Here is a 57,351-nt window from a genome sequence, read left to right on the forward strand (position 1 = left end):
TTCTTCTATTGTTTTTTGCATCTCTTGTGTATCTTCGTCATGTAGTAATACTACATCTCTTACAGCTATGGCTCTATCATGAACACTACCTCGAAAGTTGATTGCGTATCTTTGTTTAACAGAATTTACATCACTTATTTGTATAAGCGTATTATTAGCAAAATTTACTTTTGAATACCCTATTATCGTGAGTATTAACATAAACAATAGTATAGAACCAAATCCAATTCCTAGTTGAGCTTTGAGCGACATATTTTTACCAATCATTTAGTTACCTTTGCAGTCTTTAGTGATTTTTGTTACAAGATTATACAAAAATAGCTTATAAAAATATTAGATATTAAGAGAAAATAGTTAAGGATAAAAATTATTGTCTTAATGCTTTGGCAATTAATTCTAGTGGATGTAAAAATGTAATATCAATTTTTTCATTATGTATTACATTGGTAAGTTGCATTCTGCACGCACTGCACTCCGCACTTACATATTTTGCTTTAGTTTTTTCTATCATTTTGGCTTTTTTGCTACCAACTTTTCTTGCAAGTTCAAATTTTTCGCTCTGTATAGTTACTCCGCCAAATCCACAACAAGCAGAAGAATCTTCCATTTCTATTATTTTATATGCTTTTGATAGTAAGGTTCTTGGTTCTTTGTAGATTCCTAGAACCTTTCTTGAATGACATGGGTCATGATATGTGATTTCTTCAGTTGTCGCATTTTGTTCTAGCATTGTTATTAGATTCGTATTATCTAGCAGATATTTGGTTGCCATTTGGAATTTTGGTTTTAGCTTTTTTATTCTATTTTTCATCTCTTCATCATTTTTCATAAATCTTTCCCAATCCTCTATCATCATAGCAGCACATGTAGCCTCTGGGATAAGTATTGCTTCTACTTCATCTATGAAGCTCTCAAAATATTCTACATTGTATCGAATAAGAGAATCTACACTATGAAAATCACCTGTAAAATACATTGGAGCACCACAGCATTTTTGGCTTTTTGCTATTTTGATGTTTATTTGTAGTTTTTCTAATATAAATAGTAGCGAATCTCCAACACTCTTATAATTATTATTTGCAAGACAACCTATAAAAATTGCTACTTTTTTATTTGAATCTTTTTTGATTATTTCTTCGTTATTTGAGGCAAGAAAGCTTTCTTTTTGTATGTTTGCTATTACTCTATTTTTTAAGAAAGGAAGTTTTATTCTTGGGATTAGACATGAAGAATCTTTTGATGTTTTAAATAAAATTGGCACAAAAATACTGCCAAAAGATAATATTCTATCCATTACTTTTCTATTTTTTAGCAGATAAAATATTATTTTTTTGAATCTTGCTATACCGAATTTTTGGGCTATTTCATATCTTATATTTTCTATTAGTTCATCAGTTGGGAGGACATTTGGGCATACACTTACGCACGTGTTACACAAAAAGCAAGATTCAAAGATATTTTTTGCATTTTTATCTAATGGTAGATTGCCTCTTTCATATGCACCTAGCAAGTCTATAAATCCTCTTGGCGAAGTTACTTCATCGCCGTTGATGCTAAATATAGTGCAACTTGGAATGCACTTTCCACATTTCACACAAGAATCTGTAGTTGGTAAATAGCTAAATGAAGTAAAATGCACTTATATCCTTTATATTGTTTTACTAAATACTTTTTTATTATCTTCTATTTTATTTAGATATGAATCAAACGCCATTGCGATATTTCTTATCATTAGTGTACCTGTTGGACTTACTTCTATTTTATTGTCTGCTATAGATATTAATCCAGCTTCTTCTAGTTCTTCTAAGTTATTTAGAGATTCTTTAAAATAATCTTTGAAGTTGATGTTAAATTCATTTTCTATGCTTTTGAAGTCTAGTTTAAAGTTGCTCATAAGATTCATAATGACTGCTTTTCTGCATATATCATCAAAGCTTAACTTTATTCCTCTAAAAAATGGTAGTTTGCCCGAATCTATTGCTTTTTGATAGCTTGGGAGATCTTTGTGGTTTTGTGCATAATAGTCAAGCCCTTCTCCTATTGAAGTTATGCCGATTCCTATTGTTTGTGTGCCACCTTTTGTGCTATATCCTTGGAAGTTCCTTCTTAGCTCGCCTTTTTGTATTGATTTAAAGAGTTCATCATTTGGCTTTGCAAAATGATCCATACCTATCATTTTGTATCCGTTTGATTGTAGGAACAAAATAGTATTTTCTAGTATTTGTAGTTTTTCGTCTGGAGTTGGAAGCTTGGTTTCATCTATTTTTCTCATTGTTTTTTTAATCCATGGGACATGAGCGTAGTTAAAAATTGCAAGTCTATCAGGATCTAATTTTATGCATGTCTCTAGTGTGGTTTTAAAAGTCTTTAGATTTTGATATGGCAAACCATAAATCAAATCAAAATTTATAGATTCTATTCCATATTTTCTCGCTATATTTGTTGCGTTTTCTACTAAGGCTAATGGTTGGATTCTATGAACTGCAGTTTGCACCTTCTCATCAAAGTCTTGCACTCCAAAGCTAAGTCTGTTGAATCCGCCATTTTTTAATGCTTTCATTTGATCTTCATTGAAGTATCTAACATCAACTTCACATGCGATTTCAGCATCATTGCTGAAGTTTGTAAAAGTGCTTTTTATCATGCTTATAATACATTCTAATTCTTGTGCATTAAAAAATGTAGGAGTGCCACCGCCAAAGTGTAGTTGATGAACACTCTTGGTGCAGTTTATGGAATCTTTTATAATATCTAGTTCTTTTTTTAAATATTCTATGTATTTTTGTTTGTTTTCATCTTTGCTTGTATAAATTACATTACAACCACAAAAATAACATGCGCTTCTACAAAATGGCAAATGTATGTATAAAGATAATGGGCTTGTGTCATTTTGTAAATCTTTTATATAAGATTCATATTTATAATCTTCGCTAAATTCTATTGCAGTTGGATAGCTTGTGTATCTTGGTCCTGCTTTTGAGTATTTTATAAATTTTTTAAAATCAATTTCTTGCACTTAAGATTCCTTATAGTTCTATGTCTTTAACTAAGTTTACAAAATTTAAAAATAAATATGGATATTTCTTTTTAATGTTTTTTACTATCACTTTTGGGTCTTTTTTGTAGTTTTTTACTTCCCTTATAGCTATACACCACACATCATCAAAATCTATTGGAGTATTTTTGTGAATCTCTTTTTCGAGCTCAAATAGATATTTATCGATTTCTAAGTCCTTTGCTAGTCGCATTACAGATTCCATTGCTTGTGGCGATAGTAGGTAAAATTCATTGTCATTGGCGTCTTTTATGAAAGCTAGATTCGTGCTAATATCTATTGTTTCGTTTATTTTTTGTGTATTGCTTCTAGCTTTTATTGCTTGTTGTTTTATGTTTGTATAATCATTTTTGTTTATTGTTAGTTGTTTTGATGTAGCCAAATTATAACTCCTTTTTGTGCGTGAAGCCTATTTTCTGCTTCTAAAAATACTCTGCTATTTGAGCCTTCTATAACTTCTGTGCTAACTTCATATCCTCTATAAGCAGGCAAACAATGCAAAAATATCGAATCTTGTTTTGCATGTTGCATTAGCGATTCATCAATACAGAATCCTTTAAAGTCTTTTATTCTTTTTTCTTTTTCATTTTCTTGTCCCATTGATATCCAAGTATCTGTATTTATCACATCGCAGTCTTTTATTGCTTCTTTTGGGTCATTGGTTAAGATTAGTTTAGCACCAGAATCTTGCGCAAACTCTTGTGCTTTTGCGAGAATATTACTATCCACTTCATAATTTTTAGGAGAGGCGATTCTTAGCTCGAATCCCAACTTTGAAGCCAACATAAGCCATGAGTGAGCCATATTATTACCATCGCCTATGTAGCATACTATTGGGTTTTTATCTTTGTTGCATTCTTGCATTGTTAGATAGTCTGCTAGTAGTTGCATTGGGTGATAGCTATCGCTTAGCCCATTTATCACTGGGACTTTTGAGTATTTTGCAAATTCTTCTAATCTACTATGTTCAAATGTTCTTAGCATTATCATATCAACCATTGATGATATTACCCTAGCAGTATCCATTATTGGCTCTCCACGACTTAGTTGTGTGTCATTGTTTGATAAAAATAATGCGTTGCCACCTAGTTGCTTTATCCCAACTTCAAAGCTCACTCTTGTCCTTGTTGAGTTTTTTTCAAATATCATAGCTAGGGTTTTGTTTTGCATTTCTGTGGAGAATACGCCCTTTTTTGTGTTCTCTTTTAGGGATTTTGCTATTTTTAAAATATCTAAAATTTCTTTTTTGTTAAAATCTGCTAGAGTTAAAAAATGCCTCATCTTTAACCTTAAAATATCGTAGTAAAATGGTATTTTACAATAAAAAATATAATTTATTTTAAAAGTTCCAAAAATACTAAGGGGTAAATATGCATGAATTTTCAGTAGTTTCATCTTTGCTTGATAATTGTGAGAAGATTGCAATTTCAAATAATGCTACAAAAATATTATCTGTATATGTTCAAATAGGGGAGAGAAGTGGGGTAAATCCTAAACTGCTAAAAAGCGCATTTGAGGAGTTTAAAATTGGAGGAATATGTTGTAATGCAAAATTATTTATAGAATATCAAAAGGTTGTATTGGAGTGCAAAAAATGTGGCAGTGTGTATGAGAGCAAAGAGATTGAATATGTAAAATGTGACATATGCAAGGAAGAATCTTTAAGCATAGTAGCAGGTAATGAAATGTTGCTTATGCGATTGGAGATGGAATAGATTCTAATATCTGTGGAATCTTTCGAATTGTTTTTTGAAAGTAGGGTAGAATTCCTCCATAGCCATGCATAACCTTTTATAATCCTGGTTATTGAGCCATTAGTAGTAAGCAATTCTCTCATAAAACTATAAAGCTCATATGCAACATAAATACTATGCACCAATCTTTGATCTTTTTCGCTTAAATCTTCGTATTCTTTGCCTAGATTTAGTAGATTATCGATATATACAATCACTATTTTGTTCTCAAGCAGACTTGTTGTATTCTTTGATAATGTAATGATTCTGCCGTAGTATTCTTGATCCATTTCATCAAATTTTTCCCTTATATATGAAGGGCATGCTATTACGCCGATATTTTGGGTTTTTGTTTCACTTTTTTAGTTCTTCTATTACGCTTGTGATTAACTACTTGTTGAAACCAAGTTTAGCAAAGTCATGTATTGTAAAGTTTGTATTTTAAAATGATTGAACTCTCTTATTAGTTCCATGATTTTAAATCTTTGTTTTTCTGGCAACGTTTTATAACCCCCCCCTTTATTGCAGATATAATAGTTTCTGCTTTACCTCTCGCACAGCTTTGGATTTGGGGGAGGTGGTAAGGTTGTAAATTTACATGTATTATATGACTAGTTTATTAAGTAAATATAAATTTATAGTAAATATTAAATTTTATAGATTATAATCAAGCTATATACTAATAGTATTATTTACTAATAGATAATTAATATTATATAAGTATATTTTTTACTTTGGTGATAGTTTTCATAATTTTTAGGAATCTTACAAGTTTATAATTAGATTCTAAGTAGTTCTAAAATACTGGATTTATTGGCAAGACTTGAGTAGTTTAGTTTTTATTTAATGGTCGGAAAATCTAAAAGATAAATTTTAGTAAATTTTTAAACCATTGCCAATATTTATTTTTATTTGGAATCTTGGCAATTTGTTATTTTAATTTTAGTAGTTTGGAAAGGATTTGAAGTTTGTGGTTTTAAGAGTTTAAAAGTGGGAGAGGTGGAATTACATCATTCCACCCATTCCACCCATACCACCCATACCGCTCATATCAGGCATAGCTGGTTTGTCTTCTTTAATTTCATGCACTGTTGCTTCTGTTGTTAGAAGTAGGCTTGAAACTGATACTGCATTTTGTAGTGCGATTCTTGCAACTTTTAGTGGATCAATAATTCCTGCTTCAAACATATCTACATAGCTTCCATTTGAAGCATCAAATCCATTATTTGCATTTGAATCTTTTTCTACATTATTTACTACTACACCATCATCAAATCCTGCATTTGTAGCAATTTGCTTAATAGGAGCTTTGATTGCTCTTTTTATTATTTCATATCCGATTTTCTCATCACCACTTAGATCTAAATTAACCTTAGCAGCTGCTCTAATTAATGCAGCTCCACCACCGATGATGATCCCTTCTTCAACAGCAGCTTTAGTAGCTGATAGTGCGTCATCTACTCTGTCTTTTTTCTCTTTCATTTCTACTTCACTTGCAGCACCAACTTTAATAACTGCTACACCACCGCTTAGCTTTGCTAGTCTTTCTTGTAGCTTTTCTTTATCGTAGTCGCTTGTTGTGCTTTCAATTTGAGTTTTGATTTGTGCGATTCTTGCTTCTACTGCATTTTTCTCACCAGCACCATCTACAATAGTTGTATTATCTTTGTCAATTACGATTCTTGAAGCTTGTCCTAGATCTTCAATGCTTGCATTTTCTAGCGTTTTACCAAGTTCTTCGCTAATTACTTCACCACCTGTTAGAGTAGCAATATCTTTTAGCATTTCTTTTCTTCTATCACCAAATCCCGGAGCCTTAACTGCTGCTACATTTAGCACACCTCTTAGTTTATTTACTACTAGAGTTGTTAGAGCTTCTCCTTCAATGTCTTCTGCGATGATTAAAAGTGGTTTGCCACTTTTCATAGTAGATTCTAAAAGTGGAAGAATATCTTTCATAGAAGTGATTTTCTTATCTGTTAAAAGAATATAAGGGTGCTCTAATTCTGTTTCCATTTTATCGCTATTTGTAACAAAATAAGGACTTAGATAACCTCTATCAAATTGCATACCCTCAACAACGCTTAATTCATCATTGATTCCTTTTGCTTCTTCAACAGTGATAACACCATCTTTGCCAACTTTTTCCATAGCTTCAGCGATTAAATCACCTACTTTAACATCAGAGTTTGCAGAGATTGAAGCAACTTGTGCGATTTCTTTTTTGCCTGAAACTGGTTTTGACATTTTCTTTAATTCTTCTGTGATAGCTTCAGCTGCTTTATCCATTCCTCTTTTTACTTCTACTGGGTTTGCACCTGCAGTTATGTTTCTTAGTCCTTCTTTAAAAATACTATATGCTAGAACTGTTGCAGTTGTAGTTCCATCACCTGCTGCATCTGCAGTTTTACTTGCTACTTCTTTTACAAGTTGTGCTCCCATATTTGCAATAGGATCTGCTAATTCGATTTCTTTAGCAACTGATACACCATCTTTTGTTATGCTTGGAGCACCGAAGCTTTTTTGAATTAATACATTTCTTCCTCTTGGTCCCATTGTTACTTTAACAGCATCGCTTAGTTGCTTTACACCTTCATATAGTCTATTTCTTGCGTTATCTGAAAAATTAATTTCTTTACTTGCCATATCTTACTCCTTAAATTAAGCTAAAACGCCTAAAACATCTTCTAATTTTAAAATTAAATATTCTTTTCCGTCTAGTTTTACTTCTGTGCCAGAATATTTGCCAAATACAATTTTATCATTTACGCTCACTTCTTTTACTATGCTACCGATAGCTTTTACTTCACCCATTAGTGGTTTTTCTTTAGCATTATCAGGTATAATAATTCCAGAAGCGGTTTTAGTATCTTCTTCAAGTCTTTCTACTAAGATTCTCTCTCCAAGTGGTTTGAAATTCATAGGAATACCTCCGCATTTATTTAAGATTAAAATTTTAAAAAACACTGAAATTATATTTCAATTTTCATATGTTGTCAATACATTGAGTAAAAAATATCATTAAATATTAGTCAAATATACTAAAGTTATATTAGTTTTTATAGCTAATAATTATAAAGTCTATTTAGTTAAAGTTTCGTATGTTGTGTAGAGTTTTTAATTTACTGATTTATAATATTTTAAAATAAGTAGAAATATACTTATGGGATTTGACAAAAGTAGTGAAAAAGGATTTTTATGGAAAAAGTGTATTCTAAAAAAGTTGAGAATTTATCTGAATCTATAACCATAGCAATTAGCACACTTGCAAGGGAGCTAAAAGAACAAGGGAAAGATATATTGTCATTTTCTGCGGGTGAGCCTGACTTTGATACGCCAAAGGTAATTAAAGATGAGGCAATTAAGGCTATGGATAGTGGATTTACTAAATATACTGCAGTTGCTGGAATACCTGATTTGCTAAAAGCCATTAGCTTGAAGCTAGAAAGAGATAATAATCTAAAGTATGAAACAAACGAAATAGTAGTAAGCAGTGGTGCAAAGCATTCTTTATACAATGTCTTTGAATCTCTTATTAATGTGGGTGATGAAGTAATAATTCCATCTCCTTATTGGGTTACATATCCAGAGCTTGTTACATATTGTGGTGGTAAAAATGTATTTATACAAACAACACAAGAAAATAATTTCAAAATAACAAAAGAACAACTAAGAAATGCAATAACAAATAAAACAAAGTTTCTAGTATTGACAACTCCTTCAAATCCAACTGGTATGGTGTATTCTAAAGAGGAGCTAGAAGATATAGCAGATGCACTAAAAGATACTAATATTTGGGTTATAAGTGATGAGATATATGAGAAGTTAGTATACGATGGTAAGTTTATTTCAACTGCTAGTATTAATTCTCACATGCTTGAGAGAACAATTACCATAAATGGTCTTAGTAAGTCTGTGGCAATGACTGGTTGGAGAATGGGGTATCTTGCTACAAAGGATAAGAATCTAAGAAAACTAATAGTTAATCTTCAAAGTCAAAGCATGTCAAATATAAACTCTATTACTCAAAAGGCTTCTATTGCGGCACTTGATGGTAGAGCTGAAACTGATATAGAAAATATGAAAATCGCATTTAAAAAAAGAAGAGATCTAGCGTGTGAGTTATTCTCTAAAATAAATGGTCTAAAGGTTAGTAAGCCAGATGGTGCATTTTATTTATTTATAAATTGTGAATCTATCAATAAAAATTCTATGCAGTTTTGTAAAGATTTGCTAGAGAGAGAAGGTGTAGCAGTTGTTCCTGGTATTGGCTTTGGTATGGATGGATATTTTAGATTTTCATTTGCTACTGATTTAGATTCTATAAAAAAGGGAATAGAGAGAATATATAAATTTTGCAAATCATAGTAAAGTGCATTATTTGGAGGAACTTGTCATCTATTTGCTATAAAAATTAAAAAATATTATGGCAAAAAGAGAAAGGTATTTGGTATTTTGTGTATCCACACTTTTGTGGTTGTAGCAATCAAAAATGGAACAATATTTGCTTTAGATTCTAGTAACTCAAATTAAAGGGTAACTTATGAATGTGAATGATAAAAATAATTCTATGGTTAGTTTGTTAAGTCAGTCGTATAATAAGCAAAATAGCAATACAAATGATATTTCAGGTTATCAGCCAAAGGATTCTAATTCTATTTTTGGTGCTCAGAAGAGTAGCGAAACTTCAAATATCTCTAGTCTTTTTGATGCCGGTTCTATGTATCTTCCAAGTAGCGTAGAGGATAAATTTGAAGTAAGTGGTGAATTAGCAAAGTTACAACATTTTTCATCTAGCTTTGATGATGATTTAAAAGATTTAGGTCAAGCAATGTATGATAATGGAATTTTGAATGCAGAAGAAAAAATGGGATTTGATATTATTTTGAAAAATAATCCGACATTAGATGCAGGGGTTACGCAAAATTTACTGAAAAATCCAAATTTGACGCAAGAGAGTTTTAATTTGCTATCTGGTGTTGATAAGAAAATTAGTGCAGTTAGATATTTTGGCGGTTTTTAATTTCTTAGAATCTAAATTTAGATTCTAAGAAATCTATACATTAAATCTAAAGTGCATTACATCGCCATCGCATACTACATAATCCTTGCCTTCGATTCTTAAGACACCAGCTTCTTTAGCCTTTTGTTCTCCACCATGTTTGATAAAGTCATCATAAGATATTACTTCTGCTTTTATAAATCCTTTTTCAAAGTCATTATGTATGACACCTGCTGCTGCTGGAGCTTTATCGCCATTTTTGATTGTCCATGCTCTTACTTCTTTTACCCCAGCGGTAAAGTAGCTAATTAGCCCAAGCTTTGCAAATCCCAAATGTATTATCTTATCCAAGCCACTTTCTTTTACTCCTAGCTCTTCTAAAAACTCGACTTGTTCTTCATTACTTAAGCCTACTAATTCTTCTTCTATTTTGGAGCATAATTTTATTACATCACAACCATTATCTTGTGCGTATTTTTTGAGTTCTGTTACATACTTATTATCTTCTTTTAGAGATTCTTCATCTACATTTGCACCATATATTATTTCTTTATTGCTAAGAAGTCTTAGTTCTTTATCTAGTAATAAGAATCTATCGTCATCTTTTTTGCTGAAGATTCTAGCTGGTTTGCCATCTTCTATGTGTTTTAGTAACTCTATGGCTAGTTCTAAATTTGCTTTTGCTTCCTTATCAGTCCCACTTTTTGCTAATCTAGTTAGCTTTTCTACTCTCTTTTGCACGCTTTGCATATCTGAAATTAGCAGTTCAGTTTCGATTATTTCTATATCTCTTAGTGGGTCTATGCTGCCTTCTACATGTGTGATGTTTGAATCTTCAAAGCAACGAACGATATGCAAGATAACTTCAGTTTCTTTTATGTTTGCTAAGAATTGATTTCCTAAACCCTCTCCCTTACTTGCTCCTTTAACCAATCCAGCAATATCCACAAATTCTATTGTTGAGTGTTGAATCTTTTCTGGATTTACTATTTTTGCTAATTCTGCAAGTCTTCTATCAGGCACAGGAACTACGGCTTTATTTGGCTCAATGGTGCAAAATGGATAGTTTGCAGCTTGTGCATTTTGTGTTTTTGTTAATGCATTAAAAGTGGTTGATTTTCCAACATTTGGTAGTCCTACAATCCCTACGCTAAGTCCCATATTATTCCTTTATATTTCTTATAAATTCTACACAAGCCCTAACACCAGCACCGGTTGCTCCAAATGGATTTACCCCCCATGATTTCTCAACATATGCAGGACCTGCTATATCTAGATGAATCCATTTATCTTGCAAATCTTTACTTACAAATTCTCCCAAAAACATACCAGCACTAATTGCACTACCATATCTACTAGAAGGTATGTTGCACAAATCAGCTACTTCTGATGAATATAGCTTTTTTAAGTATGGATTAAAAGGTAGAATCCCACTTAGCTCACCAGCATTAAAGGCGTGTTTTGCAAAGTTTTCTTTTAGTTTTTGATTATATCCCATGATACCAATTGTATAATCTCCAAGTGCGACAACACAGGCACCGGTGAGTGTTGCTAGATCTATTAGATAATCAGGTTTTAAATCACTAGCATAGCTTAGACAATCAGCCAATACAAGCCTACCTTCAGCATCGGTATTTCTAACTTCTATTGTCTTTTTATTTCTAGCTGTTAATATATCATCTGGTTTGTAGGCATTGCCTCCTATCATATTTTCTGCTAAGCCCAAGATTCCATGAACTTCAACTTCTAACTTTAGTTTTGCAACTATTTCCAAAATCCCAATAACAGCACAAGCTCCACTCTTATCAGCCTTCATTGTGGTCATATAATCACCCGGTTTTAAGCTAAGACCACCACTATCATATGTTAATCCCTTTCCTACAAGTGCAATTTTTGGAACTTTTTTCTTTGTGTTTGGCTTGTAGTGTAAATGCACCATGAAAGGCTCATTGATACTTGCCTTTGCAACTGCTAAGAAGGCTTCCATATTTTCCTTTTTTAGGAATTTTGAATCATGTATTTTGCAAGAAATATTAGAATCTTTGGCTATCTTATGAGCAAAATTTGCCACATAATTTGGCGTTGCATCTTGTGGTGGAGTATTTATTAACTCTCTTATTTTGTTTATAGATTCTGTAATTATTTTGCTTTGTGATATTTGATTTTCGATTTGTGTTTTTGTAAGTTTTGTTGATTGTATATATATTTCTTTTATGTGGTTTTTTGATTTTTTAGTTTTGTAGCTATCAAAAGAATAGTTCCCAAGCAAAAATCCTTCGCAAATTTCTTTTAATTCAGATTCGCTACTAGCCTCTATTGATATGCTATTTATTTTTAGTGATTTTAGTTTTTGTATTGCTTGTGATATTGAATCTCTAATAGCATTTGGGAATTCATATCCACAATCATCAATTCCTATAAAAAACTTTTTATACTCTAATAGCATACATGATCCGCTTCCATCAAAGTCGTATTTATCTAGCGAATCTTTCTCTGCTTTGCTTAGATTTTTTGGTAATTTCTTATTTTTTATTAGTATTAATTCTATATCACCGATTTTGTCTTTTGCTAGTAGATTCATGTTCACTCCTTATCCAATCATTTTCTTTTCTACTTTTTGTGTTACCTTGTGTAAGTAGTAGTAAATTCCACCACCTACAATTATTACAAATGGTATTGCTATGTAATAATGTTGTTTTGCTATGTGAACTAATGCTAATAGTTCTTCCCCAAAGAAATAAGCAAGCAATATAGTAATTGCAGCCCAAACTAATGCACTAATAAAATTAATAAAAGCAAATGTCTTAGCATTATATCTGGTAACGCCTATACTCATTGGTATTACAGTTCGCATACCATATAGATATCTTTGGACAAATATTATAGGCCACCCATATCTTTGCAGGAGAAGATGAGCGAATGCAAATTTTCTTCTTTGTGTTTTTAGTCTTTTATATATGAATTGCTTGTTGTATCTGCCTATATAGAAATAGACTTGATCACCTACAAATCCACCAAAACCAGCAACAAGTATAGCAATTGGAATTGACATATGTCCAGTATGACACATAATACCAGCCATAATTAAGCCAAGCTCACCTTCAAGTGTGCTCCAGATAAATAAAATCACATACCCATATTCTTGTAACCAAGCTATAAACAATTCTTCCATGACGATAATTTTTTTCTTTCTTTAAAAATAATTTTTGTATTTTATCCAATATTTACTTAAAGCCTTGTTTGAAAAGTTTAGATAAAATCCCTTTGTCTTATCCCTTCATACAAAACTATTCCTGTGCTTGTAGCTAGATTTAGACTTCTTGCATTATTTGTCATTGGTATTTTAAAGCAATTATTTTCATTTTGTTTTAATATTTCTTCATTAAGCCCTGCATCTTCTCTTCCAAAGTGTAAATAAGCACCATTTTGCAAACAAGCATTATAATGAGCTTTATTTGCTTTTGTCGTTAGAAAATAATGCGGAATCTCTTTTGTAGATGATTGTAAAAACTCATCATAATTATTCCAAGTATATACTTCTAAATGCTCCCAGTAATCCATTCCAGCTCTTTTTAATTCTTTTTGCGTTAGCAAAAAGCCAAGGGGATATATCAAATGCAACACGCTATTGCTAGCATAGCATAGTCTTCCTATGTTACCGGTGTTTTGTGGGATTCTAGGTTGGTGCAACACTATGTGGAATCTCATCTAACCCTCCAAGTTTAGTGGTGATATTGCATTTGGTTTTTGTATTTGTGAAGTTTGTGGTTTATTTTGTTGTGCGTTTTGTATTATATCTTTTAGAGATTCTTCTTTTATGGCTTGTTCTGCTCTTATTAATGCTTTAAATAAGATTGCTAGGGTTTTTGCATTTTTCTTACAAAATGTGTTTAGCTGATATTTGATAATTGATATCTCAATAGAATTAACATCTTGCAATGATTCCATAAATAAAATCTCCAAAAAGATAGCATTATATCACACTTATTGTTTTTCTTTTGCTCTTGCTTCTTTTCTCTTTATTGCTGCTTGATATCTTTTTATTTCTGATTTTGTTTTTGGCTCTATGCTTGGGACTTTTGTTGGTTTACCATTTTCATCAACGCACACCATAGTAAAATACGCACTATTTGTATGTGTCACGACTCTTTTGTGTATATCTTCTGCAATTACTTTTATTCCGACTTCTAACGAGCTATTTCCAGTGTAATTTACAGAGGCTAAAAATGTAACTAGATTCCCAACCTCTATTGGATATTTAAATGTTACTCTATCCACTGATAGTGTTACTACATATTTACCACAATATCTTGAAGCACAAGAGTATGCTACTTGATCTAGAATCTTTAATAAATCTCCACCATGAACTCTGCCTCTAAAGTTGGCAACTTCAGGTGTCATTAGCATAGACATTGTAAGGGATTTTATATCAAACACATCTTCCATATTTTCTCCTTTTAGCTATTAGAATTATATATTATCACTTTTTAGTCAAAAATTTTTAAAAAGTTTATAATTTTTTTACTTTTATCTAAAAAATGAGTATTTTATACATTGCAATATTTTATTATAATTTCATAAATTTACTTATTAGGGATTCTTGTGAGAGTAGTTATTGCAGGTGGTGGAACTGGTGGGCACTTAAGTGTTGCAAGATCTTTTTTAGAAGAATTGCATAAAGGTGGTTATGAGTGCATATTTATAGGCTCTTGTAATGGGCAGGATAAAATGTATTTTGAAAATGATGATAGATTTTTTAAAAAATATTTCCTGGAGACTAGCGGTGTAGTAAATAAAAGTGGAATAAATAAATTAAAGTCCATATTTATGCATTTAAGAGCTTTAAAGGAAAGTATTAGTGTGCTAAAAGAAAATAAAATAGATTGTGTAATATCAGTTGGCGGGTATTCTGCAGCACCTGCTTCTTTTGGTGCTATTTTTTTAAAGATACCTTTAATCATACATGAACAAAATGCAAAAATAGGTAGATTAAATAGAATCTTAAAGCCATATGCTAAGGTGTTTTTCTCTTCATATTTAGATTCTTCTCCTTATAAATACTATCCAATAGGAGAAGCATTTTTTAATACTGCACGAATTAGAAGAGAGGTTAAGACATTGTTATTTATGGGGGGGTCTCAAGGTGCAAAGGCTATTAATGATTTTTCTCTAAGTGTATCTAGTGAATTAAAAGAACGAAAAATTAGAATCTTTCATCAATGTGGTAAAAATGATTTTAGCAGAGTGTTTGAAGAATATAAAAGTATGGGATTTAAAGTTAAAAGTTTAGATGATGATTTAAATTGTGAATTTGATGTTTGTGTTTTTGATTTTAGTAAAAATATGCCAAATATTTATAATCTATGTGATTTTGCAGTGTGTAGAGCAGGGGCTAGTTCTTTATGGGAGTTATGTGCTAATTGTTTGCCAGCATTGTTTATCCCATATCCACATGCAGCATCCAATCATCAATACTACAATGCAAAATTTATAGATGACTTGAATCTTGGATTCTTGTGTGAGGAGAAAGATTTATTTTGTGATGTTTTGTGGAATGTGTTAAATAACTTGGATAACATTTCTAGCATTAGTAATGAGCTACAAAAGCTATGTAGGATAGATGCTTTAAGAGAAATGATAGAAATAATAAAAAGGGAAGTGCTTAAAGAGAACTATTAAAATGTTCTCTTTAGTAATTCTTCAGGTGATAGAATTGTAATTAATCTATTATCTTTTTTGCCAACACCATATATTAGGTTTTCATTTTGACTTACCGTATCTGGTGCAGGATCTATGTCTGATTGCTTGATTCTAACTGCTTCTGTTAGTTTGTCAATTATAAAACCAGCTCTTTCTTCCTCTTGATTCTTGATTACTATGTATCTTGTATCTTCAGTTGGTCTTTCATATTGTAAGCCAAATCTTAATCTAAGATTAATTAAAGGAACAACAATACCCCTCATATTAAACACACCCAATACATAATCAGGCACTCCCGGAACTCTAGTATATTCTAGTGGCTTTATTATTTCTTGTATGCTTAAGATTGGCACTGAAAATTCCTCTGAGCCAACCACAAATGCTACCAGCTGTATTATATTTTCTGTTTCAGCTTGTGGTTTTTTTTGTTCTTGTTGTTTTTGTAATACATCTTGTAGTTGATTGCTCATTATTCAGTTACCTCCATTGTTAAGTTGATATTTCTCTTCACAACATTTGTTAGATATTCAGCAGAGTATGGTTTTGTTATATATTCTGTCATACCAGATTCTACACCTCTCATTCTATCTGTTTTACTTGTTCTACTTGTTACAGCAATCAGTGGCAAGTTCTTGAACTTAGCATATTTTCTAATCTCACCTGCTAGTGTATATCCATCCATTTTAGGCATTTCTATATCAATCAAAATAGCATCAAATACATTGTCACCGGTTTTGATTATTTCTAATGCTTCAAGACCATTTGTAGCTTCGGTTATTGTTATACCCAATGGTTTTAATGATTTTTTCATTATAGCCCTATCTGTCATTGAATCATCAACTATTAGAACTTTGTAGTCACTTGGAGAATTTTTTTCTTTTTTTCTTTCACTTTCTTGCATTAATTTATTTATGCTTACTTTTACTTGTTTAGCCATTTGCATCATTGCCGCTATATCTACAATTAGTGTAACTCTACCATCTCCTCTAATTGTAGCACCAGCGATTCCTTCTATGCCTTTTAAGTAAGAGCCAAGTGATTTAATAACAACTTCTTCTTGCCCTATTAAGAAATCAACAATTACGCCTATTTTGTTTTCAGCTAAGCCAATAACTACAACATACGCTTGTTCTGAATTATCAAACACAGCATCAACACCAAAAATATCAGCTAATCTAACAAGAGGTAACACTTCGTTTCTAAGTCTTAATACACTTTTGCCCTCAACCAAATATACTTCATCTTGTGATATTCTTACTGTTTCTATTACAGATGCTAGAGGTATAGCATAATATTCTTCTTGGACACCTACCAATAGAGATTGAGTGATAGCAAGAGTTAGAGGAATTTTTAATTTTAATGTTGTTCCTTCCCCATAAACACTATCTACATCAATAATACCATTTAACTTTTCTATATTTGTTTTTACAACATCCATACCAACGCCACGACCACTTACATTTGTGATTGTTTTTGCTGTTGAGAAACCTGCTTTAAAGATAAGAGAATAAGCGTCTTTATCTGTCATTGTATCAGCTTCTTTTTCGCTAATTAATCCTTTTTCAATACCTTTAGCCTTAAGAATCTCAGGATTCATACCCTTACCATCATCTTTTATTTCTACAACTATATGGTTACCCTCGTTGTATGCTTTAAGATCAACGGTTCCTTGTTCGGGTTTCCCAGTGGCTAATCTTTCTTCTTTTGACTCAATACCATGATCGCAAGCATTTCTAATTAAGTGAACTAGTGGATCTCCAATTTCTTCAACTATCGACTTGTCAAGTTCTGTTTCCTCACCACTTATTATTAGTTCTATATTTTTACCAAGTTCTCTTGATAAATCTCTAACCATTCTAGGAAATTTATTAAATACTCTACCAACGGGAAGCATTCTCGTCTTCATAACAGCTAATTGTATATCAGTAGTAACCATAGAAACTGATGCAACAACTTGATTTAGTTCTTCTAGGAATTTTTCTCCCTCATATCTTTCTTCAACATCGTTATATATTTTTATAAGTCTATTTTTACCTAAAACAAGCTCACCAATTAGATTCATTAAACTATCAAGCCTTTTGACGTCGACCCTAATTGTTTGTTCAACAGCAGTTGCAGGAGCTTTATTTTCAGCTTGCTTAGCTGCTGGTTTGGCTTCAGTCTTAGGTGTTGTTGCTTTTGGTGCAACAGGAGCTGGAGTTTGTTTTGCAGCAGGAGCTGTAGCAGGTTTATCTTCTGTTACTTCGCTAGGTGCTTGAATCGCATCTAATTCACCTTTTGCTCTTTTTGCTTCCCTTTTTTTCTTGTCTTCTTCTTGTCTTTTGTTTAGAAGTCTTTCGATTTCTTTTTCTACATCTTCTGCAGACATATTTGCATAATCAAGCTCTGGCTCTTCCTCTATTGGAGTTTCTGCAGTTTCTTGTTGCACTTCTTCTGTTGGTGCTTCATCGGAGCTTCCTGCAGGAGTTTCACCTTTTGATACTGCATCTAATCTCTCGATTACATTAGCTATATCATTATCCATACCAGTATTTGCGTCTGTGCCAGAATCTCTAATAGCATTTAGCAATTTTTTCATAAAGTCTATTGATTCTAAGATTACATCCATAATATCTGGAGTAATTATTAATTCACCATGTCTAGCCTTATTTAGAACATCTTCCATGTGATGTGTCAAATGTGTTAAGACAGAGAAATTTAAAAATGATCCAGAGCCTTTAATAGTGTGTGCAACTCTAAAGATTCTGTTTAGTAGATCTAAATCTTCAGGTCTAGTTTCAAGCTCAACCAAATCTTGGTCAAGTTGTTCTATCATTTCGAAAGCTTCAATTAAAAAGTCTTCTAATATTTCTTGCATTTCATCCATGTTTACTTCCTTATTCTAAGTTTAGTTTGCTATTTGTTGTTCATATTGAGTAACTATTCTAGATACTTCATCGTAGAATTTATTGCCATCAAATTTAACCAAATAAGATTCTGCACCAGCTTGCTTACCTCTAGTTTCGCTAAATTTATCGCTTATAGATGAGCTAAAAATTATAGGAATTTTTGCAAATCTCTGATCCTCTTTTGCCTTTGCTGCAAAATGGAATCCGTCCATTTGTGGCATTTCTATATCTGATATTATCACTTTTAATTGTTTGCTTAAATTATCGCCATAATTTTCATATAGTTTTTCTAGCTTTTGCAAACCGGCTTCTCCGTCATTTGCCTCTGCAACATCGAATCCCATTTTCTCTAAGAATTCTTTTACTATCTTTCTAGCAACAGAACTATCGTCTAAGACTAATGCTAATCCGCTAAAGGTACTTTGTATTTTTTCATCACTTATTTCAGGTTGATAGAACCCTAAGTCTTGAACTATGCTTTCCAAATCTAAGATTAGTAGGACTTGATCACCTTCAATTCTAGTTACTCCAGTTATTTTACTTTTATCTACTCCACCAGCTTCTGATGATGCACTAAAGTTTGCTGGTTCTATATTCTTCCAGTTGATTCTTCTAATTCTCTTAGCCTCATGCACTATAAAGCCTATTGCTATATTGTTGAATTCAGCTATTATAACTCTTGGCTTTATTTTTTTGTTTTCGGGTATTGTTACATTCATCCATTTGGCAAGATTAATGACTGGTATTACAACCCCTCTTAAGTCGAAAATGCCTTCTATATAATCTGGCACACCCGGAAGCTCTGTTAATTCTGGTAATCTTATGATTTCATTGACTTTTGCAACATTGATACCATAGATACCTTCATATTGTTTGCCTCTCTCTATTTTATGAATCCTAAAATCAACAAGTTCCATTTCGTTTGAGCCGATTTTAGTGTTGTCTTGTCTATCGAAGTCTGTCACCTAAACTCTCCTTCTTGTTTAAAGGATAAACAATAATTTTCCGTTAATTCTACAAAAAAAAAGTTTTTTTTACAATAAAATAAAGGTAGACCGATGTAATTTATTTTATCTATATTTTCTATAATGCCTAAGTGAAAATGTCCTTCTATTATGTATGAATATACTTGCGTGTCTAGCGAGTTTTTGTATTTTTGGATTCTATTTGTTGCAAATTTAATAGAATCCACCTTTTTAGTTTCTATTATTTTTGATTTCAAGTGCGATTTTAATTTTGGATATATAAAAGATTTAAATAATTTTAGAAATTGTATAAATAGTGGTTTTCGTATTATTTTTGTATATAAATTATATTTCCAATCTAAAAATATATCTCCATGTGCTAAATATGCCTTTTTGTCTCCCAACTTGAATGCTACTGGCTGCGTTTGTAGTGAAAAATAAGAGATATTTTTAAAGTATTTAATATCTTTTAATAAAAAATCGTGATTGCCCTCAAAATAATATACTTCATGTCTATTAGATAGTTCTTCTAAAAGCTCTAGTGTTTTTTTATTATCTTTTATGCATTCTTCTATATCATATATTAGCAGGTCAAATATATCTCCCATGAAGAATATCTGTCGCTTGTTTAGATTCATTAGTTTTTTTAAAAATGCATTTAATATATCCCTATAATCATCACTACTATGTGCGTCTGATATAAAAATAGCATTTGGTTTTATTTCTAAGTTATGGTGCATATGCTATCTTTGGTAGTGCTAAGTCTTCTTTTAGGTTGAACATCAAGTTTGCATTTGCTATTGCTTGAGAACTAGCACCTCTTAGTAGATTGTCTATGCATGAGTTTATAAATATATTAGAGCCTTCCTTTGTGGCGTAAATATCGCAAAAATGCGTTCCTGCGACATTCTTTACTTGCACACAATTTTCTCTAATTCGAATAAATTTTTCATTTTTATATGAATCTTTTAGCAACATAATTGGGTCTATGTCTTCTTTGAGTCTAGCATATATTGATATTAGCATTCCTCTAGTAATTGGAATCAAGTGTGGCACAAACATTATGCTTACATTTTTATTTGTGATTTTAAAGATTTGCTCTTCAATCTCTGGTGAATGTCTATGTGATATTGGCGAATATGCAAAAATGTTTTCATTTATATTTACAAAGTGTGAATTATAGGCTAATTTCTTCCCAGCACCACTAACACTGCTTTTAGCATCTATAAATATGCTATGACTTAGGTCTAAAAATGGCAAAAATGGCAATAATGCAAGCAATGTAGCAGTAGGGTAGCAACCCGGGTTTGCTACTAGGTTTGTTGTTTTTATTTTTTCTCTATTGTATTCTATTAACCCATATACTGCATTATCTATGTTGTTTTTGTCGCTATGTGTTTGATAGTATTTTTCATACTTATTATGTGAAAGTCTATAATCAGCGGATAAATCAACAATTTTTACTCCACTATTATATAGTTTGCTCACATATTCTATCCCCTGTGTATGAGGTAGTGCTAGAAATACAAGTTCGGATTCTTGAGATATTTTATTTATGTCTCCTATTTCTATATTTTTTTTATACACACAATTAAGACAAGTATGAATCTTATCTAGCTCACATTCTTCAGTTCCATATATAGAGGATATTTTAAAGATCTCGTGATTTAAAAGCATTTTTACTAATTCTAGTCCAGTATAACCACCAACGCCAACTATTGAAGTTTTAATTTTCATATCAGCCTCCGCCAAAGAATGATAAACATTCTATTACATCATTATTTTTTATACTTGTGGTTGCCCATTTTTCTTGCTTTATTATTTCCATATTGATTGCAACTGCAATGCTTTTTGTATCTATACTATATTCTTGTAGCAGTTCTAAGAGCATTTTAGAATCTGTGCTTATATGTTGCCCATTAAGTTTTATATTCATTTATTATTCTCCTTTATTGAAGAATTTATAAAAAAAGCCACTTTTTCTTATTTCTTCACCTTTTGTTAGGTATAGTTCTCCACTCTTTACATTGCTTCTTATAGTGCTTCCAGCACCTATTATGGAGTTATCCTCGATTGTTAGCGGTGCTACGGCTTGGACATCACTTCCTATAAATACATTTTTTCCTATTATTGTTTTGTGCTTACTTTTGCCATCATAGTTGCAAGTGATAAATCCAGCACCTACATTGCTTCCTTCTTGTATTTGGCTATCTCCTATATAGCTTAGGTGTCCTGCTTTTATTCCATTTAGTTCTGACTTTTTTACTTCTACAAAATTGCCTATATGAGTATTAGCTATATTACACTTTGGTCTTATATGTGCTAGAGGTCCTATATCGCTATCTTCTATTATGCTATCTTCTATTATGCTATTTTGTTTAATGTGAGAATTTATAATTTTGCTATTGCCATAGATTCCAACTCCACTCTCTATTATGCATTCTCCACTAAATATCACTGAATCTTCTATATATATAGTATCTGGTAAGTGCATTATTACGCCTTCTTTTAGCCATTTATTTTTGATTCTACTGCACATTATAGTTTCAGCTTGGCTTAAGTCTATTTTGTCATTTACTCCTTTATAGTTTTGCATCTCAACAAACATCGGTTTTATAGCTACATTATCCTTTTTTGCTAGCGTTATTACATCTGTTAAGTAATATTCCTTTTGGTTATTGTTATTATCTAGCATTGGAATATATTTATCTAATATTTCTTTGTTAAAGCAATATATTCCAGCATTTAGTGTGCTAAGGGATAGTATTTCTTTATTGGCGTCTTTTTCTTCTATGATTTCTTGCACTTCATTATTTTTAATCACAACTCTTCCATATCCATTGGTATTTGGCTTATTGATTACACTCATTGTAATTTTTGAATCTTGTTTTAGGAATTCTTCTAATTCACTTGCTTGTATCAAGGGCATATCACCATTTAAAACCAAAATTTTGTTGTGTTTTGGTGTGTATGATTTTAGAGCACCTCCAGTGCCGGGGTAATTTTCTAAATCTTGTATGAAAAAGTTTAAGTCAGATTCGTATTTATTAAAGTGTTGTAACATTGAATCTTTTATTTTTTCAGATTCAAAGCCTAATATAACACTTACATCATCGCTTATTTTTAGGGCTTCTCTTATTGAGTAATATAGCATTTCTTTACCGCATATTTTATGTAGCACTTTTGGCGTGTTTGATTTCATTCTGGTGCCTTTACCAGCAGCCAAAATTACAATTGAAATATTATTTTTATTCATTATAGATTCCTAAATTTAAGTTTAATGAGATTTTAACACAATAAATTGTAGAATGTAGCAATTTTTTCTTTAATTAAGGACACTATAAATGGATTTAGGTTCAGTTGCAGGTATTTCATTATCTTTGATATTGCTTGGCACCGCGATGATGTTAGGTGTTGGTATTGCTCCTTATCTTGATGTTCCTTCGATTCTTATTACGGTTGGAGGTTCTTTTACTAGTTTGCTAATAGGTTATAAAATGGAAAACATGAAAAAAATGTTTACTTATTTTATGATTGCTTTTAAACCACAAACTTTCGATGTTCCAGCATTAATTAAAAAATTGGTTGATTATTCTACTCAAGCAAGGAGAGATGGAATCTTATCTTTAGAACAACAATCAAACCAAGAAGAAAATGCATTTTTAAAGCGTGGATTAAATATGGCAATAGATGGTGCAGAGCCAGATGGGATTCGAGATTTACTGGAGACGGATATGGATAGGACGCTTGAGAGACATAAGGCAAATGCTAGTATTTTTGATACTTGGGGTGCTTATGCTGGTGCTTATGGTATGCTTGGGACGCTAATTGGACTTGTTGCCATGCTTTTGGATATGTCAGATCCAGCTTCTATTGGTCCTGCGATGGCAGTTGCACTTTTGACAACATTTTATGGTTCATTTATTGGTAATATTTTTGGAGCACCTATTGCAAACATTTTAACCGTTCGTGCTAATGATGAAGCTATGGTAAAGCTTTTGATAATAGAGGGTATTATGTCGATTCAAGCGGGAGACAACCCAAGAGCATTAGAAGCAAAGCTTCTAACATTTTTACCGCCAAATGAGCGTATAAGTCAGTTTGAGTAAAATATGGCTAAAAGATGTCCTCCTTGTGATTGTCCTAATGTTCTGCCTTTGTGGTTAGGAACTTATGGGGATATGGTTACCCTTATTCTTACATTTTTTATTTTGCTTTTATCAATGGTTACATTTGATGCAAAAAAGCTAACAGAAGCAGAGGGTAGTCTAAAGGGGTCTTTAAGTCTGCTAACAGGTGGGATTAAAATAGAGCCGGATAATACTAGGATTCAACAACAAGCGGATATAACAAATGAGCCAGAGAGTGCAGAAGTTGTTAAAAAAATAGAAAGCGAAATACTTGATTTTAAAGAAAATGTAAAAGTATCGCTTGGTCCTTCGGATATAGTAGATGATGGTAGCAATGGTTTTATTTTGAGATTCAATGGTAAGTTACTTTTTGATGAGGGTGAGACAGAGCTTACAAATGCTGATGATGTGTTGTTTTTAAAAAGAGTTGCTTTGATTTTGCAAAAAATGCCACCAAATTTACATACAGATATAATAGGATATACGGATAATAGAAACATTGCTCCAACTGCAAAATATAGTGATAGTTTGGGGCTTAGTGCATTGAGGGCATTAGGCGTTACTAGGATTTTGTTAAGCAATGGCGTATCTCCTAAGAAAGTTACCTCTTTTGGGGCTGGTGCTACGAATTTTGTCTTGCCAAATACAAGCAGTGAAAACAAAGCTCAAAATAGGAGAGTTGAGTTTAGATTCTATCCTGTTGATAGGCATTTGCATAAAACAATGAATGTTTTGCAAAAAGCCATTGAAACAAAAGGGTTGCAAAATAATACAATCCCAAGTGGGAATCTTTAAAGTTAGAGGTGTGTATGGGTTTTAGGATTTTTTTGTGCTTGTTTTTTAGTGTATTTATTTCTTATGCAGCACCAACACAAGCCCCTATACTACCTCAAAGCCCAACTATACCAACTGTTGATTTAACTCTTAGTGCTCCAAGTGAGCCCGGTGATTTGGTAACAACGCTAAATATAGTCATTATCTTAACGCTTCTAGCACTTGCCCCATCTTTAGTGCTTATGGCAACTAGTTTTGCTAGAATCTTAATTATCTTTTCATTTTTAAGAACAGCTATGGGGACGCAACAATCTCCGCCAACCCAACTTCTAGTATCTTTTGCATTGATTTTAACAATGTTTATTATGGAGCCTGTAGCAAGAGAGGGCTATGAAAAGGGGATTAAGCCATATATAGCAAAAGAGATTCCATATGATGAAGCCTTCATCTTAGCGGCACAACCTTTTAAAGACTTTATGATAAGAAATACTCGGCCGAAGGATTTGGCGTTGTTTTATAGGATACGAGGACTAGAAAATCCACAAAGTGTAAATGATGTACCTTTGACAATAGTGCTTCCGGCATTTATTATTAGCGAGATGAAGACTGCTTTTCAAATAGGATTCTTGCTTTATCTCCCATTTTTAGTTATTGATATGGTTATTAGCTCTATTTTGATGGCTATGGGTATGATGATGTTGCCACCAACTATGATTTCGTTGCCATTTAAATTGCTTATATTTATTTTAGTAGATGGATTTAATCTCCTTACTATGAACTTGGTGGCTAGCTTTAAATGACATGTGAATATGTTGGGAAGTGTGGTGGTTGCACTTGTGAGACTTTGGATTATAAATTAAATTATGCAAGTAAGATTTTAAATATCAAGTCTTTTGAGATTTTTACTTCCAAGCTTAGCGGATTTAGAAGCAGATGTGAGCTTAGTGTTTTTCATAAAAATGGAGTTATATCTCTTGCTATGAGAGCTGGAGCTGGAGAGAGCAAGAGAGAAAGAAAGAGATTTGTAGAAATTAATACATGTATAAATTTAGTAAAACCACTGAGAGAAAGCTTGGAGTGCTTCATATCTCAAATAAACTTAGAAGCTTTTTGCGATTTTAGAGATGGATTATTCAGTATAGAGGCACTATATACTAATAGCGATTCTTTGCTATTAACTTTGATATATCATAAAAACATAGATGAAAAGTGGCTAATAGAAGCTAAAAAATTAAAAGATTTCTTGTGTGAGGTGCTTAATTACGAGATAAATATAATAGGGCGAAGTAGGGGTGTTAAGCTTATTTTAGATTCCGATATTGTATTGGAGAGATTAAAGATTTTTGGTAGAGAGTATGTGTATTATTACAAAGATACAGGATTTACACAACCAAACACAGAAATAAATAAACAAATGATAGAGTGGGTTTTGAAAAATGTAGAATCTAGAGGAGATTTGTTGGAGCTTTATTGTGGAAGTGGTAACTTCACTCTTCCATTAAGTAGTAAATTTAAAAATATTTTTGCTACTGAAATATCAAAAAGCTCAATTAAATCTGCTATAAATGCTGCATTGCACAATAAAATAAACAATATAAATTTTGTTAGGCTTAGTGGTGATGAATGCATTGAGGCATTAAATAAAGTTAGAGAGTTTAATAGGCTAAAGCATGTAAATTTAGATTCATATAATTTTAGTAGCGTATTTGTTGATCCGCCAAGGGCTGGATTGGGAGAGAAAATGTCTAGGTTTATTTCACGCTTTAGAGAGATAATTTATATTTCATGTAATGTTGAATCTCTAAGAGATGATTTAAAGATACTAAAAGAAACACATGAAATATTTAGATGTGCTTTTTTTGATCAGTTCCCACATACTAGACATCTAGAATGTGGAGTGATACTCAAGAGAAAAACTAGTTAAATATTTGATTCTAAAATCAAATTAATAATTATTTTATCGGTATTTAAAAAAATATAGTAAAATTTTAATTATGTTTTAGAATATTTAGTTAGGGATAGTTTAATGCTTATTTTGTCAAGAAAAGAAAATGAAAGTGTAACAATTGGAGAAAATATTTCAATTAAAATAATATCAATAGATAAAGGCAGTGTTAAGCTTGGGTTTGAAGCGCCACCGAATCTTTTAATCTTGCGTGAAGAGCTTAAAATGGCTGTTTTAGAAGAGAATAAAAAATCTCTAAATATAAAAGATGATGATATAAATAAATTAGTAGCCGCAAAAAAGAAACTATAAAGAATGATAAAGTCCTTTGCTAAGATTAATGTTTTTTTGAAAATCAATGGGCAAAAATCAATAAATAGTCACAAGTATCATACTATCACCTCTAGGTTTATGAAAGTCTATTCTTTATATGATGAAATAGAGATAGTAAGCAATGATGGATTCTTGCTTTGTGGTGATTTTGGTTGTGATATGTGTGATAATAGTGTTTATAAGGCATATAAAACATTACTCCGGCATTTGGATTCTGCACAGCAAAAGTTGGTAACAAACTTAAAAATAAGCATAAATAAAAATATACCAAAAGGCGGTGGGCTAGGTGGTGGTAGCTCTAATGCGGCTGAATTTTTATTGTATGTAAATAGAGAGTTTGATTTGGGTTTATCACAAGAACAATTATGCGACATAGGGAGAAGTGCTGGACTTGACACTTTGTTCTTTTTAAGTGGTTTAGATGTTGCAGATGTAAGCGGTGTTGGAGATGTTATTAATAAAAGTAATGAATCTTTATTTAGTGTTGATATAGTGGATAGTGGAGTATTTTGCGATACTTCAAAGATATATAAAGAATATGCCAAGAATTTTTATAGAGAAAAAGATTTTGTATTTTTTAGCAATGAAGAGGTGTTTTTAAATGATGCTTATATGAATAATGACTTATTAGCTCCTCTTTTAAGGTTATATCCTAGTTTGCAAGAATATGTAGATAGAGGATATTTTTTAAGTGGTAGCGGAGGTTGCTTTTGGAGGAAAGTGGTATGAAGATAATAGCCCTAAATAAAAAAGCAACTTATGACTTTAGTATTTTAGAGAAATATGAAGCAGGAATCGTGCTCTTAGGTAGCGAAGTAAAATCAATTAGGGCAAATAGGGTGAATCTAAGAGATAGCTTTATTAAAATAATTAAAGGCGAGGCATTTTTGTTTGAGGCTCATATATCAACTCTTGGCACTACAAATATGCACTATAAACCAGATGAGAAACGCCCAAGAAAGTTACTCTTGCATAAAAAGGAAATAGATAAATTATATGGCAAGTCTCAAGTTGGTGGATTTTCAATAGTAGCTTTGAAGTTGTATTTTAACACTAGAAATAAAGCAAAGCTAGAAATAGCACTAGCTAAAGGCAAGAATCTGCATGATAAAAGAGAATCTCTAAAAGAAAAGATTCAAAATAGAGAAATAGCACAGAGCTTAAAAGAATTTAGCAGGAGATAAGGTGGAATTTACATTAAAAGAATCGGTCGAATATGGTGTGATTGGGGTTTTGGTACTTATGAGTATAGTTTCATTTTGGGCTACATTTGAGAGACTTTTGTTTTACAAATATATAAAGCTTGTTTTATATGAAAACAAAACAGAACTAGAGCTTGATCTATCGAGAAATTTAACCCTAATCGCTACTATAGGTTCTAACGCACCATATATTGGGTTGCTTGGCACGGTATTTGGGATTATTTTAACCTTTGTTCAAATAGGACAATCAGGCAATATAGATACAAGTAGTATTATGACTGGTCTTGCCTTAGCGCTACAAGCTACTGCAGGTGGATTATTGGTTGCTATTCCTGCGATTATTTTTTATAATTTATTGCTTAGAAAGTGTGAAGTTTTAATCGCACAATGGGAAATTATGCAAGAGAAAAAACAAAACGGAAATAAAGAACTATAAATGGCGTTTAAAAAAACCAAAATGGATTCCATAAATATTGTTCCTTTTATTGATATTATGCTTGTATTGCTTGTTATTGTGCTTATGACAGCTACATTTATAAGTTCAGGTAATATTCCAGTAAATCTCCCAAAGGCAGAGGGTGCAAGTAGTGAAAATAATAATTTAAAAGAAGTTGAGATAACTATTAACTCAAATGGTGAATATTATTTAGATAATCAAGCGGTATCTTTAGAAGTATTACGATTAAAATTAAGTGATATGCCACAAGATACGCCTATTTTACTAAGAGGAGATTCTAAGAGTTATTTTGAGAAATTTACTGCATTAATTGGGGTTTTAAATTCTATAAATAGAGTTAATGTTGAAATACAAGTGGAGCAGAGAAAATGATTTGGAAAGATGGATATGATATAGGAACTATTATTTCGGCTATTGTTACGCTATTGGTAATTTTATTATCTATTAGATTTGTGCTCTATCTAGCAAATAGGAAGCGACCAAAGATTCAAAAGCCAGATTGGCTTGATGATGATAGATTTACTATGGATAGAAAAAAGAGGAGATAGTTATGGAAAATATAGTTGTTAATGTCGTATTTACCATTGTTATGCTTGGACTTGCTATATGGGATTTTATAAGCTATGGCAAACAAAAGCATAGAGATTTTAAATCTATAATAATGAGTGCTGGTGTTTTAGGGACATTTATTGGAATCTTTATTGGTTTGCAAGATTTTGATGTTGTGAATATCGAATCTTCAGTACCTTCTTTGCTAGCTGGTCTTAAGACTGCATTTTATACTTCTATTTTGGGTATGGCACTAGCTATTATTCTATCTATATTGCAAAAGAGCAAGGCAGTAAAAAGCGACTTTGATAATATGCTTGAGTATTTTTCACTACAAATGGGAAAGCTAGATGAACTAACTTCTCTAAAAGATATAAATAATAATTTAAAAGAAATATCGCAAACTAGCAAGAATCTAAATGAGATTCAAAACAATATAAAAATCATACAATTAGAATATAGTCAAATGCAAGGAGAAAATACAAAAGCTATAGAAAATAATTTCTCCAAAATAAATGAAACTCTAAAAGAGGCAATGTATCATCTAGCACAGGGTGCAAGTAAGGAGCTAATAGGTGCATTAGAGGGTGTTATTAAAGACTTTAATATGAGAATTACAGAGCAGTTTGGGGATAATTTTAAAGAATTAAACTCTGCAGTTACTCAAATGATAAATTGGCAAAACCAATATAAAGATTCTATATCTTCGCTAAATGAAAGCCTAAAGGATACTCTAAAGGTTCTAGAATCTTCAAAAGATTCAATATCTCTTGTAGCTAGTAGAAACTCTGAAGTGCTAGAAGTATATAATGCCCTAGCACATAGCATAGAAGCATCAAGAATAGAAAATGAAAAGCTATCAAATCTTCTATCTGGCTTTAGCGATATGCACAATGAAGCACAAAATGCACTAAAATCAGTAGATGAGCTAACAAAGAGCTTGGAGAGCTCACAAGCCCAAACGCTAGATATTACTAAGAATAATTTAGAAAATATAAAAGCATTTTTAGAGCAAAGCACCAATGAATATAAAGGAAATGCAAAGGAAATATTGCAAAATAGTATAGATAACTTAGAGGAAAACTATGATAAGGCAAATTCAAACTTAGTAGCATTACAGGATAGCTTTAGTGGGTTTAATGAAAAATATCTAAATAACAATAAAGAAACATTGGATAGATTCTTAGAAGAGTTAAATTCTAAGATATTTAATTTTATAGATGAGTTTGAAAAAACAGATTCTCTACTAAAGCATAAAAATTTAGAGATGATATCAAATATACAAGATAGCATAAAAGGTAGAGTAGAAGAGATAAAAGAAAGCTTCAAAGAATCGCTAAGTGTGCTAGAAGAAGCACAGAGACAATCTTTATTGTTAATTGAAGAACAAGCAAATAAAAGTGATGGAATCTTAATTAAGCATACTCAAAATATGGAAAGTTCACTAGAGAAAGCAAGTGTAAGCCTTCAGGATATGACAGATAAGACAAAAGACAACTTACTAAATAATGCCAATGCACTAGAGCAACATATAACAAATGCAATTTTGAATCTAGATTCTATGCTTGGCAATAGCACAAAGGCAATACAAGATAACTTCAGCGAGACAAAAGAAGTCCTGCTATCTCTATCAAAAGAAATAGAAAGCTCAATGCTAACAACAACAAAGAGCTTGGATACCCTACTAAATGATACTGCAGATACTCTAAGTAAAAGCACTCAAAACATCGAAGAATCTTTTGTATATACAAATAATGCAATTACAACAAACTTAAAAGACACTACGCAGAATATAGGCGATTGTTTTAGGGAAGCAAGCAATGCATTAAGTAGTAAATTAGAAGAAACTACTAAGAGTATGGGGGATTCTTATGCAAGCTTAAATGAGGCTTTAAGTAAGAAACTAAAAGACACAACAGATGATATAGGAAATAGAGTAAGAGAGCTAATAGAGCACAATAAAAACAGTAGCGATGATATAAAGGGATTTATGAATAATAATCTAACAGACTTTAGCGAGAATCTAACAAAAAATTCAGCACTTATAAAGACATATAATGAAGAGATTCAAAATAATCTTAGAAGTAGTTTGGCTGAATCTTATAAAAACACACTTGAGGGCTTGAGTGCATATATGAAAAATACAACAAATACATACCAAGCACAATTAAATAAAATCTCAACAGCAAACTTTGAAGAGCTAAAGAAAAACCACTTTCAAGTAATCTCAAGCAATGAAAAGCTGCAACAAGATTTGCAAAATAGGCTAAGTGAGATAACAAAAAGCACAGAGAGCTTCAGTAAAGAATTATTAAAAGACGCAAAAGAAACACTACAAACTCATTCAAAAGAAGTAATTGAACAATATAGTGCGTTGCAAAGCAGTGTTAGGGCTAATTTGGGTGAGGTTGCTAAGACTTATTTAGATACTCTATCAATCCTTACAAACAAAAGCCTTGAAGTACCAAAAAATGTAAGCACAGAGCTTGTAAATGATTTTAATACTCTTCAAAAAAGACTTGGAGAAGCATTGCATAATACATATCAATCGCTAGAGAAAAATTCACAACAAATTGATACTATCTTAAAGATAATGGAAGCAAACATTGCATCATCTCTATCACAAACATCTAGCTTAAATGAGAATTTGTGCAAATCTTTGGGCGAATTAGATTCTGCACTAGGCAATATTACCCTAGGATTTAGACAAGATTATGAGTGGTTTTTAAGAAGAATTAGAGAATTAATGGGAGCTAGAGGATAATGACTAGCAAAAACACAGGTAGCGAGTGGATTAGCATATCAGATATGATGGCTGGTGTTATGATGATATTTTTGCTAATTGCAGTTGCATATATGGTTGTAATTAGTAAAACAGAAAAAACTCTAGCGTTGCAAAATGCGGAGTTAAAAGAGTTAAATAAACAAATGAGTGATATAGCAAAAACTCATAAAGATTTGCAAACGGAGCTTTTTAATGACCTTGTAAATGAATTTTCCAAGAATCTAGATTCTTGGAATGCAGAAATTGATGCTGATAATACATTTAGATTTAAAGAGCCAGAGATACTATTTGACCAAGGTAAAAAGGAAGTTAAGGATAGATTTAAAGAGATCTTAGATGATTTTTTTCCGCGATATATAAAGATATTAAGCCAAGAAAAATACAAAGATGATATAGAAGAAATAAGAATTGAAGGACATACTTCAACAGAGTGGCAAAATGCAAAAAGCCTAGAGGCAAGATACTTAGGTAATGCTGAATTATCACAAGCAAGGGCATTGGAGGTATTAAAGTATTGTTTTAATAATAAAGCAATAGATAAAGATAAAGAGTGGTTAGTCTCTGTGCTTAGGGCTAATGGATTATCTTTTGCCAAACCGCTTGAAAGCCCAGAATTATCGCGTAGGGTTGAGTTTAAAACACTAACAAAAAGTAATCAAAAAATCTTAAAGATTCTAAATGTAAATGAAGAACTTAGTGATAATAATTCTACTAAGATAGAAAGGGACTAATATGCTCTTTAGCTCATACATATTTATCTTTGCATTTCTTCCAATTATGCTAATTGGTTTTTATATATTGCGTTTTTATAATTTTGTCTATGCTAAAGTATTTTTATTATGTGGTAGTTTATTTTTCTATGGATTTTGGAATTTTTTATATTTACCACTTTTATTATTTTCAATAATTATAAACTTCCTTTTACATAAAAGCATACTCTCTGCGGGGGGGGGGCAAAATATAGACTAATAGTTGGTATTTGTTTTAATCTTTTATTGCTATTTATATTCAAATATACGACATTTTTCTTAGAAAACTTTAGACTTCTAACTTTGTTTTTTAATATAAACATTGAAGTTCCTATATTAAATATAGTTCTTCCTTTAGCTATTTCATTTTTTACATTTCAACAAATTGCATTTTTAGTTGATACTTATAGGCAAAAGATAGATAATAATACATTTTTAGATTATTGTCTATTTGTTAGTTTCTTCCCTCAACTAATAGCAGGTCCTATAGTTCATCATAGTGAGATGATGCCTCAATTTAAAAACAATAATGTTTCTTTACAAAAGGCAATAAAAGGAATCTTTATATTTTCTATTGGACTTTTTAAAAAAGTATATATTGCAGATTCATTTGCTAAATGGGCTGATAGTGGATTTAAGATAGTTGAAGGTGGAGGAGTTTTAAATATCTTTGAATCTTGGGTTACTTCACTATCATATACATTTCAACTTTATTTTGATTTTAGTGGTTATTGTGATATGGCTATTGGATTAGGATTATTGTTTGGGATAATGCTACCAATAAACTTTAATTCTCCATATAAGGCATTAAATATAACTGACTTTTGGCGTAGATGGCATATTACTTTAGGGAGATTTCTAAAAGAGTATTTATATATTCCTCTTGGAGGAAATAAACTAACATTTGGTAGAACTTTAATTAATTTATTTATAGTAGCTTTTTTAAGTGGTATATGGCATGGAGCTGGATATGGGTTTGTTATTTGGGGTGCATTACATGGTATAGCTATGGTTAGTCATAGAATATATAGCACTATAAAAAAAGATTTTGCATTTTTTAATACATTATTCTATAAAGCATTATGTTGGTTTATTACCTTTAACTTTTTAAATATATCTTGGATATTTTTTAGAAGCGAGAATGTAAGTGGGGCTATTAATCTACTAAAAGGTATGTTTGGGGTGGTTTGGATAGGTGAATTAAGCATTGACTATATGAAGCTTTTAGTTTTGGTGTGTGGGGTGCTATTTGTTTTATGCCTTAAAAATAGCATAGAAATGTTAGAAAATTTTAAGGACAATAAAAAGAGTGCTATTTTTTCTGGAATCTTATTTTACGCTTCTGTTATTTATATGGGTGCTGTGCCATATGTGAAATTTATTTATTTTAACTTTTAGGTTTTAGTATGCGATTTTTTATTTATTTTTTTATTTTTCCATTACCTTTTGTTATTTCTCTTGTGGCTTTGCTTTATGTTTATGACCCATTTATGATATACCATAAACCTTACTTTAGAGATGAGAGTTATAGTGATGATATGAGGATTCAAGCTAAAGGAATCATTGATAATTACGACTTTGATTCATATATCTTGGGTAGCTCTATGCTTACTTGGAGCTCTGCTAAGAAGGCTAGTGAAGTTTTGGGTGGCAAATTTGTAAATATCTCACTAAATGGTTCTACATTTAATGAAAGAGAGGTGGTTTTAAAATATATACTAAAACACAAAAATCCAAAACACATAATATACTCACTAGATCCACTAATGCTACTAATGGCAGTAACGCAAGATGTAATTAAATTTGATTATTTGTATGATGAATCTTTTTTGAATGATTTTAAAATTTATTACAATGTTAAGTTTTTGTTTTGTGCATTAAGATATTCTACTTCTGAAGATTGTGTTGGTAAAAAGGTGGAGTTAGAGAAGCTTATGGACTGGGAGCAATTTAATATAAAGACTTTTGGTGGATTTTCTAATTGGATTAAATATTATGAAGATGAAGACCAAAGTGTCGAGTTAAGATCTGTTATGAGGCAACTAAAAAATGTAAAAACTTTAGGGGCATTCACTCCTATAAATAACACACTAGATATACAAAAGCAACTTACTTATGCAAAAAGGCATTTATTTTCTATAATAGAACAATACCCAAATGTTAGATTTTCAATCATTATCCCACCTTATAGTAGGCTATATTATAGGATAAATAATCCAACTATATTTTACGGTTATGCACAGATTCTAAGCACATTAATTTTTGAAAATAAAAGTGAAAATATAAAATTCTATGGGTTTGATCATCTATCTTATGCAGATAATGTAGCAAATTACAAAGATTTAAATCATTACTATAAAGATATGAATGATTTTCAGCTCTCATCTATTGCAGATGATATTACGCTTCTTACTAAGGATAATGTGGTAAATTATCTAAGATTCGTAGAGAAACAAATAATAAACTATGATGTGCAAAGCTTATTAGATGAGTTTCAAAGCTCTATAACCTCCAATTAATCGGCTCTTTGCCTAGGCTTTGTAGAATCTTATTTGTTTTAGAAAAATGCTTACAACCAAAAAAAGCTCCTCTAGCTAGTGGTGATGGGTGAGGAGCAGTTAGTATGTAGTGTTTGGTTTTATCTATCAGCTTTTCTTTGCTTTTTGCGTAGTTGCCCCATAGTAGAAATACTATCCCTTCTTTTTGTTTTGAAACTTTAGATATTACTGCATCTGTGAATTCTTGCCAACCAAATTTTGCATGTGATTGTGGTTTGTTTTCTTCAACGCTTAGTATGCTATTTAGTAATAATACGCCCTCTTTAGCCCACTTACTTAGATCTCCACTTGTACTTGGTGGTATATTTAGGTCATTTTCTAATTCTTTGTAAATATTTTTTAGTGATGGTGGTAGCAAGATTCCACTTGGCACAGAAAAGGATAATCCCATTGCTTGACCTTTATTGTGATATGGATCTTGCCCTAAGAGAACTACCTTGACTTTAGAAAATGGAGTTAGATAAAAGGCATTAAAAAGAAGCGACATTGGAGGATATATGATAGAGCCACTATTTTTAGCGTTTAGTAAATTGTTTTTCAACTCCGCAAAATATGGCTTTACAAACTCATCTCTTAGAGCTTCTTTCCAGCTTTCTTCTAATTTTATTTTATCTATATCTATCGTCATTATTCTATTATTTTAGGGACTATAAAGAATCCATCTTCGCTACTTGGTGCTTCTTTTAGGATTAAATCTCTTACTTCAGCATTATATGGAATGTCCTCACGCATTTGCAGTTCTGATTTTATCGCGTTAAATGAGGCTTCTATGTTGTCTAAATTAAGGGTATTTATGTTTTCTACGAAATTTACTATTTCGCTTAAGTTTTGTTTTGTTGAATCTAGCTTGTTTGAATCTATCTCTAATGATGCTAGTCTTTGTAGTTTGTTTATTAATTCGTCATTTATATTCATTATTGCTCCTTTATTTTTGTGTATATCATAAATATTTCTATATTTTGATTTACCTTTTTTTCTATTTCTTCTTTTGTTGGTGGCTTGAAATTTGGAATTGTTATTGAATCCCACAGATATGGACTTATCAAAGTATTTACAAAAAATATTATATATTCTTTTAGGTTGCCTATTTGAAGCTCTTTGCTTGTTTGATAGTCTTGTAATTTTTGTGTAAAGATTTTTATACTTTGTTCTACGCATTCATTTTTAAAAATCTCTAAAAGTTCTGGGTATTTGTAGCCTTCAATAACGATTAGTCTGTGCAATGCAATTGACTGCTCGGAAGTTATTTTTTCTAAAATTCTAACTCCAAGAGTGTTTAAAAAATCCTTCATTGACCCTTGAGTTATGTTATTATCTTGCAATGCTGCATTAAATTCTTCTACAAAACTTCTAAAATTAAATTGCATAGATTGCTTGAATAAATTTTCTTTATTTTTAAATAACTCATATATGGTAGCTAGAGAGCCTCCAGTTTCTTTCACTATCATTTGTAGGCTAGTGTTTTCATATCCATACTTTAAGAAGAATGAATGTGCAACTTGTATTATTTTTTCTTTTCTTATATCTAATTTGTTTTCTTTACTTCTTTGGTTTGTTTTCAAATTGTAGCCTTAAATTAACATCGGTTTTGATTTTAATAAAAAAAAACTTAATTCTAAATTTTGGATAGTATTTAGAATGTTTTTAAAAATGCTTAGTTATAGGGATATAAAGCAGTATTTTATTTGACAAAAACCAAAAAAAATAGTTAAATTATGACATTTTTATAATTTTGAGAAAGGATTGGTTGCATGAAAGAATCTAAAAAAACATATCGTCCAAATGTAGCTGCAATTATCCTATCATCAAAGTATCCATTAACCTGTGAAATATTTATAGCTAGTAGAAGCGATATAAAAAATGTATGGCAGTTTCCTCAAGGTGGTATAGATCCTCATGAAACACCAAAAGAAGCATTATTTAGGGAATTAAAAGAAGAGATAGGGACAGATAAAATAGATATAGTAGCAGAGTATCCAGAATGGATTAGCTATGACTTTCCTCCTTTGGTGGTAAAGAAGATGTATCCATATGATGGTCAGATTCAGAAATACTTTTTAGTGAGATTACAAGAGGATGGGCTTGTGAATATAAATACAGATGAGCCAGAATTTAGTGATTATCAATTTGTGAGCTTTGATGATATTTTTAATTATATTACTTATTTCAAACGACCTGTGTATAAGCAGGTGTTGGAATATTTTAAGCAAAAGGGGTATTTATAATGCTAGTAGTGCAAAAATATGGAGGAACTAGTGTTGGTGATTGTGATAGAATCTTAAATGTAGCAAATAGGGTTGTAGAAACAAAAAGAAAAGGACATGGGGTTGTTGTTGTTGTTTCTGCTATGAGTGGTGAGACTGATAAGTTGCTTGGATATACAAAGCATTTTTCAAAAATACCAAATTTAAGAGAGAGCGATATGGTGCTTAGTGCAGGTGAGAGGGTTACTAGTGCACTTTTGGCTATTGCATTAGAGGAGCTTGGCTTTAAGGCTATCTCACTTAGCGGAAGAGGTGCTGGGATAGTTACAGATAACTCTCATACAAAGGCAAGGATTCAGCATATAGATACGACAAAGCTAAACGAGCTTTTGGCAAAAGATTATATAGTTGTTGTAGCGGGATTCCAAGGTGTTAGCGAGAATGGAGAAGTTACTACTCTTGGTAGAGGTGGTAGCGATCTATCAGCAGTGGCATTAGCTGGTGCTTTGGGGGCTGATTTGTGTGAGATATATACTGATGTAGATGGAGTATATACAACAGATCCAAGAATCGAGCCAAAGGCAAAGAAGATAGATAAAATAAGTTATGATGAAATGCTAGAACTTGCTTCAATGGGAGCTAAAGTTCTGCTTAATAGATCAGTTGAGATGGCAAAAAAACTAGATGTAAATTTAGTAACTAGAAATAGTTTTAACAACAATGAAGGAACATTAATTACAAAGGAAACAGAAATCATGGAACACCCTATTGTCAGCGGAATTGCACTAGATAAAAATCAAGCTAGAGTTAGTATTTGTAATGTAGAAGATAGACCGGGGATTGCTGCAGAAATTTTTGGAGCATTAAGTGAAGCTAATATAAATGTAGATATGATAGTTCAAACTATTGGTAGAGATGGTAAGACCGATTTGGACTTTACTATCCCAGAAGTAGAGTTAGAAAATGTAAAGAGGGTTTTAAAGAGTTTCGAAGGAAGTGTTGAATCTATAGACTATGATAGTGATATTGCAAAAGTATCTATAGTTGGCGTTGGTATGAAATCTCATAGCGGTGTGGCTTCTAAGGCTTTTAGAGCATTAGCAGAAGATAACATTAATATAATGATGATTAGCACAAGTGAAATAAAAGTATCAATGATAATTTCATTAAAATATGCAGAACTTGCCATTAGAACTCTACATGCAACATATGAGTTAGAAAAATAATGCAAGATATATCTCAATGGACTACACATATATTAAGGACAGATGAATCTCGTCCTACTTGGCTTGAGGAGAGGAAGTTTGAGTGGATACCGCTTGTAACAAATACGCTTCAAAGAGTATTTAGCGGGGATAATTTGGTGTTAATAACTGATAGAGATAGAGAATGGTTTGGTGATTATGTTGTAAATATGATTAATAAAAGCATAAATCGTCCTTATATCCCTATTATAAATATCCATTCTCTATTTCCTCAAGTTGATAAAAATTGCAAAAATGAATTAGGCATAGAGCTTGTTGCAGATTTTTTGGGTAATGTTTTTAATAATAAATATTTGTTTTGGTATATTGGCAGAAATGACGATAGGGCTAAATTAGCATTAAGCAATGATTTTGGGTTTTTATGGTTGTTTGATACTGATTTACAAAATAGCTTCACTTTGCAATCTACTGATACGCTAGTTGATATAAAACTTATGCAAATGTTTAGAATCTTTAACCTAACTATCGAAGCTGCACTATTTGGACAAATATCACTTGACTAATATGAAAAATCATATACTTCTAACCAACTATCCAGAACAAGAAGCAGAAAGGTATATACATAGTAATCCTAATGCTTTTTTGTTCTTTAGCGATGAGCTAAAGGTCGAAGATTCAAGGGATATTATAGATGAGGCATATATAGCAAATGAAAATGGTAAGACAATTTTAATAGCTGCAAATTCTTTTAATATATATGCACAAAATGCACTCTTAAAGGTATTAGAAGAGCCACCAAGTGGTGTTGTGTTTATAATTTTTGCTAAGGCTAAGTCTTTATTGCTCCCTACTATTCGCTCTAGAATGCCAATTATTAATCGTGTGTTAAAGCAAAAATTACCGCATTTTATGATTAATATAAAAACACTAAACTTAGAGCAAGTTTATGAATTTTTAAAGCAATTAGATAAAAATAGCCTCTCTGCAAATGATATAAAGATTCAAATACAAAGTTTGTATATTGATTGCATGGAAAATGGTATTTATTTTAATGAAGCTGAAAGTGAGATATTTCACAATGCTTTATTGTGGGCTTCACATTATGAGAGGGCTAGTTATATTTTTTCTGTTTTATTGCTTATGATTTTGCGTAAAAAAAAGCATAAAAAATTAAAAATAGGATAGTTTGTGTTTGTAAAAAATATTAAAAATGCTTTAGAGGTTTTAAAACAAATAGGTTGTGATGATGGCGGGTTTAGAATCTTAAGAGATAAGATTCAAACTTATAGCTTTTTAATAGAGGATCTAAAAACTCCAGCTGCACATATCTTAAAGCAAGAAGCATTAGCTTGCGGTGGAGATTTTGCATTACCAAAAGATGCGATACTTTATAAAAGAGATTCTTATAATGGTGTGTTATTAATTACAAAATCACAGAGCAAGGCATTGATAAAAAAGTTAAAAATGCAGGACTTTGGACTTAAAAATTTAGCATTAATTTTAGAAACTCATTTCAAGAATATATCTTTTGAAGTGCAAATTATGGGTGTTGCTAACATTACTACTGATAGCTTCTATCCTCTCTCAAGGAAGGCTGGAGATAGTGGAGATGATTATATAAATGCTATAAATAGTATTATAGCTATGATAGAGGATGGAGCTAGTATTATTGATATAGGTGCAGCATCATCGCGTCCGGGAAGTAGCCTTATTAAACCAAAAGATGAGCTAGAAAAACTAGAACCACTGCTTAAAATCATTAGAAGTGAGAATCTGTATACAAGGGCTAGTTTTAGCATTGATACATATAATGCAGAAGTTGCTAAAAAGTGCTTAGATAGCGGATTTAAGATTGTTAATGACATAACTGGTTTTAGAGATATAAAAATGATAGAGGCAGTAAAAGGATATGATTGTAGATGTGTAATTATGCATATGCAAGGAAATCCGCAAGATATGCAAGATAATCCAACTTATGAGAATCTTTTCTTAGAAATTGATAGTTTTTTTAAAAATCAAATTGATAGCTTAGAATCTGCTGGAATCAAAGATATAATTTTAGATGTAGGGATTGGCTTTGGCAAGAGCTTAGAGCATAATTGTGAGCTAATAAGGAATTTGAGACATTTTAGTCATTTTGGATACCCATTATTAGTTGGTGCAAGTAGGAAGTCTATGATTGATAAGATATATAAAAGTGATGTTTTTAGTAGGCTTCCCGGAACTTTGGCTATACATTTAGAATCAATAAACAATGGTGCAAGCATTATAAGATGCCATGATGTTAGAGAGCATCTTCAAGCAATTAAGGTGTTAGAAGCTTTAAAGTAGGGAGAGAGTTATGGATAGAAGAGAGGTTATATGGCAGCTATCAAGGCATGGGCATAAAAAAGAAGATTTGGAATTAATGCCAATTAAAGAGCTATCAAAACTTTTCAAAGAAGAGACCAGGAAGAATATATTAAGCTATATGGACTTTATAAAAGATGATAAAGCAGATATAGTTCAAGAATATAGCGATGATAATGTAGCAAGAGAGATAACAAAAATATCACATTGTGTTATCGGAGACGATATAAACTATCCTATGCTATATGACATTATTGAAAAAATTTTTGATGAATATGAATTAAATGAAACAATAGAGTTTGTATTGTCTCAAGTTAAAGATAAGCATTATAGGCAAATGACGCGTATTGTTGAGGTTGCCTTTAGAGCATATCAAGAAAGCTTATTGGATAAATTAGATGAGTTGTGCAAAAACTATCCAGTAGAAGAAAAGTTCGAGCAACTAAATTTATATAGTAACAAAAGAGAAGATGTGAATTTTCTAAAACATGCAATAAAAAAAATGGAAGAAGAAAATGCTAGGCTACAATTAAGCAAAATAGCACAATTGAAATTTGAGATAATAAGGGATTATTTTCCAGATTCTTTATATGAGAACTATGAGGATTATTACGAAAACGATGAAGAAAAAAATGAAATAATAGAAAGAATCATGGAGCTTACAAGTGCATACAAACGCCCAATGCTAAAAACAAAAAAGATTCAACTATTAAAGCATATTGAAAGAGTGTTGCTAGAAGATAAAGAAAGAGAAAGAGAAGAAAAAATATTAATAAAGCAATTTAGCATGAAAATAGGCGATGTTATGAATGGTGATGATGAATATGCTTTTAGTAGAGTGATTAAGGAAGCATTAGATGTATTAGATGAAAGAGATGTAAGAAAGATAGTGTCAAATTTTGATTTAGCAAGTAATCCTATATTCTTGCAAAGATTTAATGTAATAGTAAGAGAACATAGAAAGGTTACATAAACATGTTGTTTGCTATTGTTGCATTTAGCGTATTTTTGCTTATGCATGTTTTTGTGTATTTGTTTTTCTTTAAAAGAGCAGTTAGAAGAAATGGGATTCTTATTTGTTTAAGAATCTTTTTGATTGTCAATTATTGTGGTATTTTGGGGTATTTTTTTGGTAGATATTATAGTGATATACCGCAAGTATTGTATTTTTTGCTTTCTTTGCCTGTTGGAGTTATTTTTATACTTTTTGTCTCCATGCTTGTATATAATATCCTTAGTTTGCTACCCAAATTTAGCACCAAAAGAAGGGCTTTTTTTGAAGATTGTGTAAATTATGGTAGTGGAATTTTTACTTTATCTTATTTAGGATATGGGATTTTTGAGGGTGCATTAAAGCCAGAAGTCAAAGAAGTTGATATTTCTTTAGGATTGGCTAAGAATCTAAAAGCAATACAAATTAGCGATTTGCACATTGGTGGATTAATAGAAGAGAGTGTTGTAGGAGGGCTTGTAGATAGGGTTAATTCATTTGGCGTTGATATTATATTTCTAACTGGGGATATTATTGATGCAAACACAAGTAAAGTAAAAAAGGCACTAGATGAGCTTGGTAGGTTAAAAGCAACTTTAGGAGTGTATTTTGTTGTTGGAAACCACGAATATTTTCATGATATTTCAAATTTGCTACCTATTTTGAGGTCATTTGGTATCAAGATATTGGAAAATGAAAATGTAATTATTAGCAAAGATGGAATCGAGCTTTTAAATGTATGTGGAGTTTATGATTTATTTGGTAGGAGAATTAAGACACTAGAGCCAAATTTAAATGAAGCATTAAAAAATAGAAACAAAAACCTTCCAAGCTTACTTCTAGCACATCAGCCAAAATTTGCACTAGAGGTAGATGAGAGCCATAATGTTGATTTAATCTTAAGCGGACATACGCATGGTGGGCAGATTTTTCCTTTTAGATTCCTAGTTACGCTAGATCAGCCATATTTGCAAGGATTATATAATCATAATAAAAAAACCAAAATATATGTAAATAAAGGCACTGGATTTTGGGGGCCACCTATTAGAATCTTAGCAAGAGCAGAGATAACTTATTTTAATTTTTCATAGGATTTTAATGCCAAAAAAGTATAATACAAAAGTGTAATTTGACTTGTTAAAAGAGAGTTTATGGGTTTTATAAAAAAGAGTTTAATTTTTGTTGTATTCTTGCTTCAAGCTGTATATCCAATAGAATTCTACATAAATAGTGGCAGGGAAGGTGGGCAAAATTTTGCTGTGCTAAGCATAGTAGATGATAAACCCTTTATCTGCAAAGAAGAGTTAAATAGAAATTCTGAAGTTGGGCTTATTACTTGTGAGTTTGATGTGAAGCTTGTTTCTAGATTCTCAAAGAGTGATAGCTTATTTTTTAATATATCTCCACAAATAGACAACAATAAATTTATACTAAACATAACTCCTAAAAAAAAGATGAAGCTTTTTAGTTTAGAGTTTGATATAAATAGTAGCACTCCAATACCACAAGAAAGAAATGAATCATCTAGCAGATGGCAAATTATAGGATATGAAGATAGTCTGCCATTTTTAGATGATAGAATCGATGATGGGCTTAATTTTCCTATTAGCTTTAGTTCTCAAGTTGGATACCCTAAAGTTGGACCGCTAGATTATAAAATGGAGCCTATGAGTGATAATGTTGGATTAGATAAAGATCATTTTTTAAAAATCCAATCTTTTATGAGTAGAAAATCATACAATGAGGCACTCTTAGCCATTGATGAAATGTCTGCACTATATCCAAATAGTATTTTTAAAAGAGATGTTTTGTATCTTAAGATTCTTGCATTAGATGGTGTTAGTTCAAATGAAGATGTAGAAGATGTAATAGATTTAGCAAAAATGTGGCTAGATGCGTATCCGACTGATATTAATGTGCCAGAAGTTTTGTATGTTATTGCAAAATCATATGCAAAAATGCAGTTTTTTGATGAGGCTTTTTATTATTACAATAGGCTTTTTAAAGAATACAAAGGAGATAAGTTTGAACTTTTAGCAAGGCTTGAATATGGTAAAAACTTATATGCTAGAGGTGATAGAAATGTGGTTTTAGACATGTATGAATCTGTGCTAGAGGAGACACAAGATATTCATATTGCATCTTTAGCTTCATTTTTATTGGCGGAGTTTTACAAAAATACAGGCGATAAAAATAGAGCACAAGAGTATCTCTTAAATATCTTACAAGCAAATCCAAATTATTACTTAGATTCAATAGATATATATTATCCAATAATGCAAGATTGGGCAGAAGAGGGTATATATGAAGCGCCTGCAGAGATTGTTGAAGCTATGCTTGATGTAGTGGATAAAGAAAGGCCAATTTACATAGATATGCTAAAAGATGTAGCTATGTGGTATGACAATGCACAAAAGCTAGAGTTGGCGCATAAATATTATAAAATACTTCTTGGGCTTGATTTTAATGCAGATGAAAAGGCAAAAATAAAAAAGCTTGATGATGAGTTATTATTAAAATATGATGAAAATAATGCAACAAAGAGATTGGAGCATTATGATTATGTAATGCAAGAATATAAAGGGCAAGAGGAGGAGCAAAAAGCTCTAGAGCGTAAGGTGGAGACATTATATGAGCTAAAGAAATATAAAGAAGTCTTTGATATGAGAGATTCTTTAGAATCTAACAATACTATGTTGTTAGAATCTGTTGGAGAACTAACAAAAGATTCAATAAAAAGAGAAGATTGTAAAGAAGCAGCATTTTATGGTAGTTTGTATAGTAATACAATACCGCTAGATTACGATGATAAGTTAGCTTTATTTGATTGTTTGTATAAATCACAACAATATAAACCAGCGCAAAATATAGCACAACTAGAATCTGAAAAAGCAAAGCTAAAAGAAGAAAGAGAAGATTGGCTATATAGGCTTGGGTGGGTGATGTATAAATTACAAGACTATCCAAAAGCTTCAATGGCTTCAAGAGATGTAGTAATAATATCCAATAATGAAAAATATAATGACGCAGTGTTTGTTCTTTTTATGTCGTTAGTTCATCAAAATAGAAAAGAAGAAGCATTTTCTTATTTACCAAAATTGGAAGATAAGCTAAAAGACAAGAGAGAAATGATAGAAGTTTATAGAATTATGCTTTTAGATTCGCTTGATAAAAAAGATGATACTGCAATTACAATATATGCAAACAAACTAATTGCTTTACAAGATAAATATAGCAGTTATGATTATTCTCCATGGGTTGAGCTTAGTTTGGTTGAAGCACTAAATAGAGATAGTAAATTTGCAGAATCTTTAGAAGTGATAAACAAGGCAATACCACATGTAGCAAATAATAATCAAAAAGTTCAAGTGTATTATTTGCAAGGATATTTAAATTCTAAGCTTAATAAAACAAATGAAGCTTATAAGTCATATAGCGAGTGTGAGGGCATACAAGGGGAATCTCCGTGGAAGACTTTATGTATAGATGCTAAAAATTTAATTTTGAGAGATAATCCAAATTTAGATTCAAACACTACACAAGAAAATAATGATATACAAGGATAAAAATGGAAACTAACGAAAATAAAATTTTAGACGATATACAATCACAAGATTTTGAAAAATATCTACAAGTTATAACCGAATCTCTAACAATGCTAGAAGACGAAAACATGAGTCTTCATAAAAGTTTGGAAATTTATAAAAATGGTAAAGAAGCACTAATGAAGGCTCAAAAAATTTTGGATAATGTAAAGCTAGAATTTTGTGAGCTTGATAAGGAAAATGAATGAAAATAGCGGCACTTCAACTATCTACTTTTAAAAAAGAATCCGAAATAGAAAGATATATACAAAGAGCATGCACAGAGAAGGTAAAGATAGTTTTGCTTGGAGAGTATTTGCTAAATCCATTTTTTAAGACATTAGAAAATAGCAATAAAACAGAGTTATTAAAACTAATAAAAGATGAAGGTGATAAGGTATTAAAAATATCAACCAAATATCCAATAACAATAATAGCTCCACTGCTAGAGGTTGTGGGTGTGAAAATATATAAATCAATAGCAATAATAAATAAAGGTAAAGCTATATATTACAAAGCACAACGATTAATGCCTTATGAGCATTGGAATGAAGTTAAGTTTTTTGCAAACTCAATACCAAAAAATATAAAACTTCCATATACTTTTAGTGTTGGTGGATTCAAATTTGGAGTGCTGTTTGGATATGAGTTGCATTTTGATGAGTTTTGGCTTAAATTCAAGCAAGAAAATGTTGATTGTGTATTGTTGTCTAGTGCTTCAACTTTTGATTCTTCTTTGCGTTGGAGAAGCATTATTAAGATGAGAGCATTTTTGAATAATTGCTATATCTTAAGGGCTAATAGAGTTGGTCAGTATGAAGATGATTTTACAAATACGATGTGGAATTTTTATGGGGATTCTCTTTTTGTTGATCCTAGTGGAGAGGTGATTGACTGCTTGGGAGATAGAGAGGAGTTGCTAATAGCTAGTTTAAATAAAAAAAGTCTAAATGAGATTAAAGAATGTTGGAAATTTAGGTAGAAGATAGTATTTAATATTAGTTAAAATAAATTTTATATATAATAATGGATTTTTCATGTATATATTCTTATGGAGCTTTGTATGTCAGCAAAAACTATTAATCAAGAACTTGAAGAATTATTTAAAAATGCTAGTAAATATGTCTCATATGAGAAAGTAGCTCAAGTATTATCAAAGATACCAACAGCTGCTCAAGCCAAGAAAGTCTCTGAACTTGCAAATAAATATAATAAAAAACTAATGTCTTCTTCAGAAATTGCAAAGTTGCTAAATCAAGCAGATGCAAAGAAAATTAAAGATGATAAAAAGAAGCTTTTAGACGAAGAGCTTGAAGAAGAATTTGATTTTTTAAAAGAAAGAGAGCTTTTAGAGTGGAGTAGAAGCGATAGCCCTGTTAGAATGTATTTGCGTGAAATGGGTCAGATTCCATTGCTGACTAGAGAAGATGAGGTGGAACTTAGTAAGAATATAGAACTTGGCGAGAATATAATTTTAGATGCAATTTGCTCTGTGCCTTACTTGATTGATTTTATTTTGGACTATAAAGAAGCATTAATTAATAGAGAAAGAAGGGTTAAGGAGCTTTTTAAAAGCTTTGATGATGATGAAGAAGGTGATGATAGCGAAGAAATAGATGAAGTAGATGAGGGCGAAGAGGTAACAGATTCTAAAAAGCCAGTTAGCAAAAAAGACCAAAAAAGAGTGGAGAATGTTTTAGCTAGTTTTAAGGCATTAGAGAAAGCAAAGAAGGATTGGCTAAAGACTTGGGAACAGGATAATAGTGAAGATAGCGAAGATATGCTATATCTTCTAACTCTAGCACATAAAAAGCAGTTTTTAAAAGATAAATTACTAGATTTAGGTCCGACAAGTAAATTGATAAATGAGCTTGTAAAAGCTATGGAGAATACTATAAAGAGTGATGAGGGATTTGAAAAAGAGCTTAAAAGGCTTGAGTATAAACTTCCTTTGTTTAATGATATTTTACTTGCAAATCATAAAAAGATCTTAGATAATATCACAGAGATGAGCAAAGCTGATGTAATAGCAGCAGTTCCAGAAGCTACAATGGTATCTACTTATATGGAGATAAAAAAACTATTTCAAACAAAAATTGCTAGTGAAGGTAGTTTTGATTTAGAGCCAGAAAAGTTAAAACAAATACTGGAGCAGATAAAAAGAGGTAAAAATATCGCAGATAAAGCAAAAACAAAAATGGCAAAGTCTAATTTGAGACTTGTTGTAAGTATTGCTAAACGATATACAAATAGAGGGTTACCATTTTTGGATTTGATTCAAGAGGGAAATATAGGTCTTATGAAAGCGGTAGATAAATTTGAATATAAAAAAGGATACAAGTTCTCAACCTATGCTACTTGGTGGATAAGACAGGCTATTTCTCGTGCCATAGCAGATCAAGCAAGGACTATTAGAATTCCTATCCACATGATAGAGACAATAAATAGAATAAATAAAATAATGAGAAAACATCTACAAGAAGAGGGCAAAGAACCAGATATTGAAAAGATAGCAGAAGAAGTTGGATTGCCAGTAGATAAGGTCAAAAATGTAATAAAAATAACTAAAGAACCTATAAGCTTAGAAGCACCAATAGGAAATGGCGAAGATGGTAAATTTGGTGATTTTGTTGAAGATAAGGGATCTTTGGGACCTATGGACCATATACTAAAAGAAGATTTAAAATCTCAAATCGATGATGTGCTAGATCAGTTAAACGAAAGAGAAAAGGCAGTGATTCGTATGAGATTTGGGTTGCTTGATGATGAATCTGATAGAACGCTAGAAGAAATAGGTAAAGAGCTAAATGTAACAAGAGAGAGAGTAAGGCAAATAGAATCTAGTGCAATAAAAAAGCTAAAGCACCCAAAAGTTGGCAGAAAGCTAAAAAATTATATAGAGGATTGATTTAGAAATTCTCTTAATTTATTGTATTCTTGGTGTGTTAGGAATCTTACCTTTTTGCTTGGTAGATTATTTAAAGAGACAAAGCCAAATGAAACTCTTTTTAAATCCAACACTTCTAGCTTGAAGTGTGCAAAAAATCTCCTTAGCTCCCTGTTTTGTCCTTCATTTATAGTTACTTTTATTTTTGAGTATTTGTCATTTTTGATTATGTTATATGCTATAAATGGAGCAAAGTCCATTTTATCTATCTTGTTATTTTTGTGTGCACCTGCTTGTGCATTTTCTAGGGTTAGTCCATTTTCCATAGCTTCACATACGCTAGTGTTTATTTTTCCTGATAGTTTTAGTATGTAAGTTCTCTCTAGCTTGGATTCCATTAATAATGTTGCTATTTTTGGATTATCTGTTAGTAAAAGTAAGCCTTCACTAGCATAATCAAGTCTTCCTATATATGTGAAATTCTTGAATCTTTTTGGCAAAGTATCATATATAATACTTCTTCCTCTATCATCACTTTTGCTTACTATTTCACCTTTTGGCTTGTTATAGACTATTACTTCATAGTCGTTTTTATTTTTTATTTTTTTGCCATCTAGATATACTTTTTGGTCTGTAATATCAAGTGAGAAATTTTTGATAATCTCCTTGTTTATGGAGATTCTGCCTTCTTGTATTAGTCTATCTGCTTCTCGTCTTGAGTATTGCGTATTATGTGCTATATATTGGTTTAATCTCATGCTAGTTCTTAAATTTGAATTTGTTATTTTTTAGAATCTCTTTTATTTTATCTACATTTTTTCCTTGTAGTTCCAAGATATATCCATCTTTTTGCTCTTTTATGCAACCTCCAGTTGCTAGTTTCTTTTTTATATCTTTTAATATCACTTCTAAAGATTCTTTGTTTTCATAAAAGATTCCACATACTACTATGTCTTTTCCGCCATTTTTTTGTGCATTTGCCCATATTGTATATGAATGTTTACTTTTTATATATTCTTCTTGTTTGTTGCATATACACTTAATTTCGCCGCATTTTTTACATGATATTTCATCAGAAAATTTTGCACCAATTTGTATCTTTAATCTATCCAAGTTAGTTCCTTGAATTTTGTCTTTATGTCGCTATGCACAAATAGCTTACTTATCATTTCTAGTTCTTGTGTTTTTGTGTGAAACAAGATTCTAAGCTCCCTTTTTCCAGCATTTAACAATGCTTCTTCTTTGAGTCTTGTAAGCAAACTTTTGTCTATAGAGTTATTCAATAATACTTTTAAAGGCGTATTAATGTCTGGCTTACTTATTGTGAAGCTTACTTTTTCTTTTTTGGCTTCTTCTAGGCTTAGAATCTTATCTGCTCTTAGTTTCTTGCTTTCTGTTTGTTCTTGCACTAGACATTTTACTGCTATTGGGATATCTTTATCTAGCGTTTCTAGGTGTTGGAGTGTTTTTTCAAAGATTGTTAGTTCTATGCTACCATAGAAGTCTTGTAGCTTTAAGATGCCATATTTTTTGCCATTTTTTGAAAACTTAGTAATTATGTCTTCAATTTTTCCAACTAACAATATCGAGCTATTTTCTGTAATATTTTGAATCTGATTTGTAAAGGTGCAATTTATACTATCTATTGCTTCTTTATAGTCTTCTAGTGGGTGCCCTGAAGCATAAAAGCCCATGCTTTCCTTTTCGTATTCTAATAATTCTTTTTTGCTATATTCCTCATATGGTGTAAGCGAGATTTCAACTTGTGCAATATCATCTGCTTCATCGGCAAAGAGAGAGTTTGCAAACATATTTTTAGAATCTTGAGCTTTTTTTGCTGCTTCTGTTATGTTCTCTATTTGCTCTAATAATGTTCTTCTAGTGTAGAAAAAGCAATCCATAGCACCACTTTTAATAAATGCTTCTAGTGATTTTTTATTTACTTTTTGAGAATCTATTCTTCCTAGAAAATCTTTGAAATCTTTAAAGTCTGAATTTTTTCTTTCATTTAGTATTAGATTTATCGCAATTTCACCTGCACCCTTTATAGCACCAAGCCCAAATATTATGCAAGATTCTCCATTATCCTCTACAACACTAAAGGCTAAATCTGATTTTTGTAAGCTTGGTGGTAAGACTTTAATGCCCATTTTTTTGGCATCTTCTATATATTCAACTACTTTATCTGTGTCATTTTGTTCTGAAGTAAGAAGTGCCGCCATGAATTCTTTTGGATAATAAGTTTTTAGGTATGCAGTTTGAAATGTAATCATCGCATATGCAGCAGAGTGAGATTTGTTAAATCCATATCCAGCAAATTTAACTATTAACTCCCATAACTCTTCTGCTTTTTGCCTATTGTATCCTTGCTTTTCTGCACCATTGGCAAATTTTAGTTTATTATCCTCCATTATTTGGGCGTCTTTTTTACCCATTGCACGTCTAATTAAATCTGCCTCACCTAAACTAAAGCCACCAATTTTCTGCACTATTTGCATTACTTGCTCTTGATAGACTATTGTTCCATAGGTTGGTTTTAATATAGGCTCTAGTTCATCAAACATATACACTATTTTTGATCTTCCATGTTTTCTGTCTATAAAGTCATCTACCATTCCAGATTCAATAGGTCCGGGTCTTCCAAGTGCGATAATAGCTATTATATCTTCAAAGGTGCTTGGCTTTAGTCTTTTGTTAATTCCTTGAAACATACTAGATTCAATTTGAAATACACCTAGAGTATTTCCTTCTTGTAAGGTTTCATATACTTTTTTGTCATCTACATCTACTTTTAGGAAGTCTATTTCCAAATTGTGTCTATTTTTTATTAGCTTTAGTGCTTCATTAATTAGTGTTAGAGTTTTTAATCCCAAAAAGTCAAACTTAATTAAATCCACATCTTCTAAGTATTTCATGGAATATTGTGTAGCAATTATTCCATCTCTAGTAGAGCAATATAGGGGTGCTTTATGCCATAGCTCCTTTTCTGAATCTATAACAACAGCTGCGGCATGTGTTCCAGTATTTCTTTTTGTATTTTCTAAAATTACAGCAAAATCCCATATCTTTTTTGCTAGGGCATTGCTTTTTATTAGCTCGGCTATTTTTGGTTCTTTTTCATAGGCTTTTTCTAGCGTTATATCCAATTCTTTTGGGATTAATTTAGCAAATGAATCTGCCTCACCATAAGGCATACCAAATACCCTTGCTACATCTCTTATAACTGCTTTAGCCTTCATCATACCAAAGGTAATTACTTGTGCTACATTATGTCGTCCATATTTTTCTGTAACATAATCAATTATCTCGCTCCTTCGACTTTGACAAAAGTCCATATCAATATCTGGCATACTTACTCTTTCAGGATTTAAGAATCTCTCAAAAAGCAAGTCATATTTTAGTGGGTCTATATTTGTAATCTCCAAACAAAATGCAACCAAACTCCCAGCAGCACTTCCTCTACCGGGGCCAACAGGAATCCCTCTTTCTTTAGCAGCTCTTACAAAGTCCCATACAATAAGCATATATCCCGGGAATTTCATTTTGTTTATAATGTCAATTTCTAGCTCTAGCCTATCTATGTAGAGTTGGTGTTTTTCTTGTGGTATGTTTTTAAGTCTATTTTGTAAGCCTTCTTTGCATTTGTATGCAAAATATTCTGAATCCTGCGTGAAATCCAGCCCCTCATTTTTCGCATATTCTTTTGTGAATTTAAATGTAGGTGGGGTTGGATTGCCTAATTTTAATTCTAAGTTACATTTATTAGCAATTTCTTGTGTGTTAGAGATTGCATCAGGCAAGTCCATGTATAAATGTTGCATCTCAACTGGGCTTTTTATGTAGAATTCTTGCACTGTGTGTCTAAGTCTCTTTGGGTCGTCAAAGTCTTTGCCAAAACCTATGCAAAATGCCAACTCTTGTGCTGTTGCATCACTTTTTTGTGTGTAGTGAGTGTCATTTGTTGCAATGATTTTTATGTCGGTTTCTAGTGATAATTTTATTATTTGGTTATCTATTAGCTGTTGTTCTTGTATGCCATGTCGCATTAATTCTAAGTAAAAATCATCTCCAAAAATTTCTTTATATTCTAATGCCACTTCTTTTGCCTTTTCATATCCACCTCTGCCTTTGTTATCGTCTTTTGCAGTGTTTAGATGCCATTGCACTTCGCCATTTAGACATGCTGAAGAGCATATTAGTCCATTACTATATTCTTTTAGCATTTTTTTTGTGATTCTTGGCTTCATGAAAAATCCATAAAGAGAAGCTTGAGAATTTAAATACATTAAGTTTTGATAGCCTTCTAGATTCTTTGCATAAAGACATAAATGGAATCTTTGATTGCTTTTTTCGCTTATATCTTCTGAATTATGCAAATATGCTTCAATGCCTAAAATCGGCTTTATTCCTTCGCTTTTCATAGTTTTATAGAATTCTATTGCACCAAACATATTACCATGGTCTGTAATAGCAACACTATCCATTCCTAGCTCTTTTATTTTTTTGGCTAGTGTTTTTATTTTGTTTAAGCCATCAAGCAATGAATATTCCGTGTGCAAATGCAAGTGTGTAAATTTTACATTTTCTGTATTTTGTGGAGTTATGCTCATTTTAATCTCCTAGCTTTTTGGTCTAAAGGCTTTTATTATTTCTTCATTTGTTTCTAAATATGCAGCATGAATTAAGTCTAAACAATAAGGTATAGCAGGGAATACAGAATCTAGGCATTCTCTTATTGATTTTGGCTTACCGGGTAGATTTACTATTAGAGTGTTATTTCTTATACCTGCAGTTTGTCGTGAAAGAATTGCTGTTGGGACATATTTTAAACTAGTTTGTCGCATTAGTTCTCCAAAGCCCGGTAGCATTTTTTGACATACTGCTTCTGTTGCTTCTGGCGTTACATCTCTTAAGGTTGGACCTGTTCCACCTGTCGTTACTATCAAGTCGCATTTTTCTATATCTGCCATTTGGATTAGGTTTTCTTTTATTGATTCTAAATCATCTGGTATTACTCTATATACTTTCTCCCATGAGCTTTTTAGATATTCTTCTAGTGTGCTAATTATTGCTTTACCTGATATGTCTTCATATATTCCTTTACTTGCTCTATCTGATAGAGTTAGGATTCCTATTATTGCTTGTTTCATTGATAATCCTTTATATTTTCATCTATCCATTTTAGTATTTCTTGTGGATTGTTTAAATTTAATATTTCTATATCGTGTGGTATTTCGTTTTTGTCTATTGTTTCATCTATTGCTATTGCTTGAATGTAGTCAAAAAATCTTGAATCTAGCATATCTCTTGCTATGCAGATTCGTTGGAATGGTAATTCTTTTAATCCTTCTATAAAAACATAATCACATGGTTTAAAGTTGTTTATTATTGATTCTATTTTTAAAGATTCATGGAATCTTAGATATGTCTGTGTTGCACCAAGTATGGCTACATTTGCTCCAGCTTTGTAGAATCTAGCAGAATCTTTTCCTTCTTTATCAAGCTTTGCTTTATCTTTTGGGTCATGTTTTATTATTGATACTTTTTTATCTTTCAATAATAGTGTTAATTTTTCTATTAGCGTTGTTTTTCCACTATTGGAATTTCCAGTGAATGCCACTATTTTCAAGTCTATCCTTTATTTGATAGTAGTCCGCTATTTTTCAGTTTATGGCTTCTATCTTTAGCATAGATTCTATTATTGTTTTGCAAGTCATATTTCCAAATTGGTGCATTATGCTTAAAGTCCTCCACAAACACATCAAAAATCTCTAAACTTGCTTTTCTTTGAGAGCTAAAAACACCTGACATATATGAGCTTTTATGATTTAGGACATTTCCTTGTGAATGTGCCATTTTTAAAAATACACCATTTTTCAGTGCTTTTTCTTGCCAAGAGTTAAACCAATCTTGCAAGATTGGCTCATAAATATCAAAACTTAAACCATCAAACCCATTCTCTTCTCTTACAATTCCGGTAAAAATGCAGTTTGCACCTAAATTATTTTTACAACCAAAGTTATACCACCTTTTATATATCTCTTCTGTTGGTAATGCACCTTCATATATTTCTACAAGATTCATTGTTTATCCACCACATACTGGAGGCAAGAGAGTAACCTTATCTCCATTGCTTAATGAGATATCTAATGAATCTACCATTTTGTTATTTACTGCAACTGCACAATCATCTAACCATTGTTTTATGTTTTCAAACCTTGAATCATTGTTTAATATATCTTTTAACTCTGTTAGATTCTTTATATTAAGGCTTATTGTTTCATTTCCTATTGGTCCTAAAAATTCAACTTGTATCATATTTATCTTCCTTACATTAATTGGATTCTTTCCTCTTGCATCTCATATGGTATTTTTTTTGGTTTTGTGGCTGGTTTTGGTTTTTTTGTTTGTTGTTTGTAGCTTGGTAGAGCTTGTTTTGTTGTTTTTATAATTCTCCCAGTCTTGCCATCTATGAAAAATGCAGTGCCTTTTGGATATTTTGATAACTCTGTTTTGAAACTTTTATCTTCAGGTGTTAGCGGTGATACTTTCATATCTGGTGTTTTAGGTGTTGTTTGAATAAAGTTATCAGCAAATAGTAATGCGCTAAAAACACTAAATATCATTAGAAATTTCATTTTTAATCCTTGCGTTGTGATAGTAAAATATTTATAATGTTACTACAACTATACTTCAAGGAAAATAATATGTTAAAAGTAGTAACTACAAATAGGGCTCCACATGCAATAGGTCCGTATTCTCAGGCTATAATACATGGGAACATGATATATACATCAGGGCAAATAGGTTTGAATAATAATGGAGTTATGCAAGAGGGTATTAAATCCCAAACAAGACAGGTTTTGGATAATTTAGAAGAGATTCTAAAAGAGGCAAATAGTAGCTTTGATTTAGTGATTAAAACAACAATTTTTCTAGCTGATATGAGCGACTTTGATGTGGTAAATGGAATCTATGGTGAATATTTCAAAAATCACAAACCAGCTAGAAGCACTATTGCAGTAAAAACTTTGCCAAAAGGAGCTTTAGTTGAAATAGAGTGTATTGCGGTAGTTAATTAAAGTTTTTATAAACAAGATTTTTGTATAATCTCGTGTTTTTTATTTATAAAAACGAAGCTTCAAAAATCAATATTAAGGAATTGTATATGTATGCAATTATTCAGAATGGAGGCAAACAATACAAGGTTAGCGAAGGTGATATTTTATTGCTTGATTTGCTAGATCTTGAGCCAAAGTCAAAAGTTGAAGTGAAAGAAGTTTTAGCTCTTAGCAACAATGATGATTTAAAGCTTGGTAGCCCTTATGTTAGCGGTGCTAAAGTAGAGCTTGAAGTTATAAATCACGGCAGGGGTAAAAAAGTAATCACTTTTAAAAAGAGAAGAAGAAAAGATAGTAAAACCAAAAGAGGTTTTAGAAGAGATTTTACACGCGTTCGTGTTGTAAAAATCGCAGGATAATGATTTAAGGAGCATTTATGGCACACAAGAAAGGTCAAGGAAGTACTCAAAATAATAGGGATTCAGCTGGTCGTCGTTTAGGTGTAAAAAAATATGGTGGAGAGTTCGTTAGAGCAGGTAACATCATAGTTCGCCAAAGAGGAACTAAGGTTCATCCGGGTAACAATGTTGGAATCGGTAAAGATCATACTATTTTTGCTTTGATTGATGGCATTGTTAAATTTGAAAGAAAAGATAGAAATAGAAAAAAAGTTTCTATTTATTCTGCTTAATACTTCAAGCTACCTTGTTGGTAGCTTTCTTTAAATAAATAAGGTCTTTTTATGTTTGTTGATAGTGTTGAAATACTTGTGTCCTCCGGCAAAGGCGGAGAAGGTGCAGTGTCTTTTCGTAGAGAAAAGTATGTAATAAATGGTGGTCCTGATGGTGGAGATGGCGGAAAGGGTGGCGATATTTATTTCAAAGTTGATAGAAATAGCGATACACTCTCGTATTTTAGAGGACACAAGCATTTTAGGGCTAAAAATGGAAAACCGGGTTTAGGCAGAAATAAAAGTGGCAAGCAAGGGGAGAGTTTGGATATTATAGTGCCTCCCGGAACACAAATTTTTGATATTGATAGTGGAGAGTTGTTGCTTGATTTGCTTAATGATGGTGATAGGGTTTTATTTCTAAAAGGTGGAAAAGGTGGGTTGGGTAATACTCACTTTAAGAGTTCTACAAACCAACATCCAACATATTCGCAAAAAGGTATGCCGGGAATTGAAAAAAAGATTAAACTAGAGCTTAAAATGATTGCTAATGTTGGTTTAATAGGATTCCCTAATGTAGGGAAATCAACTTTGGTATCTGTGCTCTCAAATGCAAAGCCAGAAATTGCTAATTACGAATTTACAACGCTAATTCCGTCTCTTGGTATAGTTGAAGTTGGAGATTATAAGTCTTTTGTTATTGCAGATATACCCGGAATAATAGAAGGGGCAAGTAGTGGTAAGGGGCTTGGGATAGAGTTTTTAAAACATGTTGAGAGGACACAATTTTTACTTTTTGTGCTTGATGTTTCTAATTATAGGGAATTAAAGATTCAATTTGAATCTCTAAAAAAAGAAGTAAATAATTTTAGTCAAACTCTATCAAATAGGCAATATGGAATAGTATTCTCCAAAATGGATACAAAGGAGAATGATAATTCTCATATAGAATCTTTTATAAAGGAGTTTGGATACAAGCTAAAGCGTAGTGATAAAAATAATTTGTGCTATATAAATGATGACTATGTTAAATCTAAAGAAATTCCAAACTTTATACTTGGTATATCTAGCTTGGAAAAGACTAATTTAGATGAGCTAAAATTTTTATTATTTGATTGTATTAAAAATGCTTAGATAAGGATTCTTATGGATAGGATTGTATTAAAAGTAGGTAGTGCTATATTGGTAGAAAATCAACAAATAAACACACAAAGAATAGAATCTCTAGCAAAAATAATATCTACTTTAAGAGAAAAATATGAAGTAATACTCGTCTCATCAGGTGCGGTAGCAACTGGATATACAGAGCTTAAGCTAGATAAGTCATTTTTAGAAAATAAACAAGCATTAGCTGCAATCGGTCAGCCACTACTAATGCAAAAATATTCAGAAATTTTTAAAAAATATAATATTTTAACAGCCCAAATGCTTGTATCATGGCATGATTTTGATTCTAGGAAGCATACAAAAAACGCACAAAACACAATAGAAGTGTTGCTAAAAAATAATATTTTGCCAATTATTAATGAAAATGATGTAACTGCAATTGGCGAGTTATTGAAACTTGGGTTTGGT

General features: G+C 31.5%; 64 protein-coding genes and 1 pseudogene (2 of these 65 cut by a window edge). 34 read left to right on the forward strand and 31 right to left on the reverse strand.

From position 1 onward, the window contains the following. The 5 genes from PF021_RS02515 to argF all read right to left on the reverse strand — a co-directional run. On the reverse strand, nucleotides 1-267 hold the start of the coding sequence (locus PF021_RS02515; protein ID WP_271020828.1) for a methyl-accepting chemotaxis protein. The gene continues 1,383 nt to the left of window position 1, outside the view; only the first 267 of its 1,650 coding nucleotides appear in the window; it begins with the start codon at nucleotides 265-267; its stop codon lies off the left edge, out of view. Between the two features lie 100 nt (nucleotides 268-367). Beyond that, on the reverse strand, nucleotides 368-1,639 hold the full coding sequence (locus tag PF021_RS02520) for a (Fe-S)-binding protein (protein ID WP_271020829.1): 1,272 nt from the start codon (nucleotides 1,637-1,639) through the stop codon (nucleotides 368-370). A 9-nt stretch (nucleotides 1,640-1,648) separates the two neighbouring features. After that, nucleotides 1,649-3,016 carry an oxygen-independent coproporphyrinogen III oxidase gene (hemN, locus tag PF021_RS02525; RefSeq protein ID WP_271020830.1) on the reverse strand — a complete coding sequence of 456 codons (1,368 nt, stop codon included), beginning with the start codon at nucleotides 3,014-3,016 and terminating at the stop codon, nucleotides 1,649-1,651. Between the two features lie 10 nt (nucleotides 3,017-3,026). Further along, complete coding sequence (locus PF021_RS02530) at nucleotides 3,027-3,437, reverse strand: DUF2603 domain-containing protein (protein ID WP_271020831.1); 411 nt, start codon at nucleotides 3,435-3,437, stop codon at nucleotides 3,027-3,029. Beyond that, nucleotides 3,416-4,336 carry an ornithine carbamoyltransferase gene (gene argF, locus PF021_RS02535; RefSeq protein WP_271020832.1) on the reverse strand — a complete coding sequence of 307 codons (921 nt, stop codon included), beginning with the start codon at nucleotides 4,334-4,336 and terminating at the stop codon, nucleotides 3,416-3,418. The genes PF021_RS02530 and argF overlap by 22 nt, the downstream gene beginning before the upstream one ends. Nucleotides 4,337-4,425: 89 nt before the next feature. Between argF and hypA the strand changes: the two genes are divergently transcribed. Then, nucleotides 4,426-4,770, forward strand: coding sequence for a hydrogenase/urease nickel incorporation protein HypA (hypA, locus tag PF021_RS02540; RefSeq protein ID WP_271020833.1), 345 nt, complete (start codon nucleotides 4,426-4,428; stop codon nucleotides 4,768-4,770). 1,023 nt (nucleotides 4,771-5,793) lie between these two features. On the opposite strand, the gene groL is transcribed toward hypA, so the two are convergent. Both groL and groES read right to left on the reverse strand, forming a co-directional pair. After that, nucleotides 5,794-7,434, reverse strand: a complete 1,641-nt coding sequence (groL, locus tag PF021_RS02545; protein ID WP_271020834.1) for a chaperonin GroEL — start codon at nucleotides 7,432-7,434, stop codon at nucleotides 5,794-5,796. Between the two features lie 15 nt (nucleotides 7,435-7,449). Continuing rightward, nucleotides 7,450-7,710 carry a co-chaperone GroES gene (gene groES, locus PF021_RS02550; RefSeq protein ID WP_271020835.1) on the reverse strand — a complete coding sequence of 87 codons (261 nt, stop codon included), beginning with the start codon at nucleotides 7,708-7,710 and terminating at the stop codon, nucleotides 7,450-7,452. Between the two features lie 276 nt (nucleotides 7,711-7,986). On the opposite strand from groES, the gene PF021_RS02555 reads away from it, so the two are divergent. Then, nucleotides 7,987-9,156 (forward strand): pyridoxal phosphate-dependent aminotransferase, encoded by a 1,170-nt coding sequence (locus tag PF021_RS02555; RefSeq protein WP_271020836.1) that lies wholly within the window; start codon nucleotides 7,987-7,989, stop codon nucleotides 9,154-9,156. A 175-nt stretch (nucleotides 9,157-9,331) separates the two neighbouring features. Beyond that, nucleotides 9,332-9,811 carry a hypothetical protein gene (locus PF021_RS02560; RefSeq protein ID WP_271020837.1) on the forward strand — a complete coding sequence of 160 codons (480 nt, stop codon included), beginning with the start codon at nucleotides 9,332-9,334 and terminating at the stop codon, nucleotides 9,809-9,811. 33 nt (nucleotides 9,812-9,844) lie between these two features. On the opposite strand, the gene ychF is transcribed toward PF021_RS02560, so the two are convergent. From ychF to PF021_RS02590, 6 genes are all read right to left on the reverse strand, one after another. Further along, complete coding sequence (gene ychF, locus PF021_RS02565) at nucleotides 9,845-10,951, reverse strand: redox-regulated ATPase YchF (RefSeq protein ID WP_271020838.1); 1,107 nt, start codon at nucleotides 10,949-10,951, stop codon at nucleotides 9,845-9,847. 1 nt (nucleotide 10,952) lies between these two features. Beyond that, complete coding sequence (locus tag PF021_RS02570; protein WP_271020839.1) at nucleotides 10,953-12,371, reverse strand: leucyl aminopeptidase; 1,419 nt, start codon at nucleotides 12,369-12,371, stop codon at nucleotides 10,953-10,955. Nucleotides 12,372-12,380: 9 nt separating this feature from the next. After that, entirely contained in the window at nucleotides 12,381-12,962 is a 582-nt protein-coding gene (locus PF021_RS02575; RefSeq protein ID WP_271020840.1) for a DedA family protein, read from the reverse strand. A 77-nt stretch (nucleotides 12,963-13,039) separates the two neighbouring features. Then, a complete protein-coding gene (locus PF021_RS02580) occupies nucleotides 13,040-13,498 on the reverse strand; it encodes a tRNA (cytidine(34)-2'-O)-methyltransferase (protein ID WP_271020841.1) in 459 nt (152 codons plus the stop codon). Further along, entirely contained in the window at nucleotides 13,499-13,738 is a 240-nt protein-coding gene (locus PF021_RS02585; protein ID WP_271020842.1) for a hypothetical protein, read from the reverse strand. A 36-nt stretch (nucleotides 13,739-13,774) separates the two neighbouring features. Further along, nucleotides 13,775-14,236, reverse strand: coding sequence for an acyl-CoA thioesterase (locus tag PF021_RS02590; protein WP_271020843.1), 462 nt, complete (start codon nucleotides 14,234-14,236; stop codon nucleotides 13,775-13,777). A 156-nt stretch (nucleotides 14,237-14,392) separates the two neighbouring features. Between PF021_RS02590 and PF021_RS02595 the strand changes: the two genes are divergently transcribed. Next, complete coding sequence (locus PF021_RS02595; RefSeq protein WP_271020844.1) at nucleotides 14,393-15,469, forward strand: UDP-N-acetylglucosamine--N-acetylmuramyl-(pentapeptide) pyrophosphoryl-undecaprenol N-acetylglucosamine transferase; 1,077 nt, start codon at nucleotides 14,393-14,395, stop codon at nucleotides 15,467-15,469. On the opposite strand, the gene PF021_RS02600 is transcribed toward PF021_RS02595, so the two are convergent. From PF021_RS02600 to glmU, 7 genes are read right to left on the reverse strand one after another with little or no spacing between them, the layout of a single operon-like run. Beyond that, complete coding sequence (locus PF021_RS02600) at nucleotides 15,466-15,960, reverse strand: chemotaxis protein CheW (protein ID WP_271020845.1); 495 nt, start codon at nucleotides 15,958-15,960, stop codon at nucleotides 15,466-15,468. The genes PF021_RS02595 and PF021_RS02600 overlap by 4 nt on opposite strands. Next, the gene (locus tag PF021_RS02605) at nucleotides 15,960-18,356 is read right to left on the reverse strand and encodes a hybrid sensor histidine kinase/response regulator (RefSeq protein ID WP_271020846.1); all 2,397 of its coding nucleotides are present in this window, start codon (nucleotides 18,354-18,356) and stop codon (nucleotides 15,960-15,962) included. Before PF021_RS02605 ends, PF021_RS02600 begins: the two co-directional genes overlap by 1 nt. 21 nt (nucleotides 18,357-18,377) lie before the next feature. After that, nucleotides 18,378-19,295 (reverse strand): chemotaxis protein, encoded by a 918-nt coding sequence (locus tag PF021_RS02610; protein WP_271020996.1) that lies wholly within the window; start codon nucleotides 19,293-19,295, stop codon nucleotides 18,378-18,380. Nucleotides 19,296-19,339: 44 nt separating this feature from the next. After that, nucleotides 19,340-20,083: a UDP-2,3-diacylglucosamine diphosphatase gene (locus PF021_RS02615; protein WP_271020847.1), complete on the reverse strand. Its 744-nt coding sequence runs from the start codon at nucleotides 20,081-20,083 to the stop codon at nucleotides 19,340-19,342. Then, entirely contained in the window at nucleotides 20,073-21,080 is a 1,008-nt protein-coding gene (gene argC / locus PF021_RS02620; protein WP_271020848.1) for an N-acetyl-gamma-glutamyl-phosphate reductase, read from the reverse strand. Before argC ends, PF021_RS02615 begins: the two co-directional genes overlap by 11 nt. A gap of 1 nt (nucleotide 21,081) precedes the next feature. Then, nucleotides 21,082-21,279, reverse strand: a complete 198-nt coding sequence (thiS, locus tag PF021_RS02625; RefSeq protein WP_271020849.1) for a sulfur carrier protein ThiS — start codon at nucleotides 21,277-21,279, stop codon at nucleotides 21,082-21,084. Between the two features lie 3 nt (nucleotides 21,280-21,282). Then, on the reverse strand, nucleotides 21,283-22,599 hold the full coding sequence (glmU, locus tag PF021_RS02630) for a bifunctional UDP-N-acetylglucosamine diphosphorylase/glucosamine-1-phosphate N-acetyltransferase GlmU (RefSeq protein WP_271020850.1): 1,317 nt from the start codon (nucleotides 22,597-22,599) through the stop codon (nucleotides 21,283-21,285). Between the two features lie 88 nt (nucleotides 22,600-22,687). Between glmU and PF021_RS02635 the strand changes: the two genes are divergently transcribed. From PF021_RS02635 to PF021_RS02705, 14 genes and pseudogenes are all read left to right on the forward strand, one after another. After that, nucleotides 22,688-23,452, forward strand: a complete 765-nt coding sequence (locus PF021_RS02635) for a motility protein A (RefSeq protein WP_271020851.1) — start codon at nucleotides 22,688-22,690, stop codon at nucleotides 23,450-23,452. A 3-nt stretch (nucleotides 23,453-23,455) separates the two neighbouring features. Continuing rightward, a complete protein-coding gene (locus PF021_RS02640; protein WP_271020852.1) occupies nucleotides 23,456-24,268 on the forward strand; it encodes a flagellar motor protein MotB in 813 nt (270 codons plus the stop codon). A gap of 14 nt (nucleotides 24,269-24,282) precedes the next feature. Beyond that, entirely contained in the window at nucleotides 24,283-25,047 is a 765-nt protein-coding gene (gene fliP, locus PF021_RS02645) for a flagellar type III secretion system pore protein FliP (RefSeq protein ID WP_271020853.1), read from the forward strand. Beyond that, on the forward strand, nucleotides 25,044-26,171 hold the full coding sequence (trmA, locus tag PF021_RS02650; RefSeq protein ID WP_271020854.1) for a tRNA (uridine(54)-C5)-methyltransferase TrmA: 1,128 nt from the start codon (nucleotides 25,044-25,046) through the stop codon (nucleotides 26,169-26,171). Before fliP ends, trmA begins: the two co-directional genes overlap by 4 nt. 102 nt (nucleotides 26,172-26,273) lie before the next feature. Next, nucleotides 26,274-26,504: a carbon storage regulator CsrA gene (gene csrA, locus PF021_RS02655; RefSeq protein ID WP_271020855.1), complete on the forward strand. Its 231-nt coding sequence runs from the start codon at nucleotides 26,274-26,276 to the stop codon at nucleotides 26,502-26,504. 3 nt (nucleotides 26,505-26,507) lie between these two features. Further along, entirely contained in the window at nucleotides 26,508-27,254 is a 747-nt protein-coding gene (locus PF021_RS02660) for a 4-(cytidine 5'-diphospho)-2-C-methyl-D-erythritol kinase (protein ID WP_271020856.1), read from the forward strand. Further along, nucleotides 27,251-27,709 (forward strand): SsrA-binding protein SmpB, encoded by a 459-nt coding sequence (smpB, locus tag PF021_RS02665; protein WP_271020857.1) that lies wholly within the window; start codon nucleotides 27,251-27,253, stop codon nucleotides 27,707-27,709. The genes PF021_RS02660 and smpB overlap by 4 nt, the downstream gene beginning before the upstream one ends. Nucleotide 27,710: 1 nt before the next feature. Then, nucleotides 27,711-28,163, forward strand: a complete 453-nt coding sequence (gene exbB / locus PF021_RS02670; RefSeq protein WP_271020858.1) for a TonB-system energizer ExbB — start codon at nucleotides 27,711-27,713, stop codon at nucleotides 28,161-28,163. Next, nucleotides 28,164-28,556 carry a biopolymer transporter ExbD gene (locus PF021_RS02675; protein WP_271020859.1) on the forward strand — a complete coding sequence of 131 codons (393 nt, stop codon included), beginning with the start codon at nucleotides 28,164-28,166 and terminating at the stop codon, nucleotides 28,554-28,556. Further along, a complete protein-coding gene (locus PF021_RS02680) occupies nucleotides 28,553-28,732 on the forward strand; it encodes a hypothetical protein (protein WP_271020860.1) in 180 nt (59 codons plus the stop codon). The genes PF021_RS02675 and PF021_RS02680 overlap by 4 nt, the downstream gene beginning before the upstream one ends. A gap of 2 nt (nucleotides 28,733-28,734) precedes the next feature. Continuing rightward, the gene (locus PF021_RS02685; protein ID WP_271020861.1) at nucleotides 28,735-31,497 is read left to right on the forward strand and encodes a hypothetical protein; all 2,763 of its coding nucleotides are present in this window, start codon (nucleotides 28,735-28,737) and stop codon (nucleotides 31,495-31,497) included. Beyond that, nucleotides 31,497-32,249 carry an OmpA/MotB family protein gene (locus PF021_RS02690; protein WP_271020862.1) on the forward strand — a complete coding sequence of 251 codons (753 nt, stop codon included), beginning with the start codon at nucleotides 31,497-31,499 and terminating at the stop codon, nucleotides 32,247-32,249. The genes PF021_RS02685 and PF021_RS02690 overlap by 1 nt, the downstream gene beginning before the upstream one ends. A gap of 1 nt (nucleotide 32,250) precedes the next feature. Next, nucleotides 32,251-33,665 (forward strand): annotated as a pseudogene (locus PF021_RS02700) (MBOAT family O-acyltransferase). An 8-nt stretch (nucleotides 33,666-33,673) separates the two neighbouring features. After that, nucleotides 33,674-34,786, forward strand: coding sequence for a hypothetical protein (locus tag PF021_RS02705; RefSeq protein ID WP_271020865.1), 1,113 nt, complete (start codon nucleotides 33,674-33,676; stop codon nucleotides 34,784-34,786). Here the strand turns inward: PF021_RS02705 and ung are convergent. Genes ung through PF021_RS02720 form a run of 3 tightly spaced genes read right to left on the reverse strand, consistent with a single transcriptional unit; the run spans nucleotide 34,770 to nucleotide 36,387 of the window. Continuing rightward, the gene (gene ung, locus PF021_RS02710; RefSeq protein ID WP_271020866.1) at nucleotides 34,770-35,453 is read right to left on the reverse strand and encodes a uracil-DNA glycosylase; all 684 of its coding nucleotides are present in this window, start codon (nucleotides 35,451-35,453) and stop codon (nucleotides 34,770-34,772) included. The two genes, PF021_RS02705 and ung, sit on opposite strands and share 17 nt — an antisense overlap. Further along, nucleotides 35,453-35,740, reverse strand: coding sequence for an Asp-tRNA(Asn)/Glu-tRNA(Gln) amidotransferase subunit GatC (gene gatC, locus PF021_RS02715; protein WP_271020867.1), 288 nt, complete (start codon nucleotides 35,738-35,740; stop codon nucleotides 35,453-35,455). The genes ung and gatC overlap by 1 nt, the downstream gene beginning before the upstream one ends. Beyond that, nucleotides 35,740-36,387: a TetR/AcrR family transcriptional regulator gene (locus tag PF021_RS02720; protein WP_271020868.1), complete on the reverse strand. Its 648-nt coding sequence runs from the start codon at nucleotides 36,385-36,387 to the stop codon at nucleotides 35,740-35,742. Before PF021_RS02720 ends, gatC begins: the two co-directional genes overlap by 1 nt. Nucleotides 36,388-36,576: 189 nt before the next feature. Between PF021_RS02720 and PF021_RS02725 the strand changes: the two genes are divergently transcribed. From PF021_RS02725 to rpoD, 11 genes are all read left to right on the forward strand, one after another. Next, a complete protein-coding gene (locus PF021_RS02725) occupies nucleotides 36,577-37,050 on the forward strand; it encodes an RNA pyrophosphohydrolase (RefSeq protein WP_271020869.1) in 474 nt (157 codons plus the stop codon). Continuing rightward, on the forward strand, nucleotides 37,050-38,255 hold the full coding sequence (locus PF021_RS02730) for an aspartate kinase (RefSeq protein WP_271020870.1): 1,206 nt from the start codon (nucleotides 37,050-37,052) through the stop codon (nucleotides 38,253-38,255). Before PF021_RS02725 ends, PF021_RS02730 begins: the two co-directional genes overlap by 1 nt. Further along, on the forward strand, nucleotides 38,255-38,797 hold the full coding sequence (locus PF021_RS02735; RefSeq protein WP_271020871.1) for a HobA family DNA replication regulator: 543 nt from the start codon (nucleotides 38,255-38,257) through the stop codon (nucleotides 38,795-38,797). Before PF021_RS02730 ends, PF021_RS02735 begins: the two co-directional genes overlap by 1 nt. Next, nucleotides 38,775-39,419, forward strand: a complete 645-nt coding sequence (locus tag PF021_RS02740; protein ID WP_271020872.1) for a DNA polymerase III subunit delta' — start codon at nucleotides 38,775-38,777, stop codon at nucleotides 39,417-39,419. Before PF021_RS02735 ends, PF021_RS02740 begins: the two co-directional genes overlap by 23 nt. A gap of 3 nt (nucleotides 39,420-39,422) precedes the next feature. Beyond that, nucleotides 39,423-40,565, forward strand: a complete 1,143-nt coding sequence (gene folP, locus PF021_RS02745; protein ID WP_271020873.1) for a dihydropteroate synthase — start codon at nucleotides 39,423-39,425, stop codon at nucleotides 40,563-40,565. A gap of 10 nt (nucleotides 40,566-40,575) precedes the next feature. Next, nucleotides 40,576-41,556 (forward strand): hypothetical protein, encoded by a 981-nt coding sequence (locus tag PF021_RS02750; protein ID WP_271020874.1) that lies wholly within the window; start codon nucleotides 40,576-40,578, stop codon nucleotides 41,554-41,556. Nucleotides 41,557-41,558: 2 nt separating this feature from the next. Next, nucleotides 41,559-42,665: a metallophosphoesterase gene (locus PF021_RS02755; protein ID WP_271020875.1), complete on the forward strand. Its 1,107-nt coding sequence runs from the start codon at nucleotides 41,559-41,561 to the stop codon at nucleotides 42,663-42,665. 60 nt (nucleotides 42,666-42,725) lie between these two features. After that, nucleotides 42,726-45,140, forward strand: coding sequence for a tetratricopeptide repeat protein (locus PF021_RS02760; protein WP_271020876.1), 2,415 nt, complete (start codon nucleotides 42,726-42,728; stop codon nucleotides 45,138-45,140). A 2-nt stretch (nucleotides 45,141-45,142) separates the two neighbouring features. Continuing rightward, complete coding sequence (locus tag PF021_RS02765) at nucleotides 45,143-45,367, forward strand: exodeoxyribonuclease VII small subunit (protein ID WP_271020877.1); 225 nt, start codon at nucleotides 45,143-45,145, stop codon at nucleotides 45,365-45,367. Then, a complete protein-coding gene (locus PF021_RS02770) occupies nucleotides 45,364-46,140 on the forward strand; it encodes a carbon-nitrogen hydrolase family protein (RefSeq protein WP_271020878.1) in 777 nt (258 codons plus the stop codon). The genes PF021_RS02765 and PF021_RS02770 overlap by 4 nt, the downstream gene beginning before the upstream one ends. A gap of 81 nt (nucleotides 46,141-46,221) precedes the next feature. Then, nucleotides 46,222-48,066, forward strand: coding sequence for an RNA polymerase sigma factor RpoD (gene rpoD, locus PF021_RS02775; RefSeq protein WP_271020879.1), 1,845 nt, complete (start codon nucleotides 46,222-46,224; stop codon nucleotides 48,064-48,066). Here rpoD and PF021_RS02780 read toward each other — a convergent pair. From PF021_RS02780 to PF021_RS02815, 8 genes are read right to left on the reverse strand one after another with little or no spacing between them, the layout of a single operon-like run. Next, nucleotides 48,051-48,803, reverse strand: coding sequence for a pseudouridine synthase (locus tag PF021_RS02780; protein WP_271020880.1), 753 nt, complete (start codon nucleotides 48,801-48,803; stop codon nucleotides 48,051-48,053). The genes rpoD and PF021_RS02780 overlap by 16 nt on opposite strands. Before the next feature lies 1 nt (nucleotide 48,804). Next, complete coding sequence (locus PF021_RS02785) at nucleotides 48,805-49,158, reverse strand: SUI1 family translation initiation factor (RefSeq protein ID WP_271020881.1); 354 nt, start codon at nucleotides 49,156-49,158, stop codon at nucleotides 48,805-48,807. Further along, nucleotides 49,146-52,655, reverse strand: a complete 3,510-nt coding sequence (gene dnaE / locus PF021_RS02790) for a DNA polymerase III subunit alpha (RefSeq protein WP_271020882.1) — start codon at nucleotides 52,653-52,655, stop codon at nucleotides 49,146-49,148. The genes PF021_RS02785 and dnaE overlap by 13 nt, the downstream gene beginning before the upstream one ends. Nucleotides 52,656-52,664: 9 nt before the next feature. Next, nucleotides 52,665-53,195: a molybdopterin adenylyltransferase gene (mog, locus tag PF021_RS02795; RefSeq protein ID WP_271020883.1), complete on the reverse strand. Its 531-nt coding sequence runs from the start codon at nucleotides 53,193-53,195 to the stop codon at nucleotides 52,665-52,667. After that, a complete protein-coding gene (gene mobB, locus PF021_RS02800; RefSeq protein ID WP_271020997.1) occupies nucleotides 53,192-53,665 on the reverse strand; it encodes a molybdopterin-guanine dinucleotide biosynthesis protein B in 474 nt (157 codons plus the stop codon). The genes mog and mobB overlap by 4 nt, the downstream gene beginning before the upstream one ends. 11 nt (nucleotides 53,666-53,676) lie before the next feature. Continuing rightward, a complete protein-coding gene (locus PF021_RS02805) occupies nucleotides 53,677-54,129 on the reverse strand; it encodes a molybdenum cofactor biosynthesis protein MoaE (protein WP_271020884.1) in 453 nt (150 codons plus the stop codon). Nucleotides 54,130-54,132: 3 nt separating this feature from the next. Next, on the reverse strand, nucleotides 54,133-54,363 hold the full coding sequence (locus PF021_RS02810; RefSeq protein WP_271020885.1) for a MoaD/ThiS family protein: 231 nt from the start codon (nucleotides 54,361-54,363) through the stop codon (nucleotides 54,133-54,135). Between the two features lie 11 nt (nucleotides 54,364-54,374). Continuing rightward, on the reverse strand, nucleotides 54,375-54,683 hold the full coding sequence (locus tag PF021_RS02815) for a hypothetical protein (RefSeq protein WP_271020886.1): 309 nt from the start codon (nucleotides 54,681-54,683) through the stop codon (nucleotides 54,375-54,377). Nucleotides 54,684-54,752: 69 nt separating this feature from the next. Here PF021_RS02815 and PF021_RS02820 point away from each other — a divergent pair, with 69 nt between their 5' ends. From PF021_RS02820 to proB, 5 genes are all read left to right on the forward strand, one after another. After that, the gene (locus PF021_RS02820; RefSeq protein ID WP_271020887.1) at nucleotides 54,753-55,127 is read left to right on the forward strand and encodes a RidA family protein; all 375 of its coding nucleotides are present in this window, start codon (nucleotides 54,753-54,755) and stop codon (nucleotides 55,125-55,127) included. A gap of 86 nt (nucleotides 55,128-55,213) precedes the next feature. Then, entirely contained in the window at nucleotides 55,214-55,525 is a 312-nt protein-coding gene (rplU, locus tag PF021_RS02825) for a 50S ribosomal protein L21 (RefSeq protein WP_271020888.1), read from the forward strand. Nucleotides 55,526-55,542: 17 nt separating this feature from the next. Next, nucleotides 55,543-55,797: a 50S ribosomal protein L27 gene (gene rpmA / locus PF021_RS02830; protein WP_271020889.1), complete on the forward strand. Its 255-nt coding sequence runs from the start codon at nucleotides 55,543-55,545 to the stop codon at nucleotides 55,795-55,797. 51 nt (nucleotides 55,798-55,848) lie between these two features. Next, nucleotides 55,849-56,910 (forward strand): GTPase ObgE, encoded by a 1,062-nt coding sequence (obgE, locus tag PF021_RS02835; RefSeq protein ID WP_271020890.1) that lies wholly within the window; start codon nucleotides 55,849-55,851, stop codon nucleotides 56,908-56,910. Between the two features lie 12 nt (nucleotides 56,911-56,922). Beyond that, a protein-coding gene (proB, locus tag PF021_RS02840) for a glutamate 5-kinase (RefSeq protein ID WP_271020891.1) crosses the window boundary here: on the forward strand, nucleotides 56,923-57,351 show its 5' portion. It continues 342 nt past the right edge of the window; only the first 429 of its 771 coding nucleotides appear in the window; it begins with the start codon at nucleotides 56,923-56,925; the stop codon falls past the right edge of the window.

This window comes from Helicobacter ibis, assembly GCF_027859255.1.
Taxonomy (GTDB): Bacteria; Campylobacterota; Campylobacteria; order Campylobacterales; family Helicobacteraceae; genus Helicobacter_D; species Helicobacter_D ibis.

Bases quoted from the DNA above. Each gene is read 5' to 3' on its own strand.
- PF021_RS02805 (WP_271020884.1), bottom strand. From the start codon at position 54,129: ATGAATCTTGTAGAAATATATGAAGGTGCATTACCAACAGAAGAGATA.
- PF021_RS02615 (WP_271020847.1), bottom strand. From the start codon at position 20,083: ATGCACCATAACTTAGAAATAAAACCAAATGCTATTTTTATATCAGAC.
- smpB (WP_271020857.1), top strand. From the start codon at position 27,251: ATGAAGATAATAGCCCTAAATAAAAAAGCAACTTATGACTTTAGTATT.
- PF021_RS02675 (WP_271020859.1), top strand. From the start codon at position 28,164: ATGGCGTTTAAAAAAACCAAAATGGATTCCATAAATATTGTTCCTTTT.
- PF021_RS02555 (WP_271020836.1), top strand. From the start codon at position 7,987: ATGGAAAAAGTGTATTCTAAAAAAGTTGAGAATTTATCTGAATCTATA.
- PF021_RS02640 (WP_271020852.1), top strand. From the start codon at position 23,456: ATGGCTAAAAGATGTCCTCCTTGTGATTGTCCTAATGTTCTGCCTTTG.
- PF021_RS02575 (WP_271020840.1), bottom strand. From the start codon at position 12,962: ATGGAAGAATTGTTTATAGCTTGGTTACAAGAATATGGGTATGTGATT.
- PF021_RS02815 (WP_271020886.1), bottom strand. From the start codon at position 54,683: ATGAAATTTCTAATGATATTTAGTGTTTTTAGCGCATTACTATTTGCT.
- csrA (WP_271020855.1), top strand. From the start codon at position 26,274: ATGCTTATTTTGTCAAGAAAAGAAAATGAAAGTGTAACAATTGGAGAA.
- PF021_RS02600 (WP_271020845.1), bottom strand. From the start codon at position 15,960: ATGAGCAATCAACTACAAGATGTATTACAAAAACAACAAGAACAAAAA.
- PF021_RS02705 (WP_271020865.1), top strand. From the start codon at position 33,674: ATGCGATTTTTTATTTATTTTTTTATTTTTCCATTACCTTTTGTTATT.
- PF021_RS02580 (WP_271020841.1), bottom strand. From the start codon at position 13,498: ATGAGATTCCACATAGTGTTGCACCAACCTAGAATCCCACAAAACACC.
- groL (WP_271020834.1), bottom strand. From the start codon at position 7,434: ATGGCAAGTAAAGAAATTAATTTTTCAGATAACGCAAGAAATAGACTA.
- PF021_RS02585 (WP_271020842.1), bottom strand. From the start codon at position 13,738: ATGGAATCATTGCAAGATGTTAATTCTATTGAGATATCAATTATCAAA.
- argC (WP_271020848.1), bottom strand. From the start codon at position 21,080: ATGAAAATTAAAACTTCAATAGTTGGCGTTGGTGGTTATACTGGACTA.
- PF021_RS02590 (WP_271020843.1), bottom strand. From the start codon at position 14,236: ATGGAAGATGTGTTTGATATAAAATCCCTTACAATGTCTATGCTAATG.
- PF021_RS02680 (WP_271020860.1), top strand. From the start codon at position 28,553: ATGATTTGGAAAGATGGATATGATATAGGAACTATTATTTCGGCTATT.
- fliP (WP_271020853.1), top strand. From the start codon at position 24,283: ATGGGTTTTAGGATTTTTTTGTGCTTGTTTTTTAGTGTATTTATTTCT.
- PF021_RS02780 (WP_271020880.1), bottom strand. From the start codon at position 48,803: ATGAGATTAAACCAATATATAGCACATAATACGCAATACTCAAGACGA.
- PF021_RS02690 (WP_271020862.1), top strand. From the start codon at position 31,497: ATGACTAGCAAAAACACAGGTAGCGAGTGGATTAGCATATCAGATATG.
- glmU (WP_271020850.1), bottom strand. From the start codon at position 22,599: ATGAATAAAAATAATATTTCAATTGTAATTTTGGCTGCTGGTAAAGGC.
- PF021_RS02685 (WP_271020861.1), top strand. From the start codon at position 28,735: ATGGAAAATATAGTTGTTAATGTCGTATTTACCATTGTTATGCTTGGA.
- PF021_RS02610 (WP_271020996.1), bottom strand. From the start codon at position 19,295: ATGGAACTTGTTGATTTTAGGATTCATAAAATAGAGAGAGGCAAACAA.
- PF021_RS02560 (WP_271020837.1), top strand. From the start codon at position 9,332: ATGAATGTGAATGATAAAAATAATTCTATGGTTAGTTTGTTAAGTCAG.
- PF021_RS02635 (WP_271020851.1), top strand. From the start codon at position 22,688: ATGGATTTAGGTTCAGTTGCAGGTATTTCATTATCTTTGATATTGCTT.
- rpoD (WP_271020879.1), top strand. From the start codon at position 46,222: ATGTCAGCAAAAACTATTAATCAAGAACTTGAAGAATTATTTAAAAAT.
- gatC (WP_271020867.1), bottom strand. From the start codon at position 35,740: ATGAATATAAATGACGAATTAATAAACAAACTACAAAGACTAGCATCA.
- ychF (WP_271020838.1), bottom strand. From the start codon at position 10,951: ATGGGACTTAGCGTAGGGATTGTAGGACTACCAAATGTTGGAAAATCA.
- rplU (WP_271020888.1), top strand. From the start codon at position 55,214: ATGTATGCAATTATTCAGAATGGAGGCAAACAATACAAGGTTAGCGAA.
- groES (WP_271020835.1), bottom strand. From the start codon at position 7,710: ATGAATTTCAAACCACTTGGAGAGAGAATCTTAGTAGAAAGACTTGAA.
- PF021_RS02760 (WP_271020876.1), top strand. From the start codon at position 42,726: ATGGGTTTTATAAAAAAGAGTTTAATTTTTGTTGTATTCTTGCTTCAA.
- PF021_RS02770 (WP_271020878.1), top strand. From the start codon at position 45,364: ATGAAAATAGCGGCACTTCAACTATCTACTTTTAAAAAAGAATCCGAA.
- thiS (WP_271020849.1), bottom strand. From the start codon at position 21,279: ATGAATATAAAACTTAATGGGCAACATATAAGCACAGATTCTAAAATG.
- rpmA (WP_271020889.1), top strand. From the start codon at position 55,543: ATGGCACACAAGAAAGGTCAAGGAAGTACTCAAAATAATAGGGATTCA.
- trmA (WP_271020854.1), top strand. From the start codon at position 25,044: ATGACATGTGAATATGTTGGGAAGTGTGGTGGTTGCACTTGTGAGACT.
- PF021_RS02755 (WP_271020875.1), top strand. From the start codon at position 41,559: ATGTTGTTTGCTATTGTTGCATTTAGCGTATTTTTGCTTATGCATGTT.
- PF021_RS02605 (WP_271020846.1), bottom strand. From the start codon at position 18,356: ATGGATGAAATGCAAGAAATATTAGAAGACTTTTTAATTGAAGCTTTC.
- PF021_RS02820 (WP_271020887.1), top strand. From the start codon at position 54,753: ATGTTAAAAGTAGTAACTACAAATAGGGCTCCACATGCAATAGGTCCG.
- argF (WP_271020832.1), bottom strand. From the start codon at position 4,336: ATGAGGCATTTTTTAACTCTAGCAGATTTTAACAAAAAAGAAATTTTA.
- PF021_RS02735 (WP_271020871.1), top strand. From the start codon at position 38,255: ATGCAAGATATATCTCAATGGACTACACATATATTAAGGACAGATGAA.
- mog (WP_271020883.1), bottom strand. From the start codon at position 53,195: ATGAAACAAGCAATAATAGGAATCCTAACTCTATCAGATAGAGCAAGT.
- obgE (WP_271020890.1), top strand. From the start codon at position 55,849: ATGTTTGTTGATAGTGTTGAAATACTTGTGTCCTCCGGCAAAGGCGGA.
- PF021_RS02730 (WP_271020870.1), top strand. From the start codon at position 37,050: ATGCTAGTAGTGCAAAAATATGGAGGAACTAGTGTTGGTGATTGTGAT.
- ung (WP_271020866.1), bottom strand. From the start codon at position 35,453: ATGACGATAGATATAGATAAAATAAAATTAGAAGAAAGCTGGAAAGAA.
- PF021_RS02810 (WP_271020885.1), bottom strand. From the start codon at position 54,363: ATGATACAAGTTGAATTTTTAGGACCAATAGGAAATGAAACAATAAGC.
- PF021_RS02725 (WP_271020869.1), top strand. From the start codon at position 36,577: ATGAAAGAATCTAAAAAAACATATCGTCCAAATGTAGCTGCAATTATC.
- dnaE (WP_271020882.1), bottom strand. From the start codon at position 52,655: ATGAGCATAACTCCACAAAATACAGAAAATGTAAAATTTACACACTTG.
- PF021_RS02750 (WP_271020874.1), top strand. From the start codon at position 40,576: ATGGATAGAAGAGAGGTTATATGGCAGCTATCAAGGCATGGGCATAAA.
- PF021_RS02570 (WP_271020839.1), bottom strand. From the start codon at position 12,371: ATGAATCTACTAGCAAAAGACAAAATCGGTGATATAGAATTAATACTA.
- PF021_RS02765 (WP_271020877.1), top strand. From the start codon at position 45,143: ATGGAAACTAACGAAAATAAAATTTTAGACGATATACAATCACAAGAT.
- hypA (WP_271020833.1), top strand. From the start codon at position 4,426: ATGCATGAATTTTCAGTAGTTTCATCTTTGCTTGATAATTGTGAGAAG.
- PF021_RS02660 (WP_271020856.1), top strand. From the start codon at position 26,508: ATGATAAAGTCCTTTGCTAAGATTAATGTTTTTTTGAAAATCAATGGG.